Source organism: Marinomonas sp. UCMA 3892, from assembly GCF_012726345.1.
In the GTDB taxonomy this organism is placed as follows: domain Bacteria; phylum Pseudomonadota; class Gammaproteobacteria; order Pseudomonadales; family Marinomonadaceae; genus Marinomonas.
This window is the reverse complement of sequence record NZ_PTXN01000006.1, coordinates 230,686-278,823: the sequence shown is the minus strand read 5'-3', so window position 1 is coordinate 278,823 and position 48,138 is coordinate 230,686. Positions and strand designations below refer to the sequence as shown.

At 42.0% G+C, this 48,138-nt stretch carries 43 protein-coding genes and 5 tRNA genes (1 of these 48 only partly in view); 21 read left to right on the top strand and 27 right to left on the bottom strand.

Going from position 1 to position 48,138, the window contains the following annotated elements:
- Positions 1-494 precede the first annotated feature (494 nt).
- The 3 genes from B6N13_RS10700 to B6N13_RS10690 are packed head-to-tail and all read right to left on the bottom strand — an operon-like array spanning position 495 to position 3,779.
- Positions 495-1,667, bottom strand: a complete 1,173-nt coding sequence (locus B6N13_RS10700; RefSeq protein ID WP_012071289.1) for a sodium ion-translocating decarboxylase subunit beta — start codon at positions 1,665-1,667, stop codon at positions 495-497.
- Between the two features lie 19 nt (positions 1,668-1,686).
- The gene (oadA, locus tag B6N13_RS10695; RefSeq protein ID WP_169459333.1) at positions 1,687-3,486 is read right to left on the bottom strand and encodes a sodium-extruding oxaloacetate decarboxylase subunit alpha; all 1,800 of its coding nucleotides are present in this window, start codon (positions 3,484-3,486) and stop codon (positions 1,687-1,689) included.
- A gap of 41 nt (positions 3,487-3,527) precedes the next feature.
- A complete protein-coding gene (locus B6N13_RS10690; protein WP_012071291.1) occupies positions 3,528-3,779 on the bottom strand; it encodes an OadG family transporter subunit in 252 nt (83 codons plus the stop codon).
- 150 nt (positions 3,780-3,929) lie between these two features.
- Here B6N13_RS10690 and B6N13_RS10685 point away from each other — a divergent pair, with 150 nt between their 5' ends.
- Positions 3,930-4,937, top strand: a complete 1,008-nt coding sequence (locus tag B6N13_RS10685) for a tRNA-dihydrouridine synthase (RefSeq protein ID WP_169459332.1) — start codon at positions 3,930-3,932, stop codon at positions 4,935-4,937.
- A gap of 60 nt (positions 4,938-4,997) precedes the next feature.
- On the opposite strand, the gene B6N13_RS10680 is transcribed toward B6N13_RS10685, so the two are convergent.
- The 9 genes from B6N13_RS10680 to B6N13_RS10640 form a co-directional block, all read right to left on the bottom strand.
- Positions 4,998-5,074: transfer RNA gene (locus B6N13_RS10680), tRNA-Arg, on the bottom strand.
- 64 nt (positions 5,075-5,138) lie between these two features.
- Positions 5,139-5,215 (bottom strand) — tRNA-Arg (locus tag B6N13_RS10675).
- Positions 5,216-5,275: 60 nt separating this feature from the next.
- Positions 5,276-5,352 (bottom strand) — tRNA-Arg (locus B6N13_RS10670).
- 62 nt (positions 5,353-5,414) lie between these two features.
- Positions 5,415-5,504: transfer RNA gene (locus B6N13_RS10665), tRNA-Ser, on the bottom strand.
- A 58-nt stretch (positions 5,505-5,562) separates the two neighbouring features.
- Positions 5,563-5,751 carry a carbon storage regulator CsrA gene (csrA, locus tag B6N13_RS10660; protein WP_012071293.1) on the bottom strand — a complete coding sequence of 63 codons (189 nt, stop codon included), beginning with the start codon at positions 5,749-5,751 and terminating at the stop codon, positions 5,563-5,565.
- A 145-nt stretch (positions 5,752-5,896) separates the two neighbouring features.
- Positions 5,897-7,138, bottom strand: coding sequence for an aspartate kinase (locus tag B6N13_RS10655; protein WP_012071294.1), 1,242 nt, complete (start codon positions 7,136-7,138; stop codon positions 5,897-5,899).
- A 60-nt stretch (positions 7,139-7,198) separates the two neighbouring features.
- Positions 7,199-9,817, bottom strand: coding sequence for an alanine--tRNA ligase (gene alaS, locus B6N13_RS10650; protein WP_169459331.1), 2,619 nt, complete (start codon positions 9,815-9,817; stop codon positions 7,199-7,201).
- Positions 9,818-10,042: 225 nt separating this feature from the next.
- Entirely contained in the window at positions 10,043-11,140 is a 1,098-nt protein-coding gene (gene alr, locus B6N13_RS10645; protein ID WP_169459330.1) for an alanine racemase, read from the bottom strand.
- Between the two features lie 30 nt (positions 11,141-11,170).
- Complete coding sequence (locus B6N13_RS10640; RefSeq protein WP_169459329.1) at positions 11,171-12,424, bottom strand: D-amino acid dehydrogenase; 1,254 nt, start codon at positions 12,422-12,424, stop codon at positions 11,171-11,173.
- 197 nt (positions 12,425-12,621) lie between these two features.
- On the opposite strand from B6N13_RS10640, the gene recX reads away from it, so the two are divergent.
- The gene (gene recX / locus B6N13_RS10635; protein WP_012071298.1) at positions 12,622-13,071 is read left to right on the top strand and encodes a recombination regulator RecX; all 450 of its coding nucleotides are present in this window, start codon (positions 12,622-12,624) and stop codon (positions 13,069-13,071) included.
- A 207-nt stretch (positions 13,072-13,278) separates the two neighbouring features.
- Here the strand turns inward: recX and B6N13_RS10630 are convergent, their stop codons facing one another.
- Positions 13,279-13,692 carry an HPF/RaiA family ribosome-associated protein gene (locus tag B6N13_RS10630; protein WP_012071299.1) on the bottom strand — a complete coding sequence of 138 codons (414 nt, stop codon included), beginning with the start codon at positions 13,690-13,692 and terminating at the stop codon, positions 13,279-13,281.
- 125 nt (positions 13,693-13,817) lie between these two features.
- On the opposite strand from B6N13_RS10630, the gene nhaR reads away from it, so the two are divergent.
- Positions 13,818-14,714, top strand: coding sequence for a transcriptional activator NhaR (gene nhaR, locus B6N13_RS10625; protein ID WP_169459328.1), 897 nt, complete (start codon positions 13,818-13,820; stop codon positions 14,712-14,714).
- Positions 14,715-14,721: 7 nt separating this feature from the next.
- Here nhaR and B6N13_RS10620 read toward each other — a convergent pair whose 3' ends face one another.
- Entirely contained in the window at positions 14,722-15,894 is a 1,173-nt protein-coding gene (locus B6N13_RS10620; protein ID WP_169459327.1) for a hypothetical protein, read from the bottom strand.
- A gap of 172 nt (positions 15,895-16,066) precedes the next feature.
- Here B6N13_RS10620 and B6N13_RS10615 point away from each other — a divergent pair, with 172 nt between their 5' ends.
- The 6 genes from B6N13_RS10615 (at position 16,067) to B6N13_RS10590 (ending at position 22,984) form a co-directional block, all read left to right on the top strand.
- Positions 16,067-16,816, top strand: coding sequence for an AraC family transcriptional regulator (locus B6N13_RS10615; RefSeq protein WP_169459326.1), 750 nt, complete (start codon positions 16,067-16,069; stop codon positions 16,814-16,816).
- 134 nt (positions 16,817-16,950) lie between these two features.
- The gene (locus B6N13_RS10610; protein WP_169459325.1) at positions 16,951-17,928 is read left to right on the top strand and encodes an iron-siderophore ABC transporter substrate-binding protein; all 978 of its coding nucleotides are present in this window, start codon (positions 16,951-16,953) and stop codon (positions 17,926-17,928) included.
- The gene (locus B6N13_RS10605) at positions 17,925-18,947 is read left to right on the top strand and encodes an iron ABC transporter permease (protein ID WP_169459324.1); all 1,023 of its coding nucleotides are present in this window, start codon (positions 17,925-17,927) and stop codon (positions 18,945-18,947) included. The genes B6N13_RS10610 and B6N13_RS10605 overlap by 4 nt, the downstream gene beginning before the upstream one ends.
- On the top strand, positions 18,944-19,984 hold the full coding sequence (locus tag B6N13_RS10600; protein WP_169459323.1) for an iron chelate uptake ABC transporter family permease subunit: 1,041 nt from the start codon (positions 18,944-18,946) through the stop codon (positions 19,982-19,984). The genes B6N13_RS10605 and B6N13_RS10600 overlap by 4 nt, the downstream gene beginning before the upstream one ends.
- Entirely contained in the window at positions 19,981-20,790 is an 810-nt protein-coding gene (locus tag B6N13_RS10595; RefSeq protein ID WP_169459322.1) for an ABC transporter ATP-binding protein, read from the top strand. Before B6N13_RS10600 ends, B6N13_RS10595 begins: the two co-directional genes overlap by 4 nt.
- A 94-nt stretch (positions 20,791-20,884) precedes the next feature.
- Positions 20,885-22,984, top strand: a complete 2,100-nt coding sequence (locus B6N13_RS10590) for a TonB-dependent siderophore receptor (RefSeq protein WP_169459321.1) — start codon at positions 20,885-20,887, stop codon at positions 22,982-22,984.
- An 81-nt stretch (positions 22,985-23,065) separates the two neighbouring features.
- Here the strand turns inward: B6N13_RS10590 and B6N13_RS10585 are convergent, their stop codons facing one another.
- From B6N13_RS10585 to B6N13_RS10575, 3 genes are read right to left on the bottom strand one after another with little or no spacing between them, the layout of a single operon-like run.
- Complete coding sequence (locus tag B6N13_RS10585) at positions 23,066-23,626, bottom strand: phosphatase PAP2 family protein (protein ID WP_100188276.1); 561 nt, start codon at positions 23,624-23,626, stop codon at positions 23,066-23,068.
- Positions 23,623-25,305, bottom strand: a complete 1,683-nt coding sequence (locus B6N13_RS10580) for a phosphoethanolamine--lipid A transferase (RefSeq protein WP_169459320.1) — start codon at positions 25,303-25,305, stop codon at positions 23,623-23,625. Before B6N13_RS10580 ends, B6N13_RS10585 begins: the two co-directional genes overlap by 4 nt.
- The gene (locus B6N13_RS10575; RefSeq protein ID WP_348981538.1) at positions 25,292-25,678 is read right to left on the bottom strand and encodes a diacylglycerol kinase; all 387 of its coding nucleotides are present in this window, start codon (positions 25,676-25,678) and stop codon (positions 25,292-25,294) included. Before B6N13_RS10575 ends, B6N13_RS10580 begins: the two co-directional genes overlap by 14 nt.
- 208 nt (positions 25,679-25,886) lie before the next feature.
- Between B6N13_RS10575 and B6N13_RS10570 the strand changes: the two genes are divergently transcribed.
- The 3 genes from B6N13_RS10570 (at position 25,887) to B6N13_RS10560 (ending at position 28,979) form a co-directional block, all read left to right on the top strand.
- Positions 25,887-27,167: a serine/threonine-protein kinase gene (locus tag B6N13_RS10570; protein ID WP_169459319.1), complete on the top strand. Its 1,281-nt coding sequence runs from the start codon at positions 25,887-25,889 to the stop codon at positions 27,165-27,167.
- A 78-nt stretch (positions 27,168-27,245) separates the two neighbouring features.
- Complete coding sequence (locus B6N13_RS10565) at positions 27,246-28,376, top strand: hypothetical protein (protein WP_211172831.1); 1,131 nt, start codon at positions 27,246-27,248, stop codon at positions 28,374-28,376.
- 3 nt (positions 28,377-28,379) lie between these two features.
- Positions 28,380-28,979: an ECF-type sigma factor gene (locus tag B6N13_RS10560; RefSeq protein ID WP_169459317.1), complete on the top strand. Its 600-nt coding sequence runs from the start codon at positions 28,380-28,382 to the stop codon at positions 28,977-28,979.
- A 502-nt stretch (positions 28,980-29,481) separates the two neighbouring features.
- On the opposite strand, the gene B6N13_RS10550 is transcribed toward B6N13_RS10560, so the two are convergent.
- The 3 genes from B6N13_RS10550 to B6N13_RS10540 form a co-directional block, all read right to left on the bottom strand.
- The gene (locus B6N13_RS10550; protein ID WP_169459315.1) at positions 29,482-30,396 is read right to left on the bottom strand and encodes a DUF2971 domain-containing protein; all 915 of its coding nucleotides are present in this window, start codon (positions 30,394-30,396) and stop codon (positions 29,482-29,484) included.
- Between the two features lie 122 nt (positions 30,397-30,518).
- A tRNA-Arg gene (locus B6N13_RS10545) sits at positions 30,519-30,595 on the bottom strand.
- A gap of 205 nt (positions 30,596-30,800) precedes the next feature.
- Positions 30,801-31,094, bottom strand: coding sequence for a putative quinol monooxygenase (locus B6N13_RS10540; protein WP_169459314.1), 294 nt, complete (start codon positions 31,092-31,094; stop codon positions 30,801-30,803).
- Positions 31,095-31,237: 143 nt separating this feature from the next.
- Between B6N13_RS10540 and B6N13_RS23375 the strand changes: the two genes are divergently transcribed.
- A complete protein-coding gene (locus B6N13_RS23375; protein WP_169459313.1) occupies positions 31,238-31,576 on the top strand; it encodes a cytochrome c5 family protein in 339 nt (112 codons plus the stop codon).
- Positions 31,577-31,588: 12 nt separating this feature from the next.
- Here B6N13_RS23375 and rep read toward each other — a convergent pair whose 3' ends face one another.
- From rep to B6N13_RS10520, 3 genes are all read right to left on the bottom strand, one after another.
- Positions 31,589-33,637: a DNA helicase Rep gene (gene rep / locus B6N13_RS10530; protein WP_072840631.1), complete on the bottom strand. Its 2,049-nt coding sequence runs from the start codon at positions 33,635-33,637 to the stop codon at positions 31,589-31,591.
- Positions 33,638-33,794: 157 nt separating this feature from the next.
- Positions 33,795-34,724 carry a bile acid:sodium symporter family protein gene (locus tag B6N13_RS10525; RefSeq protein WP_012071318.1) on the bottom strand — a complete coding sequence of 310 codons (930 nt, stop codon included), beginning with the start codon at positions 34,722-34,724 and terminating at the stop codon, positions 33,795-33,797.
- Positions 34,725-35,014: 290 nt separating this feature from the next.
- Positions 35,015-36,526, bottom strand: coding sequence for a YifB family Mg chelatase-like AAA ATPase (locus tag B6N13_RS10520; protein ID WP_012071319.1), 1,512 nt, complete (start codon positions 36,524-36,526; stop codon positions 35,015-35,017).
- A gap of 107 nt (positions 36,527-36,633) precedes the next feature.
- On the opposite strand from B6N13_RS10520, the gene B6N13_RS10515 reads away from it, so the two are divergent.
- Complete coding sequence (locus B6N13_RS10515; protein WP_012071320.1) at positions 36,634-36,855, top strand: TIGR02450 family Trp-rich protein; 222 nt, start codon at positions 36,634-36,636, stop codon at positions 36,853-36,855.
- Positions 36,856-36,933: 78 nt separating this feature from the next.
- Here B6N13_RS10515 and B6N13_RS10510 read toward each other — a convergent pair whose 3' ends face one another.
- A complete protein-coding gene (locus tag B6N13_RS10510) occupies positions 36,934-37,173 on the bottom strand; it encodes an accessory factor UbiK family protein (protein ID WP_012071321.1) in 240 nt (79 codons plus the stop codon).
- Positions 37,174-37,665: 492 nt separating this feature from the next.
- On the opposite strand from B6N13_RS10510, the gene glnK reads away from it, so the two are divergent.
- From glnK to radA, 4 genes are all read left to right on the top strand, one after another.
- On the top strand, positions 37,666-38,004 hold the full coding sequence (gene glnK, locus B6N13_RS10505) for a P-II family nitrogen regulator (RefSeq protein ID WP_012071322.1): 339 nt from the start codon (positions 37,666-37,668) through the stop codon (positions 38,002-38,004).
- 39 nt (positions 38,005-38,043) lie between these two features.
- Complete coding sequence (locus B6N13_RS10500) at positions 38,044-39,309, top strand: ammonium transporter (RefSeq protein ID WP_012071323.1); 1,266 nt, start codon at positions 38,044-38,046, stop codon at positions 39,307-39,309.
- 178 nt (positions 39,310-39,487) lie between these two features.
- Positions 39,488-41,017 carry a bifunctional GNAT family N-acetyltransferase/carbon-nitrogen hydrolase family protein gene (locus tag B6N13_RS10495; RefSeq protein ID WP_169459312.1) on the top strand — a complete coding sequence of 510 codons (1,530 nt, stop codon included), beginning with the start codon at positions 39,488-39,490 and terminating at the stop codon, positions 41,015-41,017.
- Between the two features lie 114 nt (positions 41,018-41,131).
- The gene (gene radA, locus B6N13_RS10490; protein WP_169459311.1) at positions 41,132-42,520 is read left to right on the top strand and encodes a DNA repair protein RadA; all 1,389 of its coding nucleotides are present in this window, start codon (positions 41,132-41,134) and stop codon (positions 42,518-42,520) included.
- Between the two features lie 28 nt (positions 42,521-42,548).
- Here radA and B6N13_RS10485 read toward each other — a convergent pair whose 3' ends face one another.
- The 3 genes from B6N13_RS10485 to B6N13_RS10475 all read right to left on the bottom strand — a co-directional run bounded on the left by B6N13_RS10485 (position 42,549) and on the right by B6N13_RS10475 (position 45,155).
- Complete coding sequence (locus tag B6N13_RS10485; protein ID WP_169459310.1) at positions 42,549-42,833, bottom strand: DUF1289 domain-containing protein; 285 nt, start codon at positions 42,831-42,833, stop codon at positions 42,549-42,551.
- Between the two features lie 33 nt (positions 42,834-42,866).
- Positions 42,867-43,478 (bottom strand): alpha/beta hydrolase, encoded by a 612-nt coding sequence (locus B6N13_RS10480; protein ID WP_012071327.1) that lies wholly within the window; start codon positions 43,476-43,478, stop codon positions 42,867-42,869.
- Positions 43,479-43,664: 186 nt separating this feature from the next.
- The gene (locus B6N13_RS10475; RefSeq protein ID WP_169459309.1) at positions 43,665-45,155 is read right to left on the bottom strand and encodes a CoA-acylating methylmalonate-semialdehyde dehydrogenase; all 1,491 of its coding nucleotides are present in this window, start codon (positions 45,153-45,155) and stop codon (positions 43,665-43,667) included.
- 176 nt (positions 45,156-45,331) lie between these two features.
- Here B6N13_RS10475 and B6N13_RS10470 point away from each other — a divergent pair, with 176 nt between their 5' ends.
- The 3 genes from B6N13_RS10470 to B6N13_RS10460 all read left to right on the top strand — a co-directional run.
- Positions 45,332-46,240, top strand: coding sequence for a LysR family transcriptional regulator (locus tag B6N13_RS10470; RefSeq protein ID WP_012071329.1), 909 nt, complete (start codon positions 45,332-45,334; stop codon positions 46,238-46,240).
- Between the two features lie 129 nt (positions 46,241-46,369).
- Positions 46,370-47,482, top strand: coding sequence for an efflux RND transporter periplasmic adaptor subunit (locus B6N13_RS10465; protein ID WP_012071330.1), 1,113 nt, complete (start codon positions 46,370-46,372; stop codon positions 47,480-47,482).
- Positions 47,482-48,138, top strand: partial view of an efflux RND transporter permease subunit gene (locus B6N13_RS10460; RefSeq protein WP_012071331.1) — the beginning only. Its footprint extends 2,433 nt past the window's final position; 657 of the gene's 3,090 nt are visible here — the first part of the coding sequence; its start codon is at positions 47,482-47,484; its stop codon lies off the right edge, out of view. Before B6N13_RS10465 ends, B6N13_RS10460 begins: the two co-directional genes overlap by 1 nt.

The window sequence follows — 48,138 nt, the reverse complement described above, 5'->3', positions numbered from 1 at the left end:
TGTGTTAAGCCTGCCGCCAGCGTTCAATCTGAGCCATGATCAAACTCTTCAGTTAAAAAGTTTGCTTACTCAAAATCTATTACACTAACAATAACTTAATCATTTCATCGTCCCGAAGAACAACAAAACAACATAAAGCGAATTGACGTGTTAGACGTTTCGCAAGACTTCAATTTTTTTGATCATCTCGAATCAGTTAAAAACTAATCCGGACAATCTTCTGAAGCCTCCAGCGAGCGCCCACACAAATTATCTGATTATCTATTTTAAAGAGCGTCTGATGCAGCGTTCAACTTCTTACCTTAGTAAGTGGCAAACTCTTGTTTGCGTCGTTGTCCGTGTCAGTGGAGGCGTATAATACAGCCTAGAAGTTTTAGCGCAAGCTCTTTTTTTCATTTTTTTAAATTAATTTGAATTTTATTCAGCGAGCCATAAATAGACAAAAAGACACCGAAGTGTCTTTTTGTAAAAATAGCTTTATTCAGTAACTAAAACTAGCCACCAACGTAACTCAGCATTACGCCAGCCGCCACCGCAGAACCTATAACACCAGCAACGTTAGGACCCATAGCATGCATTAATAAGAAGTTTTGCTTATTCGCTTCAAGACCAACCTTATTCGCTACGCGCGCAGCCATAGGAACGGCTGAAACTCCAGCAGCACCGATCAATGGATTAATGGCGTCTTTAGAGAATCTATTCATTAACTTCGCCATCAATACGCCAGCGGCCGTACCAATAGAAAATGCAATCAAACCTAAACTCAAAATCCCTAGCGTTTCTAAATTCAAGAAAGCTTCTGAACTTAACTTTGAACCAACACCTAAACCCAAGAAGATGGTTACGATATTAATTAAGGCATTTTGAGAAGTATCACTTAAACGATCTACAACCCCACATTCACGCATCAAGTTACCAAAGCAGAACATTCCAAGCAGAGGTGCTGCAGATGGTAAAAACATCGCAACCAAAATAGTCACCACAATTGGAAAGATAATCTTCTCTTTCTTAGTAACAGGCCTAAGCTGCTCCATCTTAATTGAACGCTCTTCTTTAGTTGTTAGCGCTCGCATGATTGGCGGCTGAATAAGTGGCACTAACGCCATGTAGGAATAAGCCGCTACAGCAATTGCACCAAGCAAATCAGGAGCTAATCTACTAGCAACGAAAATTGCCGTCGGGCCGTCCGCACCTCCAATAATACCAATTGCCGCAGCATCCGCTAATGAGAAATCCATAATGCCAGACGCACTTAATAAAACCGCCCCAATAACCGTGGCAAAGATACCAAACTGAGCAGCAGCCCCAAGCAGTAATGTTTTTGGGTTAGCAAGCATAGGACCAAAGTCCGTCATAGCCCCAACCCCCATAAAGATAATCAATGGAAACAATCCCGTCTCAATACCACCATGATAGATATAGTATTGAAGACCGCCAGGAGAAACCATATGTCCAGTTGCATCATAAACCGGCGCAGCCATAAAACCTGCACCTGGAATATTGACTAGAACCGCCCCAATACCAATAGGCAACAATAGAAGCGGCTCAAAACCTTTTTTGATTGCCAGATAAACCAACAACAAACCAACACAGATCATTACTAACTGACCAAGCTCCAGCTGGTAAATCCCTGTGTCGTGGTAAAGATTTAATAATTTGTTTTCCATTTTCGATTGATTCCTTCAACTACAAAGTAAGAAGTGACTGACCAACTTGCACGGAGTCACCTTCTTTTACATTAATGGAACCAACAACACCGGAGCTAGGCGCAGATATCTCTGTCTCCATCTTCATTGCTTCAAGAATCATCACAGTATCGCCTTCTTCAACTTTCTGACCTGGGGACACAAGCACTTTGAAGATATTACCCGCCAACGGAGAAGGAACATCTTCACCAGAGGACGCTACAGGAGCCGAAGATGCCTGAGCTGGAGCACTTTGAATATTAGCAACGGGCTGAATATTATTAACATCACCACCTTCTGATACCTGAACAACAAAACTCTGCCCAGAAACAGAAACTGTATAAACACTCGCCTCACTAGAAGGTGCAATTACAGCAGCAGGCTTACTATCAGCAACATCATCAAGCGTCGGCGCTGGCTCAAAAGCACTTGCGTCACCACGATTCTGTAAAAATTTAAGACCTATCTGAGGGAACAAGGCATACGTTAAAACGTCATCAATCTGATCATCAGACAACCGAATATTTTTTTCTTTTGAAAGACCAAGTAACTCTTCTGTCAATTTATCCATTTCAGGTGACAATAAGTCTGCTGGCCGACAAGTGATCGCCTCTGCCCCACCTAGAACTCGCGCTTGCAACTCTTTATTAAATTCAGCAGGAGCGGCACCATACTCACCCTTCAAAATACCTGCCGTTTCTTTTGAAATAGACTTATATCGTTCACCTGTAAGGACATTCAAAACCGCCTGAGTACCAACAATCTGAGAAGTAGGTGTAACTAGTGGAATCAACCCCAAATCTTCACGCACTTTAGGAATTTCTTTTAAAACATCATCAAACTTATCTGCCGCACCCTGCTCTTTAAGCTGGCTTTCCATGTTAGTCAACATGCCGCCAGGCACTTGAGCAATCAATATGCGAGAATCAGTACCGCGAAGAGAGCCTTCAAACTTGGCATATTTTTTTCTTACTTCTCGAAAATAAGCAGCAATCTCTTCTAATAATTCTAAATCTAAGCCTGTATCCCTATCTGTACCCTGCAGCGCAGCAACCACAGATTCTGTCGCACTATGACCATATGTCATCGACATAGAAGAAATAGCTGTATCAACCCTATCAATTCCGGCTTCAACCGCTTTCAGAATCGTCATATCAGACAAACCGGAAGTCGCATGTGCATGTAATTGTACTTCTAACTGAGTCTGAGCTTTTAGCAAACTCACCAATTCAAAGGCATCATATGGCGTCAAAATACCCGACATGTCTTTTATCGCAATCGAGTCAGCACCCATATCTTCAAGCGTTTTCGCATAATCCACCCAGTTCTTTGTGGTATGAACTCGGCTCTTAGTATAAGAAATCGTCCCTTGAGCATGCTTACCTTGCTTCTTAACCGCTTTAATCGCCGTCTCCAAATTACGCGGATCATTCATCGCATCAAAGATCCGAAAAACATCTACACCATTAAAAGCAGCACGTTCAACAAACTTATTCACCACATCATCGGCATAATGGCGGTAGCCAAGCAAATTCTGCCCACGCAACAACATCTGCTGAGGCGTTTTTGGCATAGCTTTTTTCAATTCACGAATACGCTCCCAAGGATCTTCCCCGATATAGCGAATACAAGAGTCAAATGTTGCGCCACCCCAAGATTCAAGCGACCAAAAACCAACCTGATCAAGTTTTTCTGCGATAGGAAGCATATCGTCAATACGCATACGTGTTGCAAACAAAGATTGGTGAGCATCACGCAAAACGACATCAGTAATGCCAAGAGGTTGCTTTGTTGTTGTCATGTTTCAGCCTCAAAGAAATTAAAAAAGTTAGTATTAGAAAGTTAAGATTTTTTACTGTTTCTGTGTTGATGAATAGCAGCCGTAATAACCGCTGTCATTTGCGCATCCACACCAGAAGAAGAAAGTTTTTGAGAAGCTGGCTTTGATGTTACGGCAACAGGCGCTTCAGGAAAGAAATGATTAAGCAATCGCGACATATAGCCGGTTGCAAAAATTAATACCACCAAAAACAGGAATACAAACCCCATCCCTAACACCATCAACCCTACACCATCTTCTAGCAGCCCATTCATAGCATCATCACCTTTTTTTCTCGTCTTGTTTGTACAGACCTAATGTGATCAGATGCACACCCAAGAACGCTGTTTATTTTTGATAGTTAGTTTTTTACCACAAACCAGAACAGTTTCATATTTTTATTGCATAACAGTTAGACTTATTTCGTGAACAATTCCCTAAAAGCGACCCGCACCTTGAAGAACCCAACCAATAACAGCATTGTACTGGCCGTTGCACCTATGGAAGGTGTCATGGATCACACAATGAGAGCGTTACTATCACAAACTGGCGGCATGGACTATTTGGTCTCAGAGTTCATCCGAGTCACTCAATACCCAATCCCCGTAGCCACATTCAAACACCTCGTTCCAGAAAACACTAATAAAGCACGAACAACACACAACCACCCAGTTCACACTCAATTACTCGGCAGCAACGCAGAACTTATGGCAGAAAGCGCTCTTAATGCCACTAAAGCTGGCGCAAAACATATTGATGTAAATTTCGGCTGCCCAGCAAAACGCGTAAATGGTCACGGCGGTGGCTCTGTTTTATTACAAACCCCTGAAGCACTTTATGACATCATGAGCGCAATTCGAGACACACTACCAAGCGACATTCCTGTATCAGCAAAAATCCGCTTAGGTTTCGAAGATGAAGCACTACTCTTTGATAACGTTGCCGCCATTGAGGCAGCCGGTGTTGGTACACTCACAATACATGGACGCACAAAGAAAGATGGCTATAAGCCACCTGCAAGATGGGAAAAAATAGGCGAAATTCAAGCCAAAACAAAAATGACAGTAGTTGCTAATGGAGACATTACAGATACAAAATCTTTATTGCGCTGCCAATCAATCACAGGTTGTCAACATTTTATGATTGGGCGAGGATCACTTAACAATCCATTTGTTTTCCAACAAATAAGAAAAGAACTTAATGGACAAGAAAGCACAGCCGACACAACAAACCTAAACAGGCTCTTCATTAGCTACAGCAGAGAACTACAAGAACATTATGACGAAGTTGCCACACTAGGCAGGCTAAAACAATGGTGCGGGCACTTAAGATTCGAATTCGAAGAAATAAAAGAAAACCTTCAAACATTACGACGTTGCAAAAGCGTGAATGAATTAACAAGCACATTCAATGATGCAATGAGAAAAACATAATAATGAATAAATAAAGAATACAAAGGGAATTAAAAAAATGAAATTACTTTAGAAAGGAGATGGTGCACCCGAGAGGATTCGAACCTCTGACCGCTCGGTTCGTAGCCGAGTACTCTATCCAGCTGAGCTACGGGTGCGTAGCTATAATCTTACTTTGAAAAAAACATCTACAAAGATATGACATAACATCATTTTTAATATTGGTGCACCCGAGAGGATTCGAACCTCTGACCGCTCGGTTCGTAGCCGAGTACTCTATCCAGCTGAGCTACGGGTGCATAGCAATATTTTTTACAACCACATTTTAAAGAGGATAGCTTTAAAATGCTTCTTTGGAATGGTGCACCCGAGAGGATTCGAACCTCTGACCGCTCGGTTCGTAGCCGAGTACTCTATCCAGCTGAGCTACGGGTGCATATCGATAATTCCAGTCTTTTTTTATTTAGAGAGGATAGTCTCCAAAAGACAAACTTGAAATGGCGGAGAGTGAGGGATTCGAACCCTCGATGAGTGTTAACCCATACACCCTTAGCAGGGGCGCGCCTTCGGCCACTCGGCCAACTCTCCGTAACAAGTGGGGCGCATTATATACGACACATTTGTCTTGTAAAGACTTTTTTAAAAATTAATCTTCAGAAATTTGATCGTCTTGTTCTTTTTGGATGCGAAGATAAATCTCTTCACGGTGAACAGACACATCTTTAGGCGCATTGATACCAATACGCACTTGATTTCCCTTTACACCTAAAACAGTGACAGAAACTTCATCACCAACCATCAAAGTTTCACCAACACGGCGAGTAAGAATAAGCATAAGAATATCTCCCTGTAATTGCTTTTAACCATTTATTAAGATGAATTGCCCGACAAGTCTTGTAGGGCAATTCCTACAAAACTAATTGTAGCCTCTCAATAACAATTAAACCATCCATAACTACAGGGTTTTATGTATCCAATTGTTAAGCTTCTCGAACACCTGATGCAGTTTCATTCAATTTAAAAGCAGAATGCAGTGCACGAACTGCCAGCTCCATGTATTTCTCGTCAATAATGACAGACACTTTTATTTCAGAAGTAGAAATCAACTGAATATTAATAGACTCCGCAGCCAAAGCTTTAAACATGGTACTGGCTACACCCGCATGAGAGCGCATACCTACACCGACAATAGACACCTTAGCAATCTTGGCATCAGAAAGAACAGCACTCGCTCCCAGCTCTTTCGCGATGATATTCAAGGTAGACAAAGCCTGATCGTATTCATTACGGTGCACGGTAAAGGTAAAATCTGTTGTACCATCCACAGATACGTTTTGAACAATCATATCTACTTCAATATTGGCATCACTAATTGGGCCAAGAATACGAGAAGCAATCCCCGGAATATCAGGAACACCTTTCAATGTTAATTTTGCTTCATCTCTATTGAACGCAATTCCAGAAACCGCTGGCTGCTCCATACCCTTACTCCCCTCAGTTGTAATCAACGTACCTTCACCTTCAACAAAACTCGACAGCACCCTAAGTGGCACTTGATATTTACCCGCAAACTCTACAGAACGAATTTGCAACACCTTCGAGCCAAGGCTAGCCATTTCCAGCATTTCCTCGAAGGTGATTTTATCCAAACGTCGAGCGCTATCTACAACACGAGGATCCGTCGTATAAACACCATCCACATCGGTATAGATTTGACACTCATCTGCCTTCAAAGCAGCAGCAAGCGCAACACCAGTGGTATCAGAACCACCTCGACCTAATGTCGTAATATTGCCCAACTCATCCGCGCCCTGAAAACCCGCCGCAACAATCACTCGTCCAGCGTCTAAATCTGCGCGCATTGCTTCGGTATCGATCTTTTGAATTCGAGCCTTACCATGAGCGCTGTCAGTTGTAATACGAATCTGAGAGCCTGTATAGGAACGAGCATCAAGACCACGTTTCATTAATGCCATAGACAAAAGCGCAATAGTAACCTGCTCTCCGGTCGACAAAAGCACATCCATTTCACGTGCACTCGGTGAAGGATTAATACTCTTCGCAAGATCAATCAACCTATTGGTTTCCCCACTCATTGCAGAAACCACAACCACTATGTCATCACCTTGTTGCTTATGCTTTAACACTCGATCCGCAACAGCCTCGATACGCTCTATTGTGCCTACCGAGGTGCCGCCGTATTTTTGAACTAACAACGCCATAATTATTCCACTATTTAAATCAAAAAAGCCGATACCTAAGCTTTTAAGCAATGATTCAAGTTAAACTCTTTCAGCAACCCAACCAGGGACTAACTCAAGAGCTGCAGACAAGCCTTCCGGATTATTACCGCCAGCTTGAGCCATATCTGGACGACCACCACCTTTACCATCAACATAAGGCGCAACCATCTTGATAAGATCTCCCGCCTTCACATTTTTAGTCAATTCTTTGGTGACACCAGCAATCAGGCTTACTTTGCCATCATTCACTGCAGCCAATAAAATGACTGCAGATTCCAGCTTGCTCTTTAGTTCATCAAGCAAATCTCGCAAAGCTTTTGGATCTTCAACTTCCACCTGAGCCACCAACAACTTACCGCCATTGATATCCACTGCCTGAGAAGCCAAATCAGCTCCAGCTAAAGCCGCCATTTTACCCTTCAGCACATCCAATTCTTTTTGCAATGCACGGGCTTGATCATTCAAGGCTACAACTTTATCCAGAGCCGCCTCTTTGCTGGCTTTAAACAAACCAGCAATTTTCCCTAATGCAGTTTCGGTGTGACGCGTCGCATCGATGGCAGCCTTACCTGTCAACGCTTCTATTCGGCGAACACCAGAAGCAATACCACCTTCTGAAACAATCTTGAACAAGCCAATATCCCCTGTACGAGAAACGTGAGTACCACCACATAACTCGATGGAGTAATCTGCCCCCATAGTTAAAACACGTACCTGGCTTTCGTATTTTTCACCAAATAAAGCTTGCGCACCTTTTGCTTTAGCTGAATCAATATCCATAACTTCAGTAACAACTTCATGATTCAAACGAACCTGTTCGTTAACCATGTCCTCTACTTGCTCAAATTCAGCAGCAGTCATTCCTTCAAAGTGAGAGAAATCAAAACGTAAGCGCTCAGGATTTACCAGAGACCCTTTTTGCTGAACATGGTCACCTAATACTCGGCGCAAAGCTTCGTGTAACAAGTGAGTTGCCGAGTGATTAAGCGCGGTAGCATTACGCAACGAACGATCCACTTCCGTGGTAACCAAATCACCAACCGCCAATGTGCCTTCACGCACATTAACATGATGCAAATGCACCTTGCCTTGCTTGGTCGTGTTGGTCACTTTTGCAGCCGCAGGCCCACGCAGCCAGCCCTGATCACCTACCTGACCACCAGACTCACCATAAAAAGGTGTTTCAGCTAAAACAACCAAACCCGTTTGGCCAGCCTGCAATGAAGACACAGACTCACCTTCAACAATAATTTGCTCAACCGCGCTCTGACCGTTCAAATTAGAGTAACCAGTAAACTCAGTTGCGCCATCAACGGAAACTGAGCCAGACATATCCATAGAGAAATTACTAGCGGAACGAGCCCGCGCACGCTGCGCATCCATCGCCACTTCAAATCCAGCTTCATCAATTTCTAGCCCATTTTCACGAGCCACATCGTTAGTCAAATCAGCAGGGAAGCCGTAAGTATCATAAAGCTTAAAGACAGTTTCACCTGGAATAACCTTTTGATCGCCCAATCCTGAAATGGCTTCTTCAAGAATCTTCATGCCTTGATCAAGCGTTTTGGCAAACTGCTCTTCTTCTTTTAACAGAATAGCAGCGACACGTTCTTTTAATTTGGTTAGTTCTGGGTAAGCTTCGCCCATTTCGACATCAAGTGCTTCCACCAATTTATGGAAGAAAACGCCTTTTTGACCAAGCTTATTACCATGACGAATCGCGCGACGGATAATACGACGCAAGACATAACCACGACCCTCATTGGAAGGAATCACGCCATCAACAATCATAAAGGAACAAGAACGAATGTGATCGGCGATAACACGCAAAGACTGCGCACTCAAATCTTGAGTACCGACAACTTGCGCCGCGGCTTTAATCAGATTTTGGAACAAATCTATTTCGTAATTACTGTGAACGCCTTGCAAAATTGCCGCAATACGCTCTAAGCCCATACCAGTATCAACAGAAGGCTTAGGCAATGACGCCATAGTGCCATCAGCAGAGCGGTTAAATTGCATAAAAACAACGTTCCAGATTTCAATGAAACGGTCGCCGTCCTCTTCAGGAGAACCTGGAGGCCCACCCCAAATATGCTCACCATGATCATAAAACACTTCAGTACAAGGCCCACAAGGACCAGTGTCACCCATCGCCCAAAAATTATCAGACTGGTAACGGCCACCTTTGTTATCACCAATGCGGATGATTTTTTCTACAGGAAGACCGATATCTTTGTTCCAAATATCAAAGGCTTCATCATCATCTGCGTAAACGGTTACCAACAGTTTTTCTGTTGGTAGTTTCAACACAACGGTCAGAAACTCCCACGCATAATGAATCGCATCTTTTTTGAAATAATCACCAAAACTGAAGTTACCCAACATTTCAAAGAACGTATGGTGACGCGCGGTATAACCGACGTTTTCTAAGTCATTGTGTTTACCACCCGCTCGAACACAACGCTGAGACGTCGTTGCTCGTGAATATGGACGAATATCTTCCCCCAAAAACACATCTTTAAACTGGACCATACCAGCGTTGGTAAACAACAAGGTTGGATCATTTCCAGGAACCAATGAACTGGATTCCACGATCTGATGCTGTTTACTTTCAAAGTACGATAAAAATGACTGGCGTAACTCAGAACTCTTCATAATGGGATGAGTCTCTATCTCTATTTTTCTGGACGAATTGGATTGCGTGAATGGCAGATTAACATGTGCCGACTCGATGCAACGAAAAGCACAAAATAGTACACGCAAAGGATAGGTGTTTTCAAAAGAAACCGCAGTAATTTAAAGCTTATTTTGTGCATAACTTAAGCAAAAGTAGAATTTACGGATGTAAACCTACTTTTGTTTGATATTTTTAGAAAGGCATTACTGAGAACCTTCACCGCGAATATAACGATAATGAGGTCGCGAGGTCATCCTGGTCACTAGCTCATAACCAATAGTACCAGCGTAATCAGCGACTTCTTCGACTGGCACATCACCACCCCAAAGCACTACCTCTTGACCCATTGCAGGCTCATCAGCAAGATCTTGCATACGTACCGTAATCATATCCATGGACACACGGCCAGCTAGGGAAGCGGGTTTTCCATCGATTTTCAACGGGGTGCCATTTACTGCGTGGCGAGGATAGCCATCACCATAACCCACTGCAACAGTAGCCAATACATGATCTTCAGCGGCCACATAACCAAGACCATAACCGACTTTATCACCTTGCTTAAGTTTACGTGTTGAAATTACCTTTGACGATAAGGTCATCGCAGGACGCAAGCCTATCGACCGACCACTCACCTCGGCAAAAGGAGAAATCCCATACAACATGATACCCGGACGAATCCAACCACCTTCAGGCACACTCCATTTCATGATTGTCGCAGAGTTAGCAACACTAGCTTCAATCTCACCAATCGACTGACGGGCTTGTTCAAAATACGCTAATTGCTGCATAGTCGTTAAATCTGACAGATCATCCGCACAAGAGAAATGCGTCATTAAAACGACCTCTCCCACTTGACCACTGTCTTTTAGCGCCGAAACAAACACTGGCGCAGTTTCTTTATCAACACCAAGACGATGCATGCCGGAATCTAGCTTCAGAAAAACCTTTTCAATTTTGGCATGGCTAGCCTGTAGCTCATCAAGTTGTTGAGCATTTTCTAGAGCAGACCAAAAACCATGCTTTTCACATAGTGCCCACTCCTCACCTTCAAATACACCTTCCAACAATAAGATAGGAGAAACAATACCTGCTTCTCGTAAAGCAATTGCTTCTTCAATCGCCGCCACTGCAAAAGCATCTACTTCTTTATCTAAATAACGTGATACCTCAACCGCACCATGTCCGTACGCATTACTTTTAACAACAGCAAACGCTTTACAAGTTGGCTGTAACTTTTTTGCATAACGATAGTTTTGTAAAATCGCCTCCAAATCTACCGTTGCCGTGAGTGGCCTTGCCATTTTTACCCCTTAAACTTTTAAAGCGTTTTATTACTTATAACGTTGTACGGAAAGATCTTGCGAATCGATATCGGTTTTATCGCCAGACATAATATCTGCGATCACCGCCGCAGAACCGCAGCTCATCGTCCAACCTAATGTTCCGTGCCCCGTATTCAAATACAACCCATCAATACCTGTACGCCCAACAACAGGCGTGCCATCTGGTGTCATTGGACGAAGTCCTGTCCAGTAATCCGCTTGGGACAACTCACAACCCTGATTAAACAAGTCATGAACAACATGCGTAATCGTTTCTGTACGTACTTTTGGCAAATCAAGATTATAGCCATTCAATTCAGCAGTCCCTGCAGCACGAATACGACCACCTAGTCGAGTCACTGCAACTTTATAAGTTTCATCCATCACCGTAGAAATAGGAGCAAACTGCGCATCCGTAATTGGCACAGTTAAGGAATAACCTTTCACAGGGTAAACAGGAATAGAAATATCGATCGCTTTTAGTAACTCTTTTGAATAACTCCCCATGGACACCAAGACATTATCAAACTCGAAGTCACCTTGATCGGTTTTAACGGCGCGTATTTTATCACCTTCTACAACCAAGCGCTCAATCGCTACGCCAAATTTAAATTTAACGCCTAATTCATCGCAGTGTTTCTTCAGCTCCTGGCAAAAAACAAAACAATCGCCAGTTTCATCTCCGACTAGACGAAGTCCACCTTTAAATTTATCAATTACCGGAGCAAGTCCAGGTTCAACTTCTAATATTTGTGCTGGCGTTAACACTTGATGTGGGACATTCAAGGCTTTTAGCACCTTGATATCTTTTTCAGACGCTTCAACTTGCTCATCCTTACGAAATAACTGAGTCAAACCACCTTGCCCGTCGTCATACTTAATACCGATATCTTTACGCATCGCAATGAACTGGTCACGGCTGTACTCAGCCAATGCCACCATACGAGACTTATTCACGTCGTAGGCTTTTTCATTACAGTTCGCCAACATTTTGCCCATCCAAGCGAGTTTTTTAAGCTCAGGATCAGCACTAACTTTTAATGGCGCGTGTTTTTGCATTAGCCATTTAATAGCCTTAAGTGGAATGCCAGGCGCGGCCCAAGGTGCAGAATAGCCAGGTGAAATTTGCCCTGCATTAGCAAAACTCGTCTCAAGAGCCACACCTTCTTGACGATCAACCACCGTCACCTCAAAACCTTTTTTCGCCAGATAATAGGCTGACGTCAAACCAACAACACCCGCACCCAAAACGCAAACACGCATAGAAAAACCTCAAATAAATACAAAGTCATATCACCCATAATCACACAAGATATGTAGTTTTATCATCTTATTTATCGACATATAAAAGAATAAAAAACTATTAAATAGAAAAAAAGCAGTTTATTAGAAACGAAATGTAAAAACCTCATTCAGCTGATAAAATAACCTCTCAACCAAGATTAAGCAGAGATACAGACATGAAAGAGCATCAGACATCCATATTCGACCAAGCCTTGTCACTGCTAAGTCACAGAGAGCACAGCAAAAAAGAGCTAGCCACCAAATTAAAAACAAGAGGACATGAGGAAGAGGAGATCAACGCAACAATTGAACGCCTTGAAGAAATGAACTATCTCAACGACGAGCGCTTTGCTGAAATATTTGTAAGAAGCCGACTAAGCAAACCTCTTGGGGCAAACCGCATTCAGCAAGAACTCATACAAAAAGGCATCAATAGCGAATTAGCAAAAACAGCTCTGTCAGAAGCCAATGTAGATTGGTTTGAGTTAGCAAAGCAACTCAAGGAAAGAAAATTCGGAGAAGAAATCAGTACTGACTTCAAAGAAAAAGCCAAACAATCACGCTACCTTCAGTACCGCGGTTTTGACTTCGAACAAATTAAGTACGCAGTATCTTCACAAGATTAATACAACTTACGGAACCAAGCTATTCAACCCTACATTTGATTCGCTTTATATTAAACTCGCCGCCCTATTTCAGCTCTTAGATTAGATCTTCAGCGCTCCTAATGCCAATTTCACCAACTGAAAAAGAACAAAAAAGGCGAACCTTATTAATAGGTTCGCCTAAAGCGGTAGTTTCGATTACCTAGTCTAAAGCTTTCTAGCTGTTACTCAGGCATGCTGATAGTAGCCATATTCGTTTTCATATTCTTCATATATGTCACGAGGCATTTTCTTCTGTGGTCTCATTTTATGAAAAGCAGCTTTTAATCTCGTGGCCTTGTGTTGTAATCGTTCAATACGTCGTGTCACAGTTCGGCTAGTACGCCCAGCGGCACTGTCTATAGCAGAATACATGTCAGCTTGTTGCTCACTGATTACCACTTCTTTTTGGCCATTGATTTTGACCAATACTTGGCAGTGCTTGTCTTCACCACCTTTAGGACCGTTAACGTCGGTAAGCGTCACGATCACTTGTTGAATATTGTCATAACGGGAATTCAATGCAAAACTTAGACGACGCTTCACATAAGCTTTTAGGCTTTTGGTAAGGGCTAGGCGACGTGCTTTTACTTTGATTCTCATCTTGCTCTCCTTTACTCATTAATGAGTAAGTTATGTTGGAAACTTCAACTTACTAACAAAACCCCATAAGATATAATCGAATTATTTATGTAAATAATCAGTTTTTCTCGAAGGATCGGTGAATTATGATCAATTTCAAACATTTGCATTATTTTTGGATGGCAGCAAAGCAAGGCAGCATTACAAAAGCCAGTGAACACTTGCATATTACCCCACAGACTATCAGTGGACAGATCTGCTTACTGGAAGAACAGCTGGGTAAAGACCTTTTTAACAAGGTTGGACGTAACCTAGAACTGACCGATACTGGCCGCATGGTGCTGAGTTATGCGGATGAGATTTTTGCTTTAGGCAGTGAGCTGGAACAATCTGTGAGAATCGCATCGACTGATAGAACCCAATTACTGCGCGTCGGTATAGCGGATTCGATACCAAAATCCATTGCTTATCGGCTATTGGCTCCAGCTATGGAGCTAGAAGATCCAATACGGCTTGTCTGCAAAGAAAACAGCTTAGAGGATTTATTGGGCGAATTAGCATTGCATAAATTGGACCTCATTATTGCCGATGGTCCAATTCCACCACATTTGGGTGTGCGTGGTTTTAATCACTTCTTGGGTGAATGTGGCACATCTTTTATGGCAGCGCCAAACCTAATTAAAAAAGGTCATATAGACTTTCCTAAGAACCTTATAGGCACGCCGTTTCTAATTCCTAGTGATCAATCTTTGATACAAATCCAGCTCTTACAATGGCTAGAAAAACATCATATTCATCCAAAAATCATGGGAGAGTTTGACGACAGAGCATTAATGAAAACCTTCGGTCAAGGAGGCGCTGGCGTCTTTATCGTGCCATCTGCCATTGCTAACGAAGTAGCTAAACAATTCCAAGTAGAACTCATCGGCAGCACCGAAGAAATACGCGAGCAATTCTTTGCTATTGCCACCGAACAACGCCTTTCCAACCCCGCTCTTGTTGCCATTACTGACGCGGCGAAAGGCTGGCTAAAACATAAATAGCAGCGTTTTATAGGCTCTCTTTTACGCCTTGTTTGGCCCGTTCTATCAGATCAGACGGTTTCATTTGCCAAACTAACTTGAAGCCTTTTGCACCCAGATAGAGAAACAATACTGGGATCAATACAGTATTGAAGGCAAATAACGCCAGTAGTGTGAGGAAGTCATTTACCAAGCCATTGAGGGTTCCCACATACTCGCTGATCTTGTCTTTAAAATGACTCAGCCCAAAAGTACTTTGTTTAATGGATGAGAAAAAGCCTTGGTCTTCTAAGGAGAGGTTACCTAGATCATCAATCTCTTGCTGCAAGACATTTATCTTATCTTGCGAGGTTTTGATATTTTGTTCTGTACGCTGACGATCATGGCTCAGGACGCTTTGCTGTGTTCGTAGATCCGCTAGTATTTCATCGTTATTAAATAAAATATCTAAGGCTGATAACGTATCTTTACGTGCTGATATCTGACGATTTAGAGATTCATTCTGAACGGTTAATTCCACCAAACGCACATCATGCTTAAACAACATGTTCTGTTCTTCGCCCAGTTTGATTTGTAGCGCCTGTTTGTCTTTATCGAGGGATTGTTTGAGATCCGCAGCGACCCCTAAGCCAGTTGTCACTTCATTCATTTCGTCTGAATGCACTTGTATTTTATCCATGGTTTGCGTCTTTTCTTCATTCAAAAATGAGGCATCAACCAAGGCGGATAACAAAACCACCAGCACCAATAAGAACTTCGCGCCCACAGCTGTGACAAACACTTTATAAGCCACTTCGATAAAATGACTTTTCACCCAATACAAGTAACCAAAAATTAAACCCGACAAGGTAACAAAGGCTTTGAAATATACTGTAGCAATGATTTTTAGCAGAATACTTTGGAAAATAAGCGACGACACCGCCACCTTCATTACGCCAGAAAAGTCTTCCACCATGTCGTTAAACGGATCTAATAACTCGCCAATAGTAACGGAACTTACAAACACACTAATTTGAATACTTTGCAGCACAGAAACCGTTGCATTAAATAATTTGGCTAAACCAAAGGCACTTAACGCCTGCACCAAGGAAGAAGAAACGTAGTCGGACGCTTTAGTATCTAAAAAGCCCCACCAAGAAAAAACAATTGCCAGCAGGATCGCAATGTAATAACCGTTGAATTTGCTTTGTTGCTTGATCATCTACCACCTCTTTTATCCCCAGTGCCTCATAATAACAACTAAGAGTTAATACGAATCTATCTCAATTGAAGCTAGAAGATCGCTTTTTAATCGTTATACTATCTACTTAAATTTAAAGTAGCCATCGAAGGAACGAACGCGCAACACTCACCTCCAACTTTGCGATTAGGTAATGAAAGAGACCATTCAACTAACGTCATTAGTACCAAGCGACGACTTAGCTCCATTCGTTGAAAGCTTTTGGATGATCGAAAATCCAAGCGATAAAGATGAAGAACTTTCCACCTTCCCTGATGGCGGGATTGATTTGTACTTTTTCCACAATGCCGAATATCCGCTGCATATTTCCTTGGTTGGACTAGAAACAGACGCTAAGCAGGGCGTCATGCCAAAACAGTCAGTATTACTGGGGGTTCGCTTAAAAATATTAGCCGTTGAACATTTATTGAGCACCTCTGTCGCCGACATTCTAAATGATCGCATCACACTCGACATTGGCTTCGCGGGCATAGAACTAAACGACCTAAAAAGCCTGGATACTTTTGCTAATAAGCTCAGTTTGTATTTTGCGTCACAGCTAACAACGCCAATAGACCCTCGAAAAAAAGTCATGTCAGAACTAATCTATCAAACTCACGGTTCAATAACAGTGACTGAAATATCTCAAGCAGCCAATTGGAGCAGTCGCCAAATCAATCGATACTTTACTAAGTGGCTTGGCTTACCGCTAAAAAGCTACTGTGACATTTTGCGGTTTCGCCACAGCTTCGACTCACTCAAAGTGGGCGAACTCTTTCCCAAAGAAGGTTTTAACGATCAATCTCACTATATCAAATTGATCAAAAAATACTCTAGCCTGACACCTAAGCAACTGGCTCAAGACGAAAACGACCGATTTATACAATTATATTCTGAAGATTAACTCTATCATCCAACTCGCTTTACAATTGATTATGAGTTTCATTCCCATAAAAAACTCACTCATTGCATTGTAATTCCTAACGACCTCGCTCCTTTATTTAGCACTCTATTTGATTGGCATGGCACAAACACAATATGAAGATGATTATTGTTATTACCATTGTTTCTATATTTTTAAATAATGCATGGGCCGCAGACAACGTACGCTTCCCTATTACGATTCAACACGCTTTCGGCTCAACAACCATTACCTACAAACCAAAACGCGTGGCAACTGTGGCATGGGCAAACCATGAAGTACCACTTGCTCTAGGTATCGTTCCCGTTGGTTTTGCTGCCGCCACATTTGGAGACGATGATAACGACGGTTTGTTACCTTGGGTGGCTACACGACTTAAAAAACTCAACGCCAGGACGCCAGTATTATTTGATGAAGGCGATGGAATCGATTTCGAAGCGGTCGCAGCAACACAACCCGACGTTATTCTGGCGGCTTACTCCGGCTTAAGCCAATCCGATTACGACACACTAAGCATGATCGCACCGGTCGTCGCTTTCCCAGACAAGCCTTGGTCTACCAACTGGCGCAGTATGATTCGTATTAATAGTGCAGGGCTGGGGATGGCGGAAGAAGGCGAAGAACTCATTAATAGCATTGAAAAAGACATCGCTGAGCGTGTTGATCAATACCCAGAGTTAAAAGGCAAATCAGCTATGTTTATCACCCATCTGGATCCAACCGATTTAAGTGTTATTCGCTTTTACAGCGCCAATGATACCCGTGTGAAATTTTTTGATGACCTCGGCATGCACTCTCCACAAAGCATCAAAGACATCAGTAAAGATGGGCTCTTCTCTGGCGAAAGCAGCATTGAGCAAATAGACATGTTTAACGACGTAGACATTTTCGTTACCTATGGCAATGAAGAGTTGCTGGCGCCTTTAGAATCAAACCCACTTATGTCAAAAATGCGTGCGGTTAAAAATGGCTCTATTGTCATGCTGGGCAATAGCAAAATGGCGACTGCGGCTAATCCGACGCCACTGTCTATTACTTGGGTGTTAGATGATTACCTTCAAGCGCTTGCAGAAGCGGCTCGTAAAGCAAAATGATCCAAGGTAACGCCAAACATATAGGTCTTTTACAACAGAAGCCCATTGCCTTATTCGTCGTCCTAGTCGCTTTATTGCTGTTGTGCTTTTCCTCTATTGCCATTGGCACGAGGGAGGTTACTTGGCAGGAAATAATAGGCGCCTTACAAGGCCAAATGAACACCATGGGAGAAGCCTCTGTGACCATGCGCCTACCACGCACAGTGCTCGCCATTTTTGCGGGCTGCGCCTTGGGATTATCTGGTGCCATTATGCAAGGTGTGACCCGCAATCCATTAGCCGACCCTGGGATTCTTGGCGTTAATGTGGGTGCCGCTTTCTTTGTTGTCATTGGACTAGCATGGTTTGGTATTAACCAACTGCAAACCTATGTTTGGCTTGCCATATTGGGGGCAGGCATAACAGCCATCTTTGTATATTTCATTAGTTCGCTAGGATACGGCAAATCCACCCCACTCAAATTCGCTTTGGCGGGTGCCGCCACTTCTGCTGCGCTGTCTTCTTTTATTGTGGCTGTCATCTTGCCAAGAAATGACATTGCCGGCAGCGTTAACTCTTGGCAAATTGGCGGCGTCGGTGGCGCCACGTTTGATAGCATCCAGCTAGTTCTGCCCTTCTTAATCGTTGGTTTTTTACTTAGTGTATTTATTGCTAGGAAGTTAAACACGCTTGCACTCGGAGACGATATTGCCACTGGACTAGGGGAAAATGTCACTTGGATTCGTCTTTTAGCTTGGTTATCTGCGGTGCTTCTGTGCGGAGCAACAACGGCTATTTGTGGCCCTATCGGCTTTGTTGGTCTCGTGGTTCCTCATTTATGTCGACTGCTTGTCGGCGTAGATAACCGCTGGCTGCTCATTTTTTCAGCGCTTGTCGGCGCATGCTTATTATTAAGTGCGGATGTGTTAGGACGCATTATATCAAGACCAAGTGAACTCTCAGTTGGTGTTGTGACCGCCTTTGTTGGCGCACCTTTCTTCATCTGGATTGTCCGTCGACAACGGGTGAGAGAGTTATGATTAACACAAACTCGACGCTCGCACGCGTTACCAATGGACGAAAAAAACGATCCAAGCGCTGGAAATACGTAGCTAGCTTACTTTGCTTATTGGCTGTCGCTGCGTTTTCAATCACCTTAAGCTTGGGGCAATCCTTTACACCGCCACAAGATGTCATAAACGTTTTACTGGGTGAAAACGTCCCTGGCGCCTCTTTTGTGGTGGGTCAGTTGCGCCTACCACGAGCGATTATTTCTCTTCTTGTCGGCATGAGCTTTGGTATAGCTGGCGTGGCATTCCAAGTCATGCTGAGAAACCCTTTAGCCAGCCCCGATATTATCGGAGTAAGTTCTGGTGCGACTGCCGCCGCCGTATTTGCCATTATTGTGCTGCACATGGATGGCACTAGCGTGGCTTTCTTCTCAATCGCCGTAGGCTTATTGGTCGCCTTAGCGGTCTACGGCTTGTCCTATCGAAATGGTGCGTCAGGTGCTCGACTTATTCTGGTTGGTATTGGCGTCTCAGCGATGATTGAAAGTTTTATTGTGTATTTACTATCACAAGCCCAAGCATGGGACCGTCAAGAAGCCATGCGCTGGCTCAGTGGTAGTGTGAACTCCGCACAAATTCATCAAGCCTTACCGCTAATCATTTCTTTATTGATATTTGGTGGATTTTTACTAAGTCGAAGCAGAGATTTAGAAGCATTAAGAATGGGTGACGATACCGCCCACGCACTGGGTGTTCGAGTCGGCATGACTCGCCTTACTGTCATAGTGTCGGCGGTAGGACTTATTGCGGTGGGAGTCGCGATAACAGGGCCTATTGCGTTTGTTGCTTTCTTGTCAGGCCCAATTGCAGCACGCCTAGTAAAGAACAATGGTTCCTTGCTGATTCCTTCCGGTTTAGTTGGGGCTTGCTTAGTGATGGGCGGTGATTACATCGGACAATTCTTGCTACAGAGTCGTTACCCTGTCGGCGTGATTACTGGCGCTTTAGGTGCGCCCTACCTTATTTATCTTATTATTCGTGTTAATCGTAAAGGTGGCTCACTATGACACTAAAACACCAACTCCTTGTCGATCATCTTGCTGCAGGTTATGGTGAAAAAACCATCCTTAATGACATCAACATAGACATTAATCCCGGTCAAATTACATCTATCATTGGCGCCAATGCCTGCGGAAAATCCACCTTATTACGCACTATGTCACGCTTATTATCGCCGTCTAGTGGTCAAGTTTTACTTGATGGCAAATCGATACACAACACGCCAACACGACAACTAGCGCAAACGCTTGGTTTATTGCCCCAATCACCCATTGCACCAGAAGGCATCACAGTCAGCGATCTAGTCAGCCGAGGCAGACATCCCCATCATGGATTCCTGTCACGATGGCGCAAAGAAGACGATGAAGCCATTACCAAAGCACTAGAAACCACCAAAACCACAGAGCTTTTGGACCGAGAAATAGACGAATTATCCGGTGGACAACGCCAGCGCGTCTGGATCGCCATGGCATTAGCGCAAGAAACCGACATATTGCTATTAGACGAACCGACCACCTTCTTGGACGTTGCTCACCAAATTGAAGTGCTTGACCTGCTTGTCGACCTAAACCAAACCCGTGGCACCACCATCGTATTGGTATTGCACGACCTTAACCTTGCAGCGCGTTATTCAGACCAGCTTATCGCCATACAACAAGGTCAAGTCTTTGCCAATGGAGCACCAAACGAGGTGGTAACAGAAAACATGATTCACGCTGTGTTTGGCCTCCAGAGCCAAGTCATTACAGACCCTATTTCCGGCAGCCCAATGGTTTTGCCAATTGGACGACACAAGAGAATAAAACACACTTAAGCAAAGCAGACTGAAAGCCTTATTCATAACAAGTACGCATCAATAATCATTAGCAATATTATTTTTATATTATGAAGTTATAGAGGAACCAAAAATGAACAAGAAAAGCGCTCTTCCCTTTAAGTTAAAGCAAAGCCACTGCGCTGCCGCGACACTTTTCTGCTGGTCCGTACTCACACCAATTGCTGGGTATGCAGAAACAGAAAATGAGGCAGGCACCTTTCGACTTTCCCCTATCATGGTGAATGATCAAGCTATAGCCGATGATGACTCAGAATCAGTTGTGGCCAAAGAACTATGGGTCGGCGGCAAAGTCGCTACCAGCATTCAAGACACGCCAGCGTCTGTCTCTGTCATCACTGAAAAAGAAATCAAGCAACGTGGCGCCAGCACCACAGAAGAAGTTCTTGAATACACACCAGCTACCGTGACAGGTTACTACAGCACAGATGACAGAAACGATTATTTCCAAATTCGTGGCTTTAGCGCCACAACCTATCGAGATGGACTCACTCTTGGTTCCATGAGAGGCATCAGAGAAGATGCTTATGCTTTTGAGCGTGTCGAGGTAATCCGCGGTGCGAACTCCACCTTATTCGGCCCTGCTGATCCAGGTGGATCCATCAACTTTGTGAGTAAACAACCAAAATTCTATCGCTTTAATAATGCCTTCGTTACCTATGGCTCTAATGACCATAAAGAAATGGGTATCGATGTTGGCGACACACTTGATAAAGACAAAACCTTAGCCTACCGACTAACAGGCAAGGTAAAAGACAGTGACCGAGAATACGATTACTCAAAAGATGATTCACAATTCATCATGGGCGGCCTTGCTTGGGAGCCTAATGACAACACCAGAGCCAACCTAATTGTTGACTACCTAAAAACCGATTCATCACCAAACAGCGGCGGCTATCCTGCTGGCAAAGATTATAACAGCAGCCTATTTTATGGTGAACCTGATTATAATTCCCACGATGTAGAGCGAACCAACATCAGCGCCAATATTACCCACAAGCTTGATAATGGCTTTAAAGTCATTTCAAACTTACGCTACAGTGATGCTGAAGACAGCTTTGGTTATTTGTACCTAAGCAAATACTCTGCTGACACGTCTGGAACCACTATGGGACGTGACTACTACGCCCAAGACTCTAAGTTAGAGCAGTTCAATGGCAACTTGCTAGGGCAATATGACATTAGTTTTGATCGCCTAGACAGCAGTACTGTATTTGGTGTCGAGTATCAAGATTCGACGACAGACTCCACTACTTACTATGGAAGCGCTTCAAGTATTGATATTAATAATCCTATTTATTCTGGTGCCCCTACAAACACGCCAGTTTACGGAAACACAAAAACTGATTACCAAACAAAAGCCGTGTTAATTCAGCAGAACTTCGCATTAGATGATAAATACATTCTTACTATTGGCGCTAGACACGACGACATTGATGTTAGTCAAATGAACTATTTGACCGAGAAAAAATCTTCAAATAACTTTTCAGAAGACACTTTCCGCTCGGCATTTACATATAAATTTAACGATGAAGTGTCTGCCTACATAAGCCAAGTAGAGTCCGTAGCTCCGCCATCAGCGACAAGTACCAAAATTGTCCGCGGCGACCAGACTGAGGTCGGTGTTAAATACTCGCCAAGTAATATGAACGCCCTGTTCTCTATTGCTGTTTACGATCTTGAAAAAAGCAATGTAGAAACTTCATCTTTCCAAAGTAGCGGCATCGTTCGTGAAACCATTGGTAAAAACCAAGTGAAAGGTGTGGATCTAGAAGCTCGCGCGGAATTAACCGATAATTTAAGCATCTCTGGTGGTTACTCATACATGGAGCCAAAGATTACCAAAGATGATACCTACGAAGGCAAAACGATCTCATACACACCAAAGCATTCCGCTTCTGTATGGGGACATTACACACTTCCACGCCAAGATATGTCTGTCGGTCTAGGGGCGCGTTACATCGGTTCCTACTACTTCACTAATACCAACGATTCAAAAAGCGAATCCGCAGTAATAGTAGACGCTTCATTTGGCTATGACATTACAAAAGACACTCAACTTTCTATGAACATCAGTAACTTGCTAGGTAAAGAATACGTCGCGGGTTCTGGTTCAGCAGATTTCTACAACCCAGGAAGAGATATCACTCTCACCTTGAACCACAGCTGGTAAACAGCCATAAGACAATAAATCGAACTCCTTGTTTTATTTAGCCAGTATGGAATCCATACTGGCTTTGTTTATTTACAGTAACTAGTAACTCATGGATGCATAAAGTCCATACGCATTTCTGTCAATAATTGGAGCAACTACAAGGTTTCTAACACTCTTTCCCATACCAGTTATGACATATTGAACACCCACGGCTAGCGCAGCTCCTGCTGCGACATCACGCCAGTAATGATATTCACCATGTACCCTAGAATAACCAACAAAAGAAGCAGCAGCATAAGCTGGCACACCGTATTCCCATCCGTAACGCATCTGCAAGAAAGCCGCACCTTGAAAAGCGGCTGAAGTATGCCCTGAAGGAAATGAATTATTGTCATTTCCGTTTGGACGCTCTTCATCTACTGCAAATTTTAGAGTATGTGTTGCAACTGAAGTCCACAAAGCCCCTTCAGCCCATTGCTTAGTACCCTCAGAGTCACCTTTCATTAATGAAACCATACCAGCCATCAGTGGAATACCTATCTGAAGATTATCTCCAGCACGCACGATAGCATCATCAGCATGAACCGCACTAAAGCAAGACACAAATAAACAGACAACTATCGCCCTAACTAATTTAACAAAAGCTTGTCGTGATCTCATTTTTGAGCCCCCAAGCATGCGTTAAATATATTCAGCTTTGGGTTCAGCTCTTGTGTAGAGACACGAGCAAGACTAAGTAATGAATGGAAAAAGTAATCATGAGAAATGTCAGTATCTTTTGATGCTTTTAGACAATCCATATCTATATTGAAAGCGGTAGCCGTTTCTTCTGGCAACCATACAAACCAAGGCACTTGAGTCTGGTATTCGGGAGCAAATGCATATGGCGCACCATGCAAATACAGCCCGTTTTCACCTAAAGATTCTCCATGGTCTGAAACATATATAAGACCGACATTATATTTCTCTTGATATTTTTTTAGCTTTTCAATCAGTTGAGAAAGAATAAAATCGGTATAAACAATCGTATTGTCATAAACATTAACGATTTCTTGGTCAGTACATTGCTCAATGTCCTGCCTTTCACAGGCTGGCTCAAATACAGACATAGATTTAGGGTATCTTTTATAGTATGTCGTCCCATGAGAGCCAATAATGTGAAAAGCAAGCAGTTTGTTTGGGGCCTCCATATCTTGGATGTTTTTATCTACATCCGTGATTAGCGCTTCATCGTAACAATAACTGCCATCACAAAATTCAGATCGATTTCTCGCTAATTCGACAAAAGGAATATGCTTGGCGACTCCCTTATCACCGCCATCATTTTCCTTCCATAAAAGCTGATAGCCACTTTTCTGAATAATATCTAGAACATTACTTTGACTATTTGCGATTTCTTTTTTGTAAGACTGGCGAGATAAATTCGAGAACATACATGGCACAGAGTGCGCTGTAGCTGTTCCACAGGATTCAACTGAAGAAAATGAAACTAAGCCGTATTTTTCTGTATAAGGATTTGTATTGCGAGAATAGCCATTGTATTGAATATTCTGTGAGCGAGCGGTTTCACCAAGAACCACAAAAATTAGATTCGGTTTATTCGAATGATTCGGTATTATTTTCGCATCATCCCCAAGCTCTCTATATTCAATAGGATCAGAAAATACATACTTTTTTAAATATTTATAAGTTCCATACACATGAGTAGGAGTAACCATTTTATCCATGTAGGAATGGTTGCGCCCTACAGCTGATATTTCTTTGTAATTAATTTTAACAACTAGAAAACCAACAAAAACAGCAATTACAATAGTAATAATTCGTTCTGATATTTCTTTTAATAGAGTCGCTCTAAACCCTGTCTTTTTCAACGCAATAAAAATAGATGGAAAAATACCAAGCATAATCACAAACGATATAGACCCAAAAGAAAGAAAACCTAATGCTTCGGATGGATCTGTCTCGATTGTATTTTCAATCATTCCGATATCCCAAATAACGCCATAATGTAAGGTGGCATATACACAGGATGCTGAAGTAATAATAAGCGGAATAAATATCAACTTATTTATTAGTGGAAAAGCAAATAACTGAAATACAATAACAAAAACTGATGATAATAAAATTGGAATTGAAACAATGAGAGCGTAGCTGAATGAATCCGTACCTTTTGTTACTTTTATAAATTCATTAATAATAGGTGCATTTAAAATTGTTCCGAAATATATCCCGACCAATGTACTAAGAAAACTATATGAAATAGGACGTCTAAAAAAACGTATAACTCCAAATTTCCCAAGCATATTTCCTTTGGTTAAAAAGGCTCTAATTAAAGGCATAAGACAGCACCTCATCACCTAAAATTAAGCTCCAACTAGCGATTAAGACCACTAAAGAAACAAAAACAGCAGCACTACCAATGTCTTTTGCTCGACCGCTAAGTTCATGATATTCATCACCTACACGGTCTACGACAGCCTCGATCCCTGAGTTGAGCAACTCAACAATAAGCACGAGTAACAAAGTTGAGATCAACATTGCTTTTTCCACACCCGTGATATCTGAAAGTAAGGCGATTGGCCCCATTATTAAAATTAGAGCTGTTTCTTGACGGACTGCTGCTTCATATTTAAAAGCAGCTTTAAAGCCTTGATATGAATATCCAGCAGCTTTAATAACTCGCATAATCCCTGTGTAACTTGACTTCAACACGCTCTCCCACGACTTGACTGGATGTTTTTTGAACAAAAAACACTACGGCTTTAAAATTTCATCGTGGAGGATTTTAGAAACGTCTTTTCCTAAGGCAAAGATACGTATTTTGAAAGGAAACCCGTAAATTATTTTTTATTTTTTCATCTAAATTAATCAGTTATACTCACGCGACACTGACAGCCTAATCTTGTGTAAGGTTAAATTAATGCCACTTCTTACTGAATTAATTCACAAAACATCTTACATGGATGAGGAAGAACGCTGTGAATTCATTGAAGACTTGAAACGAAAACATCCAGAGCTACTTAAAGATATTGATGATCAACTTTCTTTCAATGCAGACTTTGACCTTACAAAAATTCTCTCTGTATCAGCTTCATACGCAGTCTCTTCTGACATCTATTTAGAAAGCTCTATTGTAGGGAAATATAAACTACAGAATAAGCTAGGCTCTGGTGGGATTGGCGTCGTTTATAAAGCCGAAAGAAATGATCAAACCTTTGAACAATCTGTAGCGGTAAAATTTATACAACCTGCTTTGGTTAAAGTTATTGGTCGATGGGCTTTATTTCGTGAAGCACAACTTCTTGCAAGTCTCAATCACCCTAATATTGCTAAAGTATTTGACGGAGGAGAGCACGAAGGACATATTTATATTTCTATGGAATGGATTGATGGCTCAACACTAGGAAACTATTTAAAAAACAAAAATATAAGTAAAAATAAAAAACTTAATATATTTATTGATATTTGCAGTGCATTAGAACATGCACATTCAAGAAACATAATCCATGGCGATATCAAACCCTCCAATATCATTATTGATGAAATAGGAAGAGCTAAACTCATAGATTTCAATTTATTTATAAAAACAAACACAGGATCAGACATAGAAGGTATATCTGCATTCACTTCCGAATATTCAAGTCCAGAACAATTAGAGTCAAAAGAACTAACACAAAGTATAGATATTTATTCAGCTGGAAAATTATTAGAAGCATTAAATAAAGACAACATTTCTCAAGAGCTAGAAAAAATAATAAATAAATCTACTCAGCATGAATCATCTAACCGATACTCTAACATTACAGAACTAAAGAATGATGTTAAAAATATATTAGAAATAAAACCCATATCAATGATGAAAGGAAGCTATTTTTATATTTTAAAAAAATTCATTAAAAGAAGGCGATTTACATCTCTATTAATTTTAATCGTATTTATAACTTTAATTACTTTCTGGATATCTATCTTTTTAAAAAACAAACAAATTGAATTTGAAAAAAAAGCAGCTGAAAGTTTATTATTCGAAATAGCGAATTTATTACACTACAGCGATGATGAAAAATACAGACAAGCAACTTTGGATACCATGTTAGATCTAACTAGAAGAAAAATCCTATCAAATCGAGATCTATCTAATGAAATGAAAGGAAAATTACTTAAAGAACTAATAAGCCCGTCTAAAACTTACAATCACAAATAAAATGAAATATATAAAATGCTGAAGAACAAAACATTAAAGATCGATTTAATTAAATCAATTTTCCTCGTAACAATAACTATGATGTCATTTAAAACAATTGCAGACACGAAAAAAGCTCAACTCTCCGAAAAAATGGATATGGAAATATATTATGAAACGTCAAGTGGTTTATCTGGGTTAACAGAGAATGGATATTACAATTTCAATACAGGTGACGATGTTACTTTCTACTTAACTAAAAACAAAAAAATAGAGATATTAAAGCTAAATAAAAAACCATCAAATTCAAAAAATACAAATTTTAAAGAAGTGGTTTTTCAACCATTAGATAAAACACTAACAAATTACGTTGTACAGAAAGCAGATAAAAATGGTGATTTATGTTTTTATGATGTTTCTAAATATTCTATTGAAAATTACACAGGGCCAATTGGTGAAACGTATTACAAAGTAACTGCTAAAGGAATTTATGAGTACCCTAGTATAGGCGATGATTTTACGAACTGTGAGCGCAAACCTAGTACCAAAAAAAGTGTAAGCTTTGAGCCAATCGACGATTTTTCTCGTTTTGAAGGAGGAATTCTCAGCTGTGCATTAAATGGCTGCTCTATTAAAGATCTTAATGGTTATTCTTTGACTGCATATGCTGTAGAAAAACAAGGTAATGAGAAATATCGAAGTGTCGCCATGTATTATGATCAAGACAGTAAAATATTGATCGAGAAGAGCAAGGGCATCGGTAAGCAAGATGGATTATCTCATTTAAACTTAGCCGAATACCTCTGGTTAACGCCTTTAAAAGAAGATATAGATAGCTTAAAATTTAACGGGTTATGGCGCTATAGAGAGATAGGACAAAAAGAAATTAAGACTGGTTGTATTTTAATAAAAAGCAATCAAGTTTTTGAGACTAGTGAAAACTCTAACTGCATTAACTCAGTTGAAAGCTATACCATAAATGCTTCAGAAAAATATATTGATATGTGGTGGATTAAAAATGAAGGGGCAACAGCAACAATTGCTCAAGTTAATGCCGCAGTAAAATACAAAGATCAAAATAATATAGTACAATATACTGAATGGGAGTACTTCCCCATTTCTGATAATTTAGAGAGTGCTCCTCTTTATAAATACTCATACAATCCAAATGAAATAAAAAACAAGAAAAAAGAAATATTTTCTATAACCACATTCGAGAGAGTCAAATAAGCATTGGAATATAATACTAATCTATATATTTTATTTGGTGAAAAAAACAAAAATGCCGAAAAGGTTTTATATACTTTTGTTTACCAAAGATTAAAAGACATTGCTCGTGTTCAAAAGCAACACCATCCTAATTCTTCGAAAGATATCATAGAAGATCAGGAAAAAACTACGGCTTTAGTTCACGAAGCATATCTTAAGATGACTCATTTTCCTCGTGAAGAATTAAATAGTAAACGAGATTTTTACCTAGCTATTGCCACCTTGATCAATCAAGTTTTATCGGATATATCGAGAAAGAAAACAGCAAAAAAAAGAGATAGTACAGTTGGTGTATTTAATAGTGCTACTAACGATGAATTATCTTTTATGGAAGTAAGCCTTTCTATTGAAAAGTTACTCTTGAAATTAGAGTCTAACTATTCAAGGCAGGTTGAAATCTTCAAACTAAAGCAGTTAGTAGGCTTGTCTACTAAAGAGCTGACTGAGTTATATAAATGTAGCGATAGCCTAATCGAGAAAGACCTTCTCTTTGTACGTAGGTGGTTAAAATCAAAGTTACACACAAGTTCTCACAATGAATTTGAGACAATAAGTAATATGTAAAAGCTAGGAATAGAACCCTGCAAAATTTTCCCTTTTTTAAGAATGGTCTGGAGCATAGATAAAACCGGTAATGAACATGTTTCTCTTATAACAAGGGTGTGTCTATCAACTGGGGCAAGATGGGGAGAAGCGGAAGGGCTTACAGCTAAAAACATTAGGAATGATCAAGTAGATTTCACAGATACAAAAAGCGGAAAAAATCGCTCTATTCCGATTAATGAAACCTTATTCAGACAGCTCGAAGAACACATGAAAAAACATGGGAGATTCTTTGATTGCATCAAATCATTTCGGAAATACCTCAAGACAACCAGTATTAAGTTACCCCAAGGTCAGTCATCACACGTTCTAAGGCATAGCTTTGCTAGTCACTTCATAATGAATGGCGGCAACATACTGACACTGCAGAAAATTCTTGGCCACTCAACTATCGTAATGACGATGAGATATGCTCATCTGGACCCAGAGCATTTACAAGAGGCAGTTACTAACCCTTTAAACACTAAGCTAAATCTAAAGGAACCCTAGTCACAATAGACCCATTCTGAATCATCTGGTAAAAGCTACATTTAGGGTTTAACAACAGAGCCAACTCTTTAATATTTCCAATCTCAAACTCTTCGACTCTCACGCCGAATGTAATTGATTGAATTGCACCAGAAGGGAATTTTACATCAGTATATTTACTATCAGTTTGACCTGATACCGAAAAAATTTCTTCGTTATTTTGAAAGTTATAACTAGTAGATATTTTTCCAAAGCTTTCATTAAAACTAAGCCTGTATTCATTTTCATAGTTCCAAACTGAACCTTTTGTAAAAAAAATATCTTTTTTAATTTTTTGCTGATAGGCACTAGTTTCACCATACAAAAACATATCCACACCACTTACCGAAGGAGTCAAAGTGTCTTTATATTCTACATAACCCTCCATTAAATTATTTGGTTGGTCGATAAATAATGATGAAAACTCAAGTGAGCAACCTCTATGTTGATCTGCATAGTGAGCCCACATTAATTTATTATTACAGTTAGATGTGACACAAATCACCCTCATAATTCCGAGTAGCCCTTCATTAATGTATTGCCTAAACCCTCCTTCAAAACTACGACTTAAAACTATTTCATTGAGTGATGAAGTAAAGTCTTCTCCACGACGTTCACCAACTTTTAACATTTGGATAATCATCAAAGTATTTGGAGAAAAATAGTTATAGTTAAAAATCAACCTACCTTTGACACACTCTTTTAATACTTTTAGATATGATTCATACGAGGAGAGAAAATGAGCGTCATCCCATGGAAGAAGTTGACACTCTTCAATATCATTAAAAACTAAAGGGCTCGACCACCTCAAAGTTTGATTCTGTAAGACTAATTCGGCTGTGCCAATAGACATATACTTAAAGTAATTCATTAAAATTCCCTTTTAAAAAAACAAGTTGTATCAAGTGTAGACAGTAAGTAGTGATCAAGATACAAAATATAAATAAAATCCATTTTTTATGTTTATAAATCAATAGCTTGAGAATAATGAAATGGTACGCCCGAGAGGATTTGAACCTCCGACCTTCGCCTCCGGAGGGCGACGCTCTATCCAGCTGAGCTACGGGCGCATGACTTGTTGCGTGGCGTTGATACTTTTGCAAGATGCAAAGTGAACCAGAACAAATTGGTGTGCGTATTCTAAAGGAAATCCCTCAGGATTCCAGTGCTTAAAGCAATAAAGAACAGATATAAGCTATTTTTTATTGCTTGGCTATCAATCAGGTTTCTCGTTAGCAGCTTAAACCACCAACTGCTAACTCATAAGAAAAAAGTTTAGCCTATTTTATGCAGCTCAGTCACACTAAAATCTGCAATAACGTCTTTAGTCGATTCCAAAAAGGTATTGATATGGGTTGTTTTCATGTGATCTTGCCAAGTGTCGTAACCACTCCAACGTTCGAAGTAGACAAACGCCTCGGCGTTATTGTTGTCTTGGTGCAGATCGTATTGCAAACAACCTACTTCAGCGCGAGTTGGCACTAGTAAAGCTTCTAGAGCAGTTTTTAACTCTGCACTTTTACCAGGATGGGCTTTAATATTGGCGACGAGAACGAGTTCGGTGGTCATGTTTTTTCCTTGTCTTATTAATATGTTACAAAAATAAAGTAGAAGTAAAACACAAAGCGGAATAAAAAATTACGCGATGGAAATCACGTCTTTGTGTTTTAATCACTGTATCGTTTTTGACTCTTCATCGCTAAGGATTCATTGTGACTTTTTCTATCGCGATTTTTACACAACGCATCGTTATTCTTGGTTTCGCCAGCTTTGCTTTAGCACTTTCTTCTGTTGCGCATGCCGCACGTTCTGGCGAAACACTTTACAACAGCTATTGCATTGCTTGTCACATGAATGGCGTTGCTGGCGCTCCGAAGTTTGGTAATAAAGCGGATTGGCAACCACGCGTTGAAAAAGGCATAGACACTTTATTAAAAGATGCGACAAATGGTTTTAAAGCCATGCCACCAAAAGGTTTATGCTTTGATTGCAGTGAAAATGAGCTACGTGGTGCGATTCAATACATGATCGACAATAGCTCAAGCAACTAGCTGTTTAACTACTTAGCCATTTAACATGGCTTTTAAGGCAGATAATGAAGCTTGGCCGCGTTCTTTTTTAGTGCTTTCCCCTTCGTCGCTGCGGCCTTCCCATACAAGATCTTCTTCCGGTAGTTCATCCAAGAATCGACTCGGCATACAGTCAATTTCTTCACCGTATTGGCGACGCTTTGCAGCTAAGGTAATGCATAAGGTTTTTTTCGCCCGAGTGATGCCAACGTAAGCCAGACGACGCTCTTCTTCGATGTCATCGTTTTCTATGCTGTTTCTATGCGGTAACAGTTCTTCTTCACAACCGATCAAAAACACATGCGGATACTCCAAACCTTTGGAGGCATGAAGCGTCAGTAACTGCACCTTATCTTCATCTTCCTCTTCTTCTTGGCGTTCCAGCATATCGATTAATAGCAACTTACTAATCGCTTGATCCAAGCCAGCCGTTTCGTCTTCTTCCCAAGCAGACTCCATCATACGCTGAATAGAATCGAGCAAGAAACGCACGTTTTCGATGCGGCGATCGCCTGCTTTATTGGAAGATGTTTGCTCTTGAATCCAGCCATAATAATCCATGTCATGAATCATTTGCTCGATCACGGGCACTGGCGATGCGCCTTCTAAACGCTGTCGCAAGTTGGACATCCAACGTTCAAAGTCCTGCAAACTTTTCAATGAGCGCCCAGTAACGGTGTCTTCCAGCTCTTTATAACCCGATGCTTCAAACAAACTCACACCGCGCTCAGTAGCGAGGTTCCCCACTTTTTCAAGCGTAGCTGGTCCAATCTCTCGACGCGGCAAGTTAACGATGCGTAGGAAAGCGTTGTCGTCGGAAGGGTTTACCAAAAGACGCAAATAGCTCATTAGATCTTTGATTTCCGCCCGTGAGAAAAACGAAGTGCCGCCGTTCATTTTGTAAGGAATACGGTACGCTTGCAGCTTGATTTCTAACAAGCGTGCTTGGTGGTTACCACGATACAAGATGGCAAAATCTCGATAGGGAATTTCATGACGTAAATGGCGTGACTGGATTTCCGCTGCGACGCGCTCTGATTCTGCGTCTTCATTACGGGTCACCATGACACGAATCGGGTCACCCTCTTCGTGATCACTCCACAAGGCTTTATCGTAAATATGCGGATTGTTCGCTATCAGCGTATTGGCCGCTTTCAGGATGGTTTTAGTCGAACGGTAGTTTTGCTCCAACTTGACCAATTTCAAACTCGGGTAATCGACAGATAAACGCTCAAGGTTTTCAGGACGTGCGCCACGCCACGCATAAATAGATTGGTCATCATCGCCTACTAGAGTGAAACAACGACGAAATCCAGCTAACAAACGAATCAATTCATATTGACTGGCATTGGTATCTTGGCACTCATCCACCAGCAAGTAACGGACTTTGTTCTGCCAACGATCGCGCAGCTCTGCATCGGCCATTAACAAACTAACCGGTAATAAGATCAAATCGTCGAAATCCACGGCGTTGTAAGCGCGCAAATAACGCTGATATTGCACATACACTTGAGCCGCTAGCAGAAACTCTTCGGTGTCCGCATTGGTCATGGCTTCTTGTGGCGTAGTTAGATCGTTTTTCCAGTTGGAAACCGTATTTTGACAGTAAGCGGCAGAGTCAGTTTGACCGTTAAATTCTTTATCGAGGATTTCTTTGATCAGACTAAGGGAGTCTTGAGAATCAAAAAGGGTGAAGCCTTCTTTTAAACCCGCGCGGCGATATTCTTTACGAAGAATGCGTAGGCCTAAGTTGTGGAAAGTCGAGATACTCAAGCCGCGACTTTCTTGTTTAGACAACATGCCGACAACACGCTCTTTCATTTCTCGCGCGGCTTTATTGGTAAAAGTCACCGCGATAATGCTGTTAGCTTTGAAACCACAGGTTTGAATTAGATAGGCAATTTTTGTAGTGATTACGCTGGTTTTTCCCGATCCAGCACCCGCCAATACTAGCAAAGGACCATCGATCTGTTTAACGGCATCTAGCTGACGCTCATTCAGATTGCGAAGACGATGAGATATGGATGGCATGGACTGACTCATGGAAAAACTCTGGCTCGTATGGCTATTAAAAATCAGCCGTAAGTGTAACCGACAATGAAGCTTCTCGCACTGAGAGAAAAATCATAAGAGCAAAAACTAACAAGCACAAAAAAGGGATGCACAAATGGCATCCCTTTTTTGACACTAAGCAAATAGATTATTTATCTGTTTCTTGCGCATTATTTCCAGCAACAGGTCGACGGCTCCAATAGCTTGCCAACAAGGAACCTGAAATATTGTGCCACACACTGAAAATCGTTCCAGGTAAAGCAGCCATTGGCGTGAAGAATTTCACTGCTAGTGCTGCAGCTAGACCAGAGTTCTGCAGACCGACTTCGAAGGCAATGGTACGACAAACACGTGCATCAAAACCAAGCAAGTAAGTCACCCAGTAACCCAAGGTCAAACCAATCGCATTATGCAGAATCACAGCCGCCGCAACAACCAGACCTACTTGAACGATTTTAGATGCACTCAGGGCCACAACAATAGCAATAATCAGCACGATGGCAAACATCGAAATATAAGGAAAGATCGGTTCAGCCTTGCGAACAAACTTCGAGAAAAAAGTATTAATCAATACACCCGCAGCAACGGGTAATAATACAATTTTAAGTAAGCTAAGCAACATACCAGCCACTGGCACATCAACACTTTGACCAATCATTAGAGACACTAAAAATGGTGTCAGTATCACGCCAAGCAAGGTCGAAATAGCCGTCATAGAAATTGACAGCGCCGTATCGCCTTTTGCCAAATAACACATAACATTTGATGACGTCCCACCAGCCACACTGCCTACTAGCAGCATGCCAACGGTTAGCTCAGTATCAAAACCAAATGCAAAGGCAACACAGAATGCGGCAATCGGCATGACTAAAAACTGCAATAACACACCCACGCCAACGGCTTTACCATTCTTCAAAACTTGTTTGAAGTCTGCTGGGCTTAAGGTCAATCCCATCGCTAACATAATGATGGTCAATAATGGAACAATTTGTGTTTTTAAACCGACAAATATATCCGGTTGAAAAAAGGCAATTGCTGACAGCAACAATGCCCAAAAAGGGAACAGCTGGATAACCATAGGACAAAACTCCACATAGGCTACTTACCTTCGTCGCCAATAAATCGACAAACTTGAGCACGCAACGACTATTTAATTATTATTAGTCCCGAAAACGGGAGGAGAATTGTAACGAAATGAAAAGAGTTAAAACAGCTTTTATCTTGCATTTAGAAGAGTAGAAAAGCTTGCACTACACCGTATTGAAGACATACTTAAGCCTTCAATACAGCAGAAAAAATTTACTATTACAAACCTTCACATGACGTTTTTAAGCGGCATTTCTTAAATGTTTATTTTAAATAATATGTTTAAGAAGACACCGCCATCGATAAGGTTTTTTCCATTTTTCGATAACTTAATGATTCCATTAAATGCGCCCTGGTTACTGGAGAATCATTCAAATCAGCCAAGGTGAGCGCTACTTTTAATACTCGATGATAAGCACGAGCTGAGAGTTTTAACTTTTCCAGTGCTTGCTGCATAAATTGTTTATCTTCTTCACTTAACGCACAAATAGCCTCTAACTGTCGACCGCTTAGCAAAGCATTTTGTACTCCTTGTCGAGCTCTCTGCCTTGCGACCGCAAGCTCCACGCGCTCACGAACATAAGCACTGCACTCTCCTTCTTCTTGTGCATTCACTAAAACATCAGAAGGCAAAGGCGGCACTTCTACATGCAAATCAATGCGATCTAAAAACGGGGCAGAGAGTTTTTTGAGGTATTTTTGACTAGCGCTGGATTGATAATAATCTTGCCCACCATTGTAGGCTTCATTACTGGCGTTCATGGCGGCAACTAATTGAAAGCGAGCAGGAAAGGTAACTTGTCCACGTGCTCGTGAAATATGTACCTCACCACTTTCTAAAGGTTCACGCAGCACTTCTAACACTTTACGGTCGAATTCTGGCAATTCATCAAGAAAGAGCACGCCGCAATGTGCCAAAGATGCCTCACCTGGCTTAGGTATTGAACCGCCTCCAACCAATGCAGCAGCTGAACAAGAGTGGTGCGGAGATCGAAAGGGACGTTCGGACCAATACCAGTCTAGCCCCATTTTTCGCCCAGCCACCGATTGAACAGACGCTACAGCCAGTGCTTCGGCTTCCGTCATAGCGGGCATAATGCTTGGTAAACGTGACGCCAACATGGTTTTACCTGTTCCTGCTGGGCCAATAAACAATAGATTATGTCCTCCTGCTGCTGCAACTTCTAACGCTCTACGAGCCTGATATTGACCTTTTACATCACGCATGTCTTTATGATCCAAAGGCAAAGGCTCAGTGGGTTTAGAAACACAAGCAGGTAACTTACTTAATTTTAGTAGATGAGCTGTCACTTGAGTAAGATGTTTGGCAAACACCGCGTCTCCTTCCACTAAGGCAGCTTCTTGCTGATTGTCTTCAGGAAGAATCAGTTGGCGATTAGCATGGTGACAAGCAATAGCAGATGGCAGTAACCCTGGCACACCACGAATATCACCCGACAAAGCCAACTCCCCTATAAACTCAGTGTCACGAAGATTCAACTCTCCGAGTTGCCCGGACGCAACTAACACACTGATAGCAATCGCCAAATCGTATCGGCCACCCTCTTTGGGTAAATCCGCTGGTGCTAAGTTGATGGTGACGCGTCGGGTAGGGAATTCAAAATGGCTGTTGATAATTGCACTACGTACTCGATCTTTCGCTTCTCGAACAGCGGCTTCAGGCAAGCCCACTATATTTAGGGAAGGCAATCCATTTGAAATATGGGTTTCGACGGTAACTAGAGGGGAAGACACACCCACACGGGCACGACTATAAATAGTGGCTAAACTCATGATCACTCCTTGATCAAATTATTTCTTTATGATGCTTTATTACATGAAAAGCAATCCAGCTTTTCACTTGTTTCGTATAGGTACTACCTATTAATTAAGGTTAAAAAATGGCTATCAACCAAATAAATCCCAACAAACTTCTGCTGTCGAAATGGACGTCCACATCACCACAACAAAAAGAAAAGCACTTCATCGTCACAAAACTGATTCGAGATGAAGAAAACATGGTTGTGGAATGTGTTCTTGAGGCTGTTATCAACAAAAATCAGTATTGCTTGCCTTGGCAAACGCTGGCATCACCAGATAATTGGCTTCAAGGCTGGAAATAGCCAATCTAAACCATTTCCATATCAAGCGATTACTTATATCAGACTACCGCCCATATCAAACCACGGTAAGAAAACGGGCTAGTCGTTTTTCTCTAACTCGTTTAAACGGGCTTCCAATGCAGCGAGCTTTTCACGGTACTTGGCTAGCATCGCCGCTTGTACCTCAAACTCTTCACGAGTGACTAAATCCATTTTACTTAACGTATTACGAGCCACCTCGTGCAATTGCGCCTGAATTTCTTCTTTTGGCAACTTACCCAATGTTTCTGCGGCTTGGCCTAGTCCAGTTCCAAGTTGCTTTATAAATTGATCAATCATGTCATTCTCATTTTTTACATTTACAATACTTAATAGTATAGAAGCCTAAGTAAGGTGCAAACAAGCTCTCGGCTGCACATCTTTATATTAATGCTCCGTTATAAACACCTAACACCATAAAATCGCCTCTTTTTTGTGCACTAAATAAAATATCGCGGGCTTTAATCAAAACAAACCCTCTAAATAAGGCACGCATTACACTTTTAGCCAAATGTTTGTTTTCTAATCAAAAGCAATAAGATAGGGATCTCGCCCAATAACACCACTCGCATCAATTACTCACTCGCACCAAGTTAACGCAACAACCAATACAGACACACCAATATGCCGCACTAAATAAAGCCATCTGATGCTCTTTTTAATTCCGAAAAGTCGACAAAATCCTTACAAAGCCATTGTTATAAGGGCGTGCCCATATATGGCACGCATATTGAATAAGGTTAATTACCTGCGATACGACAATAAAACTGACTTTTAAAGGAGACAGTGGGTATGAAGCTTATAACTGCCATCATCAAGCCATTTAAACTCGATGATGTTCGAGAAGCACTTTCTGAAATCGGCGTTCAAGGTATCACCGTAACAGAAGTGAAAGGTTTCGGACGTCAAAAAGGCCACACAGAACTATACCGCGGCGCGGAATATGTAGTGGATTTTTTACCTAAGGTAAAAATCGAACTTGCCATTGCAGATGAAATGACCGACCAAGTAGTTGAAGCCATCACTGGCGCAGCAAACACTGGCAAAATCGGCGACGGTAAGATCTTTATCGTTAACCTTGAACAAGCGGTTCGTATTCGTACCGGCGAGACTGGTGTAGAAGCAGTTTAATCACTGCTCGATTTATACAAGCCTTTAGGGGGGCGAAACATGCAAGATCAAATTTTTCACTTACAATATGCGATGGACACCTTTTATTTTTTGGTGTGTGGCGCGCTAGTTATGTGGATGGCAGCTGGGTTTGCCATGTTGGAAGCAGGTTTAGTACGTGCTAAAAACACCACTGAAATTCTTACCAAGAACGTGGCTTTGTTTGCCATTTCTTGCATCATGTATCTAGTTTGCGGTTACGCCATCATGTACGGTGGCGAGTGGTTCCTTACTGGTATTCAGGACGTAGATGTTGCTTCTACTTTAACGGACTTTGCTGGTCGTGAAGGTGGGTTTGAAGGCGGTGCAATCTACTCTGGTGCTTCTGATTTCTTCTTCCAAGTTGTGTTCGTTGCAACAGCGATGTCTATCGTATCTGGCGCAGTTGCTGAGCGTATGAAGCTTTGGGCTTTCCTAGTATTTGCAATCGTAATGACTGGCTTCATTTACCCAATGGAAGGTAACTGGACTTGGGGTGGCGGTTCTGTATTTGGTATGTTTAGCCTTGGCGACCTAGGTTTCACTGACTTCGCAGGTTCTGGTATCGTTCACATGGCTGGTGCTTCTGCTGCATTAGCTGGTGTATTGGTACTTGGTGCTCGTAAAGGCAAGTACGGTCCAAACGGTGAAGTTCGCGCTATTCCTGGTGCTAACCTTCCACTAGCAACTCTAGGTACTTTGATTCTTTGGTTGGGTTGGTTCGGATTCAACGGCGGCTCTGTACTAAAACTTGGCGATATCGCTAGTGCTAACTCAGTTGCCATGGTGTTCTTGAACACAAATGCAGCAGCAGCTGGCGGCGCAATCGGTGCACTTATCCTGGCTCGAATCTTATTCGGCAAAGCCGATCTAACAATGCTTCTAAACGGCGTACTTGCTGGCTTGGTAGCGATCACTGCGGGTCCTGATACTCCGTCTGCTCTAGGTGCGACGCTTATCGGTCTTGTTGGTGGTTTGATTGTTGTTGTCTCTATCCTAACTCTAGACAAGCTTAAAATTGATGATCCAGTGGGCGCGATCTCTGTTCACGGTGTTGTTGGTCTTTGGGGCTTGCTAGCTGTACCACTAACTAATGATGGCACGACGTTCGGCGGACAAATCGCAGGCGCTCTTACTATTTTCGTTTGGGTATTCGTTTCTAGCCTAGTGGTTTGGTTAATCATCAAAGCCATCATGGGTGTACGAGTAAGCGAAGAAGAAGAATACGAAGGTGTTGACCTTTCTGAATGTGGTATGGAAGCGTACCCAGAGTTCAGTAAAAAATAATCGCCCTTCCTAAAAAGATATTGTTCTAATATCAAAACCCTCGCTTCGGCGGGGGTTTTCTTTTTATCTCCCTTATTGAGTTAGCGTTATACACCCATATGACATACTGATCTCTTACTTACTCACACCGATACGCGTTATCATGAGATATACATAAGATCGACTTATAGAGGCCAACATGCACGACGATTTACATTTAACCATTCGTAACCTTACCAACGACGACTACGACGAAATAAAAGTACTGATGGATAAGGTCTATCACGACATCGGTGGCTCATGGCCGGAACACACTATCCATAAGCTGATTAAGGATTTTCCTGAAGGACAAATCTGTTTAGAAGATCACGGCAAAATTGTCGGTTTAGCCTTGTCTGTTCAAGTTAGCTATCAGCGCTTTAGTAACCCACATACTTATGATGATCTTATCGATCAAAAAGAAAACATTCTGAACGATGAACGTGGCGACGCCATGTATGGTCTAGATGTTTTAATCGCACCAGAATATCGTGGCTACCGTCTTGGTCGTCGCCTATATGAAGCACGAAAAGAGTTATGTCGTCAGCATAACCTACGAGCTATTTTGGCGGGTGGCCGAATTCCAAGTTACCACGAACATGCCCATGAAATGACCGCGGCAGAATACTTAGAATCTGTTCGTGAGCGTAAAATTTATGACCCTATCCTTACTTTCCAATTATCTAACGACTTCCAAGTCACTCGCTTGCTAAAACGCTACATGCCAGAAGATGAAAAATCTCAAGGCTACGCAACCTTATTGGAATGGAAAAACATCTTCTTCGAACCTGATACCAACGTGATTCGTTCACGTAAGACTCAAGTTCGTATCGGTGCGATTCAGTGGCAAATGCGTGAAGTTGAAAGCGTTGATGAGCTACTAAAGCAAGTCGAATACTTTATCGACGCGGTATCCGATTATAAAAGTGACTTTGTTTTATTCCCTGAATTCTTCAATGCGCCACTGATTGGACTAAGTCCCGACCAAAGCAACCAAACCGAAGCTATCCGCTTTTTGGCGAGCTTCACTGAACGCTTTATCAATGAAATGTCCCAGTTCGCAGTCAGCTATAACATCAACGTCATTACCGGCTCCATGCCAGTAATTGAAGACGAGACTGTCTATAATGTCAGTTACCTATGTCGTCGTGACGGTACAGTGGAAGAGCAGAAAAAAATCCACATAACCCCCCATGAACGCCGTGACTGGGTTATTGAAGGTGGCAACGATTTACGCGTCTTCAATACCGATGCTGGCCGAGTAGGCATCTTGATTTGTTACGATGTGGAATTCCCTGAGCTAGGTCGTCTACTTGCCGAGCAAGACATGGATATTCTGTTTGTACCATTCTGGACAGATACCAAAAACGGTTACTTGCGCGTACGTCGTTGTGCTCAAGCACGCGCCATTGAAAACGAATGTTATGTGGTTATTTGTGGTAGCTGTGGCAACCTTCCTCAGGTAGAAAACCTAGACATTCAGTATGCGCAAAGCTCTGTATTTTCGCCTTCTGATTTCTCTTACCCACATGATGCGGTTATGGCTGAAACCACGCCAAACACAGAAATGATCATGTTCTCGGATTTGGACTTAGATAAACTTAAATTGACTCGCAGCGAAGGTTCGGTGAACAATCTAAAAGATCGTCGCACTGATCTTTACTCAGTGAATTGGAAAAAATCGAAATAAGCGAAGCCGCTTTTTCCTGTGATAACATGGACGTTATCACAACAGCTTAATTTCATTTTGTAAGACTGTTCTAAGGCGCTGATAGCGCCCTTTTTATGACCCAAAGAGACTCTCATGGCCAAAGCAAAAACCGCCTTTGTATGCAATGAATGCGGAGCCGACTACGCAAAATGGCAAGGACAATGCCAAGCCTGCAGTGCGTGGAATTCACTATCCGAAATTCGCCTTACTTCTAGTAAAACCTCTGCTCGGGTTTCCGCCAGCCAAGATCCACGATATCAAGGTTACGCTGGTGCAGTGACAGGTATCCAAAACTTATCTGACGTCGATTTGGGCGATGTGCCACGCTTTAGCTCGGGTGCCAACGAATTCGACCGCGTATTAGGCGGTGGCTTAGTTCCCGGTGGTGTAGTGCTGATTGGCGGCCACCCAGGTGCAGGCAAAAGTACACTCTTGCTGCAAACTATGTGCTGGCTCGCGCAACAACAAAGCGCCTTGTATGTCACAGGGGAAGAATCACTGCAACAAGTCGCCATGCGAGCACAACGCCTTGGCCTGCCAACACAAAATCTAAAAATGTTGTCAGAAACCAATGTGGAAGCGATTTTAAACATCGCTCAACAAGTAAAACCCAAAGTAATGGTCATCGACTCGATTCAAGTCATGCACTTAGATGGCGTTGAATCCGCACCAGGCAGCGTGTCACAAGTTAGAGAAAGCGCCGCGGTTTTAACACGCTTCGCCAAACAAACCCAAACAGCAGTTTTGCTCGTCGGGCACGTTACTAAAGATGGCTCTTTGGCTGGGCCAAAAGTACTTGAGCACATGGTGGACTGTTCTGTGCTGTTAGAAGGTTCCGAAGACTCGCGCTTTCGTACCCTTCGCGGCATGAAAAACCGCTTTGGTGCCGTGAATGAGCTGGGCGTTTTCGCCATGCTCGAAAATGGCTTAAAAGAAGTCAAAAACCCAAGTTCTATTTTCTTAAACCGCAGTAATCATCCCGCGGCTGGTAGCCTTGTGATGGTTGTTTGGGAAGGAACGCGCCCGTTATTGGTTGAACTCCAAGCACTGGTCGATGATTCAGCATTAGGTAACCCAAGACGGGTAACCGTTGGGTTTGATCATAATCGCTTAGCAATGTTATTGGCGGTATTACACAAGCACGGTGGTTTACTGACATCGGATCAAGATGTCTATCTAAACGTGGTTGGTGGTGTGAAAGTATTGGAAACCAGCGCGGATCTTGCCGCTATAGCTGCGGTAGTCTCTAGTTTCCGTGATAGGGTATTACCGCATGACTTAGTGGTACTTGGAGAAGTCGGTTTATCCGGTGAAATTCGCCCTGTACCATCAGGACAAGAACGTATTAGTGAAGCGGCGAAACATGGTTTTACCAGAGCAGTGGTACCCAAGGCTAACTGCCCCAAAAAGCCCATTGAAGGCATGAAAGTAATTGGGGTTGAACGCTTATCAGAGGCACTAGACGCGATTTTTGAGAATTAATTGACCGATTAACGGCCTGAATGGGCTGTTAATCATTTGTTAGTTCAAACAGGTCTGTAACCTGTTCATCTTCCATACCATATGGAAGCGCCTTGGCGGAATCAGCTTCCAATCTTTCTTGGCGAGCTTTCAACAAGCGCGCACGGCGTTGCTGACAAAGATCTAATACACGATGTCGCGCTTCATTGGACAAGGAAAACCAATGAAAGCGCTCTTCCCTACTGCGTAAGCAGCCTTTACAGAATCCCTTTGCACTGTTTTCACACACACCTCGGCAAGGGCTTTCTATGGCAAACAGTTCTATTTGTTCCATAATGCCCCCTTAAGACGTTAATGTAATTCGACGCTATTCTGTTGCTAGCTGAAAATCGTACACTTCTTCTGGTGATAAAAAGTACACCCTATCCGCTGGTGCTGCATCCAAAGAAAACCAATAAAATCTCTCTGTCACACCCATTTCTAAATAAAAGTTAACATACGCCGCATGCACAGGATCGGTAACGCTCAAGCTCTTAGCTACTACTCTGGTGCCATCTGACCATGAATGAACGCCAACACCAGCACCAGCTCCAATACTCCGTGTTACACCACCTAAGAATAGATCAACACCACCAGAAAGCACGTAACCCGTCGGAGCAATGTGAGTATTCAAGCCAAGTCGACGGATCAAACGCGCACCTTCCATTGTCGCTTGCTGATCAACGGAACCAGGCACATCCACTAAAACAAGATCCGTAACATTAGGATTTTTACGCACCATATCGCTTAGCTGCTTTACGAGGTCTGCGCCCAAGACTCCAGATAAATAAGCCGAGTTTCCTTCGACTTCAATCGTCAGCTCAGCACTTGATTGAACGCTTTCTTTTTTTTCAGGTGACAAGGCACAACCCGATATTAAAACGCTCAGCAAAACAGGTAGCCACTTAGCACTATGTAAAAAAGATATCTTGGTATTCATATTGGTCCTAGCGAAAAGAAAAGTGTCAATTCATAACAAGCCTTCGCTGCTACTTTATATTGTCAACCAATACGAGGGAAGTGTATGAAGAAGTTTTTATGCTTACATTTCTCGCATATAAAAAATGGCCGCTTATCTTTCGACAAACAGCCATTAAATAACTCAAATCTTTTATAGGTTTAATCCCTATGAAGGAAAAGAAAAACTCTTTCCTTCACGTACCCCTGCCGAAGGCCAGCGCTGAGTAATAGTTTTACGCTTAGTATAAAAACGCACAGCATCTGGGCCATAAGCATGTAAATCACCGAACAAAGAACGCTTCCAACCACCAAAGCTGTGATATGCCACAGGTACTGGTAAAGGAACGTTTATCCCCACCATGCCAACCTCAATATTATCCGAAAAATAACGCGCCGCTTCGCCATCTCGAGTAAAAATACAAGTGCCGTTGCCGTATTCATGGTCGTTAATTAATGTCATGGCTTCTTCCATGGTATCCACTCGCACTACTTGTAAAACCGGGCCAAAAATCTCTTGTTGGTAGCTATCCATGTCTTTCGTTACGTTATCAATCAAGGTCGCCCCAACAAAGAAGCCATTTTCATAACCAGACACTGTCGGATGACGACCATCAACAACAATCGTCGCACCTTGTGATTCAGCGCTATCAATAAAACCAACCACTTTGTCTTTATGCTCCTTAGTGATCACAGGACCAAAGTCATTAGTTTTGTCTGAACATTCACCCACTTTAAGTGGTTTCATGGCTTCGGCCATTTTGCTAACCAAAGCATCACCAGCGGTTTTACCAACCGCAACTGCTACCGACAAGGCCATGCAGCGCTCGCCAGAGGAACCAAAAGCTGCACCAAGTAACTGGCTGACAACGTTATCCATGTCCGCATCAGGCATGACAATCGCGTGATTTTTCGCCCCACCCAGTGCTTGGCAACGTTTCCCATTGGCTGTGGCCTTACTGTAAATATATTCGGCAATCGGCGTGGAACCGACAAAGCTCACGGCTTTTACTCGCTTGTCTTCCAATAAGGTATCAACAGCCACTTTATCGCCATTTACCACGTTAAATACACCAGCAGGCAAACCAGCTTCATGCAATAGTTCCGCGATAAACAATGCGGTACTTGGATCGCGTTCAGACGGTTTCAAGACAAACGTATTGCCGCAGACAATCGCCATCGGAAACATCCACAGTGGCACCATCGCAGGGAAGTTAAAGGGCGTAATACCAGCCACCACACCTAACGGTTGAAACTCACTCCAAGAATCGATATTTGGACCAACATTTTTGCTGTACTCACCTTTCAACAATTCTGGTGCACCACAGGCGTATTCAACGTTTTCAATCCCGCGCTGTAATTCACCCGCGGCGTCATGGCAAATTTTTCCATGCTCAGCACCGATGAGTTCACAAATTTTATCGGCATGCTTTTCCAATAGAGCTTTGTAATTAAACATGATGCGTGCACGCTTTAATGGCGGAGTATTGCGCCATTCTGGATACGCAGCTTGAGCGGCTGAAATCGCTTCTTCTACGGTTTCACGAGAAGCAATGGCCACTTTTTTGGCCACCTTGCCAGTTGCTGGATTAAATACATCTTGAGTACGTTCGGCTTGCTCTGAATGTTTACCGCCGATCAAGTGTCCGATAATTTCCATGAATACTCCATACAATCATTCTAAAAGGGTTATTGGCATCATTACGACAGAGTAAAAGTCACACTGATGACAAGCATTGACTCTACTATGACAAGAGGAATAGATTATAAAAAGTCGAATCTATTAACGCTTAGTTAATCTTTTACTTAACTAAGTTCTCTAGGGAAAAATAAATAATGAATCAATTTCAAAGTCAGGTAAGCGATGCAGATCTTCGTATCTTACGAATTTATCGAACTGTAGTGGAGTGTGGTGGATTTTCCGCGGCTGAGGTTGAGTTAAATATCAGTCGCGCCGCCATCAGTATTGCTATATCAGATTTAGAAACACGTTTAGGCTTTCGCTTATGCCAACGTGGCCGCTCCGGTTTTTCGCTAACTAATGAAGGTAGCAAAGTATACGACTTCACCCTACAGCTATTGTCATCCATCGAAGATTTCAGAACCAACATCAATGCGCTTCATCAACATTTAAAAGGTGAATTAAACATTGGCATTACCGATAATCTTGTGACCCTGCCACATACACGTATTACAAGAGCTTTAGCAGGACTAAAAGACAAAGGCCCGCAAGTTGCTATCAATATTCGGATGATTCCACCCACGGATGTAGAACGAGGTGTGTTAGATGGGCGCTTGCATGTTGGCATAGTGCCAGATTTGAAAATACTCAGCGGTTTGGATTATCACCACCTTTATGAAGAAGAGTCCAAGCTCTATTGCAGTGATACTCACCCACTCTTTACCGTCATCGACGACAAAATATCCAAAACCAAGCTCAAAGACTTTGATGCTGTGCTTCCTGCTTATGCTCAGACGCCTGAGATCAAAGCCCAACATCAACCTCTTACGGCAAGTGCCACCGCGACTGACCGAGAAGGGATCGCCTTCCTTATTTTGACAGGACGTTATATTGGTTTTCTACCAGACCATGTAGCTGAACATTGGATTCGCGACGGCCGTATGCGCGCCATTCTTCCTGATGAATGTCATTACATCACTCAGTTTTCAGCAATCACTCGAAAAGGCGCTCGAGCCAATCTTATTCTAGAAACATTTTTAGAAGAGTTAGAAAAGACTCAATAAAATATAATCTATAAGAAAGATATCCAATATATGGAATATCTTTCATATATATTTAAAAGTTTATATCCAATCTATAGAGATATAAAATACATTCATCTAAGTATTTCCTATATTTTTACGGAGTAATCAATGAATTTCCAAAAACGTATTAATACGATTATTGGTTTAACGTTGGCAGCATTACTGCTGCTAACTGGCTGCTCATCGAACGAAGATGACGTGGCTGTGGAAAAAGAAATTATACGACCAGTAAAATTAATTACTATTGAGTCAACCGATGCAGTCAATATCCGTCGTTTTCCTGCTGAGCTAAAAGCCAGCGAAGAAGCAGATATTGCATTTCGTGTTGGTGGACAGCTGATGGGACTAAATGTTGTCGCTGGACAGCGTGTAAACAAAGGCGATCTGCTGGCGGTGCTTGATCCAACAGATTTCAAACTCCAAGTTGAACTTGCACAAGCAAATCAAAGCCTTGCCGAAGCACAATTTAAACGTATTCAAGCAATATTTAAGCAAAACGCTACAACTAAATCTGAGTATGATTCAAGCAAAGCAACATTGGACCAAATGAATAATGCTCTAGAAACCGCAAAAAACCAGCTTAAATATACGAAAGTATATGCGCCATTCAAGGGGGTTGTTGCCTCTGTTCCTACAGAAAACTTCCAATATGTAAGTGCAACACAAACACTTATGCATATACAAAACATCGATGATTTAGATGTGGAATTTCAAGTCCCTGAAAGCTTAGTCGTCAGTATTAAATCTACTAATTCAGATTACAAACCAACTGTCGTTGTAGACGTTGCACCAGACGAAGTATTAACAGGCAGTTATAAAGAACACAAAACCACACCAGATCAAACAACAAAAGCTTACGACGTTACATTACGAATCCAGCGTAATGATGGCTTACAACATACGCTACTACCAGGTATGACTGCCAACGTAGATATAGATCTAAGTCGTCTATTAGGTCAGAAGAAACATTATGTCATTCCTGTTGAAGCGGTTCTTCGCCACGAAGACACCACAACCGGAGAATCAAACAGTACGGTTTGGGTATTTAATAAAGACACCAAGCAAGTAAATGCTCGTAAAGTAAAATTGGGATCCTTACAAGGGAATCAAATTGAAATCGTTTCAGGTCTTGAAGCCGGAGACCAAGTTGTTGCGGCAGGCGTACACAGCTTACATGAAGGTATGCAGGTTCGCCCTTGGACACGTGAGCGAGGCCTATAATGGATATTGCTGCTTATTTTATTAAACGCAAAGTAACTAGCTGGATGGTCACGCTGATCTTATTGGTTGGTGGTGTCATTGCATTTACAAGCCTTGGGCAATTAGAGGACCCTGAATTTACCATCAAGGACTCTCTTATCATTACCTACTATCCTGGTGCTTCACCAGAACAAGTAGAAGAAGAAGTGACTTACCCTATTGAGCGCGAACTTCAAAACTTACCTTACGTTGACAAAATCACATCGACGTCAAAAGCAGGCTACTCAAAAGTTCAACTGACGATCAAAGATACTTATCGAGCAAAAGAGCTAAAGCAAATATGGGATGAAGTACGTAAGAAAATTCGCGATATTTCCGGCTCTTTCCCTAGTGGCGTTGCAACGCCTATCGTTTTAGATGACTTTGGTGATGTATACGGTGTGATGCTGGCGATCAATGGCGAAGGCTACCCATATAAAGACCTAAAAAACTATGTTGACTATGTCAAACGTGAGCTAGTTCTTGTTGATGGCGTTGCTAAAGTCACCGTGGCTGCGGAGCAAAACGAGCAAGTTACCATTGAGATTTCTCGCTCCAAGCTAACTAATATGGGGATCGCACCTAGTCAGCTAGAAACCTTATTATCAAATCAAAATAGCGTATCCAATGCAGGTAGC

Bases quoted from the DNA above. Each gene is read 5' to 3' on its own strand.
- B6N13_RS10700 (WP_012071289.1), bottom strand. From the start codon at position 1,667: ATGGAAAACAAATTATTAAATCTTTACCACGACACAGGGATTTACCAG.
- oadA (WP_169459333.1), bottom strand. From the start codon at position 3,486: ATGACAACAACAAAGCAACCTCTTGGCATTACTGATGTCGTTTTGCGT.
- B6N13_RS10690 (WP_012071291.1), bottom strand. From the start codon at position 3,779: ATGAATGGGCTGCTAGAAGATGGTGTAGGGTTGATGGTGTTAGGGATG.
- csrA (WP_012071293.1), bottom strand. From the start codon at position 5,751: ATGCTTATTCTTACTCGCCGTGTTGGTGAAACTTTGATGGTTGGTGAT.
- B6N13_RS10655 (WP_012071294.1), bottom strand. From the start codon at position 7,138: ATGGCGTTGTTAGTTCAAAAATACGGCGGCACCTCGGTAGGCACAATA.
- alaS (WP_169459331.1), bottom strand. From the start codon at position 9,817: ATGAAGAGTTCTGAGTTACGCCAGTCATTTTTATCGTACTTTGAAAGT.
- alr (WP_169459330.1), bottom strand. From the start codon at position 11,140: ATGGCAAGGCCACTCACGGCAACGGTAGATTTGGAGGCGATTTTACAA.
- B6N13_RS10640 (WP_169459329.1), bottom strand. From the start codon at position 12,424: ATGCGTGTTTGCGTTTTGGGTGCGGGTGTTGTTGGTTTGACGTCAGCC.
- recX (WP_012071298.1), top strand. From the start codon at position 12,622: ATGAAAGAGCATCAGACATCCATATTCGACCAAGCCTTGTCACTGCTA.
- B6N13_RS10630 (WP_012071299.1), bottom strand. From the start codon at position 13,692: ATGAGAATCAAAGTAAAAGCACGTCGCCTAGCCCTTACCAAAAGCCTA.
- nhaR (WP_169459328.1), top strand. From the start codon at position 13,818: ATGATCAATTTCAAACATTTGCATTATTTTTGGATGGCAGCAAAGCAA.
- B6N13_RS10620 (WP_169459327.1), bottom strand. From the start codon at position 15,894: ATGATCAAGCAACAAAGCAAATTCAACGGTTATTACATTGCGATCCTG.
- B6N13_RS10615 (WP_169459326.1), top strand. From the start codon at position 16,067: ATGAAAGAGACCATTCAACTAACGTCATTAGTACCAAGCGACGACTTA.
- B6N13_RS10610 (WP_169459325.1), top strand. From the start codon at position 16,951: ATGAAGATGATTATTGTTATTACCATTGTTTCTATATTTTTAAATAAT.
- B6N13_RS10605 (WP_169459324.1), top strand. From the start codon at position 17,925: ATGATCCAAGGTAACGCCAAACATATAGGTCTTTTACAACAGAAGCCC.
- B6N13_RS10600 (WP_169459323.1), top strand. From the start codon at position 18,944: ATGATTAACACAAACTCGACGCTCGCACGCGTTACCAATGGACGAAAA.
- B6N13_RS10595 (WP_169459322.1), top strand. From the start codon at position 19,981: ATGACACTAAAACACCAACTCCTTGTCGATCATCTTGCTGCAGGTTAT.
- B6N13_RS10590 (WP_169459321.1), top strand. From the start codon at position 20,885: ATGAACAAGAAAAGCGCTCTTCCCTTTAAGTTAAAGCAAAGCCACTGC.
- B6N13_RS10585 (WP_100188276.1), bottom strand. From the start codon at position 23,626: ATGAGATCACGACAAGCTTTTGTTAAATTAGTTAGGGCGATAGTTGTC.
- B6N13_RS10580 (WP_169459320.1), bottom strand. From the start codon at position 25,305: ATGCCTTTAATTAGAGCCTTTTTAACCAAAGGAAATATGCTTGGGAAA.
- B6N13_RS10570 (WP_169459319.1), top strand. From the start codon at position 25,887: ATGCCACTTCTTACTGAATTAATTCACAAAACATCTTACATGGATGAG.
- B6N13_RS10565 (WP_211172831.1), top strand. From the start codon at position 27,246: ATGATGTCATTTAAAACAATTGCAGACACGAAAAAAGCTCAACTCTCC.
- B6N13_RS10550 (WP_169459315.1), bottom strand. From the start codon at position 30,396: ATGAATTACTTTAAGTATATGTCTATTGGCACAGCCGAATTAGTCTTA.
- B6N13_RS10540 (WP_169459314.1), bottom strand. From the start codon at position 31,094: ATGACCACCGAACTCGTTCTCGTCGCCAATATTAAAGCCCATCCTGGT.
- rep (WP_072840631.1), bottom strand. From the start codon at position 33,637: ATGAGTCAGTCCATGCCATCCATATCTCATCGTCTTCGCAATCTGAAT.
- B6N13_RS10525 (WP_012071318.1), bottom strand. From the start codon at position 34,724: ATGGTTATCCAGCTGTTCCCTTTTTGGGCATTGTTGCTGTCAGCAATT.
- B6N13_RS10520 (WP_012071319.1), bottom strand. From the start codon at position 36,526: ATGAGTTTAGCCACTATTTATAGTCGTGCCCGTGTGGGTGTGTCTTCC.
- B6N13_RS10515 (WP_012071320.1), top strand. From the start codon at position 36,634: ATGGCTATCAACCAAATAAATCCCAACAAACTTCTGCTGTCGAAATGG.
- B6N13_RS10510 (WP_012071321.1), bottom strand. From the start codon at position 37,173: ATGATTGATCAATTTATAAAGCAACTTGGAACTGGACTAGGCCAAGCC.
- glnK (WP_012071322.1), top strand. From the start codon at position 37,666: ATGAAGCTTATAACTGCCATCATCAAGCCATTTAAACTCGATGATGTT.
- B6N13_RS10500 (WP_012071323.1), top strand. From the start codon at position 38,044: ATGCAAGATCAAATTTTTCACTTACAATATGCGATGGACACCTTTTAT.
- B6N13_RS10495 (WP_169459312.1), top strand. From the start codon at position 39,488: ATGCACGACGATTTACATTTAACCATTCGTAACCTTACCAACGACGAC.
- radA (WP_169459311.1), top strand. From the start codon at position 41,132: ATGGCCAAAGCAAAAACCGCCTTTGTATGCAATGAATGCGGAGCCGAC.
- B6N13_RS10485 (WP_169459310.1), bottom strand. From the start codon at position 42,833: ATGGAACAAATAGAACTGTTTGCCATAGAAAGCCCTTGCCGAGGTGTG.
- B6N13_RS10480 (WP_012071327.1), bottom strand. From the start codon at position 43,478: ATGAATACCAAGATATCTTTTTTACATAGTGCTAAGTGGCTACCTGTT.
- B6N13_RS10475 (WP_169459309.1), bottom strand. From the start codon at position 45,155: ATGGAAATTATCGGACACTTGATCGGCGGTAAACATTCAGAGCAAGCC.
- B6N13_RS10470 (WP_012071329.1), top strand. From the start codon at position 45,332: ATGAATCAATTTCAAAGTCAGGTAAGCGATGCAGATCTTCGTATCTTA.
- B6N13_RS10465 (WP_012071330.1), top strand. From the start codon at position 46,370: ATGAATTTCCAAAAACGTATTAATACGATTATTGGTTTAACGTTGGCA.